Genomic DNA, 55525 nt, shown 5'->3' with positions numbered 1-55525 from the left:
GATAACACCACCAACTGCGGGATGCTGCGACGTAAAAACCGCGCCAGCAGCGGACGCAACGCGTGATTAACCAGCAAGACCGGCGGCGCGCCCAACATTTCCTGCCGGGACAGCGCTTCCTGTGTTTGGGCCAGCAGGCGGTCTGCAAGCCCAGGCTCCAGGCCTCCCCCCCCCTGCAGCGCTTGCAGCAGCAAACGCTCGAGCGGAGTATCAAGACCGATAACCTGAACCTCTTCATTCCCCGGGAACCACTGCTGAGTGATGGCGCGTCCCAACGCAACACGGACGACCGCGGTAAGCTCATGCGGATCGTTTTGCAGCGGCGCATGTTCCGCCAGCGTTTCAAGAATGGTGCGCATATCACGAATCGGTACTTTCTCGTCCAGTAAGTTCTGCAGCACTTTATGCAGCGTGGTGAGCGTCACAACGCCCGGCACCAGATCTTCCGTCAGCTTTGGCATTTCCTGCGACACTCGATCCAGTAACTGCTGCGCTTCCTGACGGCCAAACAGCTCAGCGGCGAACTGGCCAATCAGGTGATTTAGATGCGTAGCAACAACAGTACTGGCTTCAACCACCGTAAAGCCCTGAATCTGCGCCTGTTCCTTCAATGCGCTTTCAATCCAGATAGCGTCCAGTCCGAAAGCCGGATCGACCGTTTTCTCGCCCGGCAGCGACCCGGCAGCAGTACCCGGGTTAATGGCCAGCCAGCGTCCCGGATAGGCGTCACCGCTGCCAATTTCTACCCCTTTCATCAAAATTCGATAGCGGGCCGGCTGCAGATCCATATTGTCACGGATGTGTACCACCGGCGGCAGGAAGCCCATATCCTGAGCAAATTTCTTACGAATACTGCGAATTCGCCCCAGTAACTCGCCATCCTGCTGAAAGTCCACCATTGGGATCAGGCGATAACCTACCTCCATTCCCAGCGAATCTTCCAACTGCACGTCGTTCCACGTGGCTTCCACCACGGAGTTGTTTTCCGGCATTTTCACCGGCTGCGGTTCATCTGGCGCTTTTTGCTCACGACCGCGCATCCACCAGGCCAGGCCCAGCAATGCGGCAGTAAACATCAGAAACACCAGGTTCGGCATGCCCGGAACCAGGCCCAAAAGTCCAAGTACCGCCGCACTGAGCAACATGACACTAGGATTGCTGAACAGTTGGGTCACCATCTGTTCGCCTACGTCCTGGTCGGTACTCACGCGGGTCACGATAACGCCCGCCGCGGTAGAGATAACCAGCGCAGGAATTTGTGCCACCAGCCCGTCACCGATGGTCAGCAGGGTATAACTTTCCGCAGCGCTGCCCATGCTCATACCATGCTGCAACACCCCAACTAACAGACCGCCGACTACGTTGATCACCATGATCAAAATACCGGCAATGGCGTCTCCACGGACGAATTTACTCGCACCGTCCATTGAGCCGTAAAAATCCGCTTCCTGGGTCACTTCCGAGCGTCGTTTTTTAGCTTCATCTTCGCCAATCAGACCGGCATTCAAATCCGCATCAATCGCCATCTGCTTGCCGGGCATACCATCCAGCACGAAGCGCGCGCCAACCTCGGCGATACGCCCTGCACCTTTGGTGATTACCATAAAGTTAATGATGACGAGAATGACGAAGACCACGATACCGATCGCAAAGTTACCGCCCACCAGGAAGTGACCAAAAGCTTCAACCACCTTCCCCGCCGCCGCCGCGCCGGTGTGTCCTTCCATCAAAATGATACGGGTCGACGCGACGTTCAGCGCCAGGCGTAATAATGTGGTAAACAGCAAAATCGTCGGGAATGCGGCAAATTCCAGCGTACGCTGGGTGAACATCGCCACCAGCAGTACCATGATCGACAGCGCAATGTTAAATGTGAACAGCAAATCGAGGACGAAAGCCGGCAGCGGCAGCACCATCATCGACAGGATCAGCAGGATGAGGATCGGTCCGGCAAGGATTTGCCATTGCGTGGATTTCAGGTTGCTGGGCAGACGCAGCATCGCGACCAGATTAGCCATCAGTATTCTTCTCGTTCATGAAATCCAGTGCTTCAGGCACCGGAAGGTTTTCAGGTTGTGGTGGACGTTTGCCGCCAGCCAGACGCCAGCGTTTTAGCTGCCATACCCATGCCAGCACTTCGGCAACGGCGGCATATAATTGACCCGGTATTTGCTGACCAATTTCAGCATGACGATAGAGCGCACGCGCCAGTGGTGGCGCTTCTAACGTAGGGACACGGTGCTCTGCGCCAATTTCACGAATGCGCAGCGCAACCAGCCCGGCCCCCTTAGCGACAACTTTCGGCGCACTCATTTTGTTCTCGTCATACTTCAACGCCACTGAGTAGTGCGTAGGGTTAGTGACAATAACGTCTGCTTTTGGTACATCCGCCATCATGCGACGCTGAGCGGCCGCGCGCTGCATTTGGCGAATTTTGCCCTTAACGTGCGGGTCACCTTCGCTTTGCTTAAATTCGTCACGGATATCCTGGCGCGACATGCGCAGCTTTTTCAGATGGCTGTAAATCTGGAAAAAAACGTCGAATCCCACCATCGGAATGACACCAAGCACCACCAACAACGCGCACATGCCGACTAAATCCAGGGCGTTGCCCATCGCCGTAATCGGAGATTCCGCCATCAGCCGCATCATCTCTGGCCACTTGTGCCAGAGATAAAACCCGGCCACGCTGCCCACTAACGTCGACTTCAGTATCGCTTTGAGCAGTTCTGCGCCGGTTTGCGCGGAAAACATGCGCTTAATGCCCGGCAACGGATTCAGCTTAGAGAATTTGGGTTGCAGGGATTTACCGCTGAAAATCAAGCCGCCAAGCATCACCGGGGAGATTAATGCCACCAGAACGACGCCGGTAATCAACGGCAACAGCGCAATCATCGCGTCTTTAATCAGCAGGATGATTTGGCTGAGGATCAGGTTTGGATCGTTGACCATACTGTGGTCAAAACGTAATCCGGCCGACAGCATACCGGCCAGCCTGCGGGCAAGCGACTCCCCGCCAATCCAGATAATGCACACACCCACCAGCAAAATAAGTAGTGAGGTTAGCTCTTTGGATCGGGGGATCTGCCCTTCTTCCCGCGCTTTTTCAAGTCGGTGGGGTGTGGGGGCTTCTGTTTTGTCGTCGTCGCTTTCTTCTGCCACGCATCAGACCCTGGATAGAGATATAGGCGAGAATGATGCCAGAACAGCTATCCAGCAATGGGAAGAGTAAGCGGTAAAAAAGACGGGATTTATGGCTTTAAGCAGTATTGCGCGTAAGCCGGATGAGAGGCCCACGCCTCACATCCGGCAAATACTCATCAGAACCCGAGGCTATCCAGCAGGTCGTCAACCTGATCCTGGCTTGCCACTACGCCAGCTTTCGAGGCATCAACCTGCGGGCCGTTCAGCAAGCTTTCGTTTTCACGTTTTGGACGAGCGCCCTGTTCCGGAATGTTTTCCAACAGAACCATCAGCAGCTGACGTTCAATTTCCTGGATAACATCCATCATGCGCTTGATGACCTGTCCGGTGAGATCCTGGAAATCCTGCGCCATCATGATGTCCAGCAACTGGGCATTGGTAAAGCTGGTATGTCCGGGCACATCACCAAGGAACTGACGGGTATCGGTGACCAGTTCACGAGCGTCTGACAGTTCGATCGGATTTTCGAACCATTCATCCCAGCGTTTGGTCAGGTCTTTGGCCCCTTTTTCCATCGCGTCCTGGTGCGGCTGCGAAGCTTCGACGCTGTTCAGCGCGCGCTCTGCCGCCTGAGCGGTCATCTGTACAACGTAATCGAGACGATCGCGGGCATCGGGAATTGCTTCTGCCGCTTCGGCAATGGCCTGATCCAGCCCCAGTTCACGCAGGCTGTCGCGCAGCATTCGGGTCAAACTGCCGATGCGCGCGATGATGTCCCCTGCAGAGTGTTCGTCAGCAGGTTTAATTTGTGGTTGCATCATCATCACACCCTCACATGCCCAGTTTCTCAAAGATTTTATTCAGTTTTTCTTCCAGCGTCGCCGCCGTGAACGGTTTCACGACATAGCCACTGGCGCCTGCCTGCGCCGCCGCAATGATGTTCTCTTTTTTCGCTTCCGCCGTGACCATCAGCACCGGCAGAGAAGCCATCCCACCATCTGCACGGATGGTTTTCAGCAGTTCCAGTCCATCCATGTTCGGCATGTTCCAGTCAGAAATAACAAAACCGAATCCCCCTGCCTGCAGCTTGTTCAGCGCATCCACGCCATCTTCAGCCTCTTCAACATTGTTGAATCCCAGCTCTTTAAGCAGGTTACGCACGATGCGACGCATGGTGGAAAAGTCATCCACAACCAAAAACTTAAGCTCTTTATCCGCCATAAAAATAAACTCCTGATTCAAATACGTATTGCCTGTCCGGCACTAATTTTCACCAGCATTTGCTGGCTCACCTGGCTAAGATCGACCACTTCGCTTACGCCACCCATATTGATGGCCTCGCGCGGCATGCCGAACACCACACAACTTGCTTCGTTTTGCGCAATGGTCCAGGCACCCGCCTGGTTCATCGCTAACATTCCGGCTGCGCCATCGTTGCCCATACCGGTCAGGATCACCCCAACGGCATTACGCCCCGCATGTTTCGCCACCGAATGAAACAGCACATCCACTGAGGGCCGGTGCCGGTTAACCGGCGGACCGTCATGAATTTTGATTTGATAGTTCGCGCCGCTGCGCGCCAGCTCCATATGCTTGTCGCCAGGCGCGATATACGCATGCCCAGGGAGAACGCGCTCTCCGTCCTCTGCCTCTTTCACGGTAATCTGACACAGTTTGTTCAGACGTTCGGCGAACGAACGGGTAAATCCTGGCGGCATATGCTGGGTAATAAGAATACCGGGACTTGAAAGCGGCAATGGCTGGAGTACATGGCGAATTGCCTCTGTTCCTCCGGTTGAGGCGCCGATGACCAGCAGTTTTTCTGAACTGAGTAATGGCCCCGTTTTCAAGGTCGTCGGTGCCGCCAAGGGTTTGTGGGCGGCCAGTTTTGCCCGCGATGCGGTGCGGATTTTCTCCGCAATCATCTCGCTATACGCCAGCATGCCTTCGCGGATCCCCAACTGAGGCTTGGTGACAAAGTCAATCGCCCCCAGTTCCAGGGCCCGCAGCGTGACCTCAGAACCTTTACCGGTCAGTGAAGAAACCATAACCACCGGCATCGGACGCAGGCGCATCAACTTCTCAAGGAAATCGAGGCCGTCCATGCGCGGCATTTCCACATCCAGCGTCAGGACGTCGGGATTGTATTTTTTGATTAAATCCCGGGCGACCAACGGATCCGGCGCCGTCGCCACCATTTCCATATCACTGTGGCTATTAATAATTTCGGTCATGATTTGACGCATCAATGCAGAATCATCTACCGACAACACCCTGATTTTACTCATGCTTTATCCTTACCTGGCGCATGCGCATACACGGTCTGTCCACGCAGGCTAAACTCGCGCACAAGGTTGCTAAAGTTTTCTGAATGACCTGCAAACAGCAGTCCGTCAGGTTTAAGAAGTGGAACAAAACGGTGCAAAATGTCCTGCTGCGTCGTTTTATCGAAATAGATCATCACGTTACGGCAAAATATGGCATCAAAAGGGCCTGGCACGTTGTACTGCTTATCCAGTAAATTGACGCTGGAAAATTCAACATGACCTGCCAGTTCCTGCCGAACGCGTACCAACCCTTCATGCGGCCCGGTGCCGCGCATGAAATAACGCTGCAATTGCTGGGGTGACAGCGTCTTTAGCTCATCGAGGCGGTAAATGCCGTTTCTGGCCTTTTCCAGCACTTCGGTATCAATGTCGCTGGCAAAAACACGCCAGCGGCCCGGTGCCATACCTAAGGTATCGGCAAGCGTAATCGCAATGCTGTAGGGCTCTTCTCCGGTTGATGCCGCCGCGCTCCAGACGCGGTATTCACCGCTGCGCCGACGAGCATGATCTGACAGCACCGGAAAATGATGCCCTTCGCGAAAAAATGCGGTCAGGTTGGTAGTCAGGGAGTTAATAAAAGCTTGCCACTCAGCACTGTTCTGGTTAGCTTCCAGCATGCTGAGATAGCGACCAAAGTCATCCAGCCCCAGGGTACGCAAACGGCGGACCAGGCGGTTATAAACCATGTCCCGCTTGTGGTCGGCCAGTACGATCCCTGCACGCTGGTAGATTAATTGACATATCCGACGAAAATGCGCGTCAGACAGCGCGAGGCGCTGTGTCATCTGTAACAATAATGACGTTTGCCCGGTGGGCAGAGATGATGTCATAGCGCCTTCTCAATCACATTCAGGATACAACGGACGCAACCTGCGGCTGCGCCAACTCTTGTTTTGCTACGGTTTGCTCTTCAAGCTTGAAAAATGCGACACAGGCGGAAAGATTATCGGCCTGTGTGGCGAGTTGTCCGGTGGCGGATGCGGCTTCTTCCACCAGCCCGGCGTTTTGCTGCGTCACTGAGTCCATCTGGCTGACGGCCTGCGCCACCTGCTCAATGCCTCTGCGCTGTTCATCGGATGCCGAGGCAATCTCGCCCATGATGTCGTTAACCCGGGTCACCGAACTGACAATTTCCGTCATCGTGCGCGACGCCATATCCACCAGTTGCGAGCCCTGATGCACCCGGGTGACTGACTCCTCAATGAGCCCCTTAATTTCTTTCGCCGCCTGCGCGCTACGGCTTGCCAGATTACGCACTTCACCAGCGACGACGGCAAAACCACGCCCTTGCTCCCCTGCCCTGGCGGCCTCGACCGCGGCATTCAACGCCAGGATATTGGTCTGGAAGGCAATGCTGTCAATCACGCCGATGATGTCGCCGATTTTCTGCGAGCTGGCAGAAATCTCATGCATGGTGCTGGCAACCCGGGACGTCTGCTCGCCACCTTTATGCGCTGTGTCTGCCGCACTTTTGGCGATCCCTGACGCCTGGCGCGCGTTATCAGCGTTCTGGCCGACAGTGGCGGTAAGTTGTTCCATGCTGGCTGCCGTTTGTGCCAGCGCGGCCGCCTGCTGTTCGGTTCGCGAAGATAAATCGTTATTGCCCATCGCGATTTCTGAAATACCGCTATGCATGGCTGAGCTGCCCTGACGAACGTCATTTACTGTTTCGCGTAATGCCTTTTGCATCTTCTGCAGGCTGGCAAAAATGGCCGAGATCTCATTGCGCCCATAAACCGCTACTGGCCGTGCCAGATTCCCAGCGGCAATACTGTCGAAATGGCTGCCAATAATCGCCAGCGGCTGAACAATCATCTTGCGTGACCAGAACAGCGCACCGCTGGTGAGCAGTGCTGCCAGGACCACCATAGTGGCGAAAATCACCCCCGACATATGGTAATTGCGCTGACTCTGCTCTCCTGCCGTTTGCAACACGCGGTCGATGTTGCTCTGCCACGCATTCACATTCGCATCAAAAGCATCTTGAGCCGCCTGCACCGGCGCGGTCAGAAAATCTGACAACTGATTGTTTTCAAGCCAGGTGGCCTGATGCGCGAGATCGCTGTGCCACTGGTTGAAACTTTTCTCCGTCGCGCTAAACAGCGCCTTGCCTTGTTCCGTCGAATCCGACGTCGCCATAAAGCGTTTAAACATCAATTCAGACTGCGCCAGGCTGTCGCGCGCAAGGGTCATCAGGGTTTTGATGTCCTCTGGCGGATAGCTCAGGGCGGTCAGCGTCCCTGCCTTATTAAGGGCCGTACTGGCCTGTAATAACACAGCGCGGGTTTGGGCCAGCGCAGCGCGTTGCTGATTACTCCGTTCGACCTGATTCAGGTTCTGAAAACCGTCCCGAAATGCCCAGAAGGACAAGCCATTACTGCCAATCTGCAAAACACCGCAGAGGATTAAAATCAAAAACAGCGTGGTCGAAATTCGAATACGATTAAACATCAACGCTCCCATCAGGCGGCACTGGCCGCGGTTTAACTGTCAGTCAAAATGTTTCCCAATTCGTATCTTGTTCAATGCTCTGGCGCGGATAGGATGCGCTCGGCGTTGCAGGTAATCGTGTATCGCGTGGTTTTGTCGAGGCCGGACGTGACGCAAGACGGAAAGTCGATACCGACTGCGTCAGGCGACTGGCCTGTTCTTCAAGAGCGGCCGCTGCGGCAGCCGACTCCTGTACCAAAGAGGCGTTCTGCTGCGTAACGCGATCCATTTCAGAGACCGCGAGCGCAACCTGATCAATCCCCCGGCTTTGCTCGTCGGAGGCCGAGGCAATCTCACCCATGATATCGGTCACCCGCGTCACGGCATTGACGATGTCGTTCATCGTTTCCCCAGCGCTTTCTACCAGTACAGAACCGGTATCAACCCGGGAAACGGAATCTTCAATCAATGCTTTAATCTCTTTCGCCGCCTGCGCACTGCGGCTTGCCAGATTACGCACTTCGCCCGCCACCACGGCAAAGCCGCGGCCTTGCTCACCGGCGCGGGCAGCTTCAACCGCCGCGTTCAGTGCGAGAATGTTGGTCTGAAAGGCAATGCCATCGATGACGCTAATGATGTCGGCAATTTTCTTCGAGCTATCGGCAATTTCGTGCATGGTGTTCACCACGCTATCAACCACTTTGCCGCCATGCTGCGCGGTGTCCGAGGCGCTTTTCGCCAGTTGCGAGGCCTGACGCGCATTGTCCGCGTTTTGCTTCACGGTTGCGGTCAGTTGTTCCATGCTGGCTGCAGTCTCTTCCAGCGCAGACGCCTGCTGTTCCGTACGAGATGAGAGGTCCGTGTTTCCGCTGGCAATTTCGCTGGTACCGGAATAAATCGCATCAGAGCCTTCACGCACCAGAGTGACGGTTTCCGTCAGCGAGCGCTGCATATGATCAACCGTACTGGCCAGCTCGCCGATTTCGTTACGGCCACTAACGGCGAGAGTTGCGGTCAGGTTACCGCTGGCGATTTCCCGAATATGGGCAATAACACGGGACAGAGGATTAAGCAGGGTATGACGGATGCCGTACCAGACCACCACCAGAATCAGCACCAGCACTACGGCCAGCACGCCAAGCTGCCATTGGGCGAAATGGTAATCCCGCGCGCTTTGATCAAATGCCTGAACGTAAAGCTTTTCGCTAACGCTGGCATACTTGCCCAGCGCCTCGCCGAGTGCGTTTTGCATTCCCTGCGTAGGCTGCGCAAAGTAGGCGTCCATATTGCCGCTTTCCAGAAACTGAACCAGTTCTGCCAATGCCGCATGGTACTGTTGATATTTTTCCTCAATGTTGCCGCTGGCTTCTGCCATTTCCGGCAACGGTGTGATGTTTTTAAATTTTGCGTAATGCGTTTCAGCCTGCGCCAGCGATGCTTTCGCATTCTTCAGCAGATCGTTTTTGGCGCTGCTTTGCTGGTTAGACGCATCCATCATCATGCGCGCAGAAGAACGGCTTAAATTGATTCGTGTTTGCAGCATCAGATCCCATGTTGAGGTGAGTTCACTTTGCTGCTGTCGAAGATCGTTAGAAATAACAAAACTTTGCTGATTCTGCTGCAATGAAGAAAACAACAGACCACCGGAAACAAGCTGTAGCAGTGCGAAAACCCCCAGCACCATCATCAGCATTGTGACAACGCGGATACGGTTAAACATAAGGCACCTTCCTGAAAACGAGTTATCAACGTTATCGGCAGTGGCTGAGATAACTTTACGTTTGCAAAAAGGAAATCCTGAAGGGATGTGAAGCCTGGCGAGGGGAAGGTAAAACAGGTGTGCAGCAACCACAAATTATTCACATAAAAACACCATAATTATCATGCAAATAACATTCATACTCATCAGTGAGCACGGCCAGATTGGCTGAAATACACTTTTTTGTGTGATTTGTATCACACATACGCATCGTAAATACCACAACAAAATGGATAAAAAATTAAAAAAAGTTGTATCCGTTTACGCTTTAATCCAATTTATATGATGAATACTTCGTTACCACTTAATAAGTATAAAAAATGAGTAACCGATCAATAAATGTTAAATCCTTACTGAGGGCTTTTTAGTGGCAAATGCAAACAAACTCACGTTGTTTATCGTGATCTTCATGCTGGCGGGGATCCTGTCGGGTGCGGTGATCCACTCTTATGCCTCCCCCGGCGTTGTGACCGCCTGGGCCGATAATATTACGCTTCTCACCGACATCTTTTTACGTCTGATTAAGATGGTGATTGCGCCTTTAGTATTCAGCACCCTGACCGTTGGTATTATGCGCCTGGGGGAAACGTCCACCATCGGTCGCGTGGGCGGCAAAGCGATGATCTGGTTTATCAGCTCTTCTGTATTGTCTATTCTGGTCGGTCTGTTTGTGGTTTCCCTTGAGCAACCCGGGAGCGGGTTAAACCTGGCGATCCCGCTGGAAGCCACCGATACCGGTCTGGCCGTAGGAGGCATGAGCCTGAAAGGTTTTCTGACACATACCATTCCAACCAGCATAGCCGAGGCAATGGCTAACAATGAGATCCTGCAAATCGTGGTGTTCTCAATGTTCTTCGGTATTGGTGGAGCATCGCTCGGAGAGAAATTTAACGCTCCGCTGGTTGCCGCGCTGGATGTGGTTTCCCACATTATGCTGAAAGTGACCGGCTACGTGATGTACGTCGCGCCGCTGGCAATTTTTGCTGCCATCTCTTCCGTAATCTCTACCCAGGGTCTGGGGATCCTGCTTAACTATGCATCGTTTATCGGCGGCTACTATGTGGCGATTTTGCTGACCTGCCTGGTTCTGTTGGCGGTGGGTTATGTCATGCTGAAAAAAGAGGTCTTTCGCCTGGTGAGCATGCTGAAAGACCCGGTTCTGGTCGCATTCACCACCAGCAGCTCTGAGGCCGCTTATCCAAAAACGCTTGAGCAATTAACTAAATTTGGCTGCTCACCCAACATCGTGTCATTCGTGCTGCCTATCGGTTATTCGTTTAACCTGGTCGGTTCCATGGTCTATTGTTCATTTGCCTCCATGTTTATCGCGCAGGCCTATAATATTCACCTCTCTTTCGCAGAAATCACCGTCCTGATGCTGACGCTGATGCTGGCGTCCAAAGGGATTGCCGGTGTGCCGCGTTCAGCGCTGGTGGTACTGGCTGCAACCATCCCGAGCTTTAATATTCCGGTTGCCGGGATCCTGTTACTGATGGGAATTGACCACTTCCTGGATATGGGACGTTCAGCAATCAACGTATTAGGTAATGGGATTGCAACGGCGATGCTGGCGCAGGATGAAGGTTTACTGGAAGAAGAACCTGAGCTGGTTGAGCGGGAAGCGTAAGAAGGAAATCGGCCGGATACGCTACGCTAATCCGGCCTACAACAGCAATCATTGTAGGCCGGATGAGTTATGGCGATTATGCGACGTGGGAAGCGGCAATATCCAGCAGCGCCATTTCTTCGCTGTTCAGCAGCTTCTCAATGTTGACCAGAATCAGCATCCGGTCACCCAGCGCACCCAATCCCGTCAAATATTCCGTCGACAGCGTGACCGCAAACTCCGGTGCCGGACGGATTTGATCCGTTGTCAGCGACAACACATCCGAAACGCCATCCACCACAATCCCAACCACCCGCTGACCCAGGTTCAGCACAATCACCACGGTGTTTTCGTTGTAATCCACATCGCTCTGGCTAAATTTCACGCGCAGGTCGACGATAGGCACAATCACACCACGCAGGTTCGTGACGCCTTTGATAAACGCAGGCGTGTTAGCGATGCGCGTCACCTGATCATAACCACGGATTTCCTGCACTTTCAGGATATCGATACCGTACTCTTCATCCCCCAGCGTAAACACGAGGAATTCCTGACCTGACGGTTCGCCGGCCAGTTTAGTTACATTACTCATACCGGTCATATTATTCCCTTCTCACTCAATCAGGCGGCTGTGATCGCCACACGTTGTTCGCGGTTTAATCCCTGCAATGCAGAGACATCGACAATCAGCGCGACGCTGCCGTCGCCGAGGATCGTTGCTGCAGAAATACCTGGTACTTTGCGGTAGTTGCTTTCCAGGTTTTTGACCACTACCTGGTGTTGGCCAATTAACTGATCGACCAGCAGCGCATAGCGACGCCCTGCACTTTGTAAAATAACCACAATGCCCTGAGTCGCTTCAGTTTTAGCACCTTCAACCTCAAAGACTTTCCACAACTCAACCAGCGGTAAATATTCGCCACGCACTTCCAGAACGCGTTCGCCTCCGGCCAACGGATGGAGATCTTCTTCGCGCGGTTGCAGCGATTCCATAACGGCATTTAGTGGCAGAATGAAGACCTCATCCGCCACACGCACGGACATCCCGTCGAGGATCGCCAGCGTCAGCGGCAGTAGAATGCGAATAGTGGTCCCCTGTCCCTGTTTGGACTGGATCTCAACATGGCCGCCCATCTCCTGGATATTTCGCTTCACCACATCCATACCCACGCCGCGTCCAGAGACATCCGTCACCTGTTCGGCGGTCGAAAAGCCTGGAGCGAAGATCAACATACCCACTTCGTCATCGCTCATATTTTCGTGGATCGGCATGCCCTGGGAGATAGCTTTGGCCAGGATACGTTCGCGGTTCAGGCCAGCGCCATCGTCGGTCACTTCAATACAAATATTCCCACCCTGGTGCTCCGCGGAAAGCGTCAGATTGCCGATTGGGCTTTTGCCGGATTCAAGGCGTTTTTCCGGCAGTTCGATACCATGGTCGAGGCTGTTACGCACCAGGTGCGTCAACGGATCGATGATGCGTTCAATCAGGCTCTTATCGAGTTCGGTTGAGCTACCTACCTGCGTCAGCTCGACCTGTTTACCCAGCTTACCGGCCAGATCGCGCACCAAACGAGGGAAACGACTGAACACATACTCCATTGGCATCATACGAATCGACATCACCGACTCTTGCAAATCGCGGGCGTTACGTTGTAACTGCCCCATGCTGGTGATGAGATCGCCATGATTGACGGGATCCAGTTCGTTAGATCGCTGGGCCAGCATCGACTGGGTGATCACCAACTCACCGACCAGGTTAATAAGCTGATCGACCTTCTCAACCGCTACGCGGATGCTGGTCGACTCGCTGGCGCGGGCTGGTTTTTCACGCTCCGCGCGCCCATGTGGCGCTTCACTGGCGGCGGCTTTCACCGCTGGCGCAACGGCAACCGGCTGCGGCTTCGCGACAACGGCTACCTCTTCAGTTTCAACAGTCGCGGGCGCTGCGCTGACGGTTTCGAATTCAATTTGGTCAGCTTCAATGACAAAGCAGAGTACTGCAATGATGTCATCTTCTGCGAGGTTGCCATCAAGCGTAGCTGACAGCGTGTCGCTTCCTTTTACCACATCGGTTAAGGTCGCCAGATTCCCCAGTTCCTCTTCCAGCAAATCCACTTCGCTGGCTTTCAGACGCGAGAGAGTAATGCGTTTTTTGCTCTCTTCACTGGCGAGTTCAGGCTTTGCAACCGCCTCTTCCTGCATCGCGGTGCTATCAACAACGCTCAGTTTTGCTGAGTTGACAACTGACGGTGCGGTTTCACCTTTCGCTTCGAGCGCTAACTGCCGTAACGCCTGGCAAATGTACTCAAAACTGTCGGCATCAGGCTCCACTGAGCTTTTATAGGCGTCGAGCTGTTCCTGCATAATATCTTTCGTTTCCAAAAACAGGTTGATAATGTCGGCATTGAGCTGCATCTCGCCACGCCGCGCTTCATCCAGCAGGTTTTCCATCAGATGGGTCGTTTCCTGCAAAATGGTAAAGCCGAAGGTGCCCGCCCCGCCTTTAATCGAGTGCGCTGCACGAAAAATGGCATTCAGCTGTTCGGAGTCCGGGGCTTCAGGAACCAAATCAAGAAGGTGTTGCTCCATATCAGCCAACAGTTCGTCAGCTTCATCAAAAAATGTCTGATAAAAATCGCTAATATCCATGCTCACGCTATCACCTCGGATTGGCTGGTGGCGATGTGGGAACGCTTACCGGCGGGAGTTCCGCTGGCCGTTGTAAGACACTTACCGGCTCATTCTGGCTTTCAGCGTTTTCATGCAAAATGGCCTCTTCTGCCTGCTTATTGAGAACCAGCAGGCTAATACGGCGGTTGATAGCGTCTTCAGGACCGCGATCGCTCAGACGCATCGTGGCGGCCATACCTACCACACGTAATACTTTTCCATCATCCAGACCGCCGCTAACCAGCTCGCGACGCGATGCATTTGCGCGATCGGCAGACAATTCCCAGTTGCTGTACCCTTTCTCACCATTCGCGTAAGGGTAATCATCCGTGTGACCGGAAAGGCTGATCCGGTTAGGGATCCCGTTGAGCACTGGTGCAATCGCGCGCAGGATATCGCGCATGTACGGCTCAACTTCAGCACTACCGGTCTTAAACATTGGACGATTCTGACTGTCGATAATCTGTATCCGCAGCCCTTCCTGAACTAAATCAATCTTTAAATGCGGACGCAGCGCTCGCAGTTTGGGATCGGATTCAATCAGTTGATCGAGATCGCCACGAAGTTTGCTCAAGCGGCTCTGTTCCATACGTTTTCTCAGGTCATCAATATTCGGCTGCTTGTTCACCTCACCCTGCTGCTGGGTGTAATCATCCCCGCCGCCTGGAATCGGGCTTTGGCTATTCGAAATACGATTTCCCCCGGTCACCGCAGTGGCCAGCGGTGTACGGAAATATTCGGCAATCTGGATCAATTCTTTAGGGCTGGAAATAGAAATGAGCCACATCACCAGAAAGAAGGCCATCATCGCGGTCATAAAATCGGCGTAGGCGATTTTCCACGAGCCATGCGCCCCACCACCGTGATTCTTATGTTTGCGTCGCTTTACAACGATAATGGGATGGGCCTGATTTTTCATGCGTCCTCGGTCGTCTGTTGCGCAGTTGGATTTCTCACCGCACGAACATGTTCTTCCAGTTCGATAAACGAAGGACGTTCGCTGGAGTACAGAGTCTTACGACCGAATTCAACGGCAATCGGCGGCGCGTAGCCATTCAGATTGGAGAGCAGCGTTATCTTCACGCACTGCATCATTTTGGTTGTTTCAGCGCTTTTCTGGCGCAGAACGCTGGCAAGCGGAGAAATAAATCCATAGGCCAGCAAAATACCGAGGAATGTTCCCACCATCGCATGCGCAATCAACGCCCCCAGCTCTGCTGCCGGGCGATCGGCAGAAGCCAGTGCATGCACAACACCCATAACGGCCGCGACGATCCCGAATGCCGGCAGTGAGTCGCCGACCATCGCCAGACTATTCGCCGGAACTTCGGCCTCACTCTCATGAGTCTCAATTTCTTCGTCCATCAGCGCTTCAATTTCAAACGTATTCATATTGCCGCTGATAATCAGGCGTAGATAATCGACAATAAAATCAAGCATTACGGCATCGGCAAGAATGCGCGGATAGCTAGCGAAGATTTCACTTTCTTTTGGGTTTTCGATGTCGCGCTCAAGCGAGAACATGCCCTGTTGACGTGACTTGGCCATCAGGCGATACAGGAGCGCCAGCAGATCCATATACATCGCTTTGGTGTATTTCGAACGACGGAAAAGCAGCGGGATCGCTTTCATCGTCCCTTTGATGGCTTTCCCGTTATTACCGACGATGAATGCCCCAATACCCGCGCCACCGATAATCACCAGCTCAGCCGGTTGATAGAGTGCCCCAAGGTGTCCGCCGGTCATCATGTAACCGCCGAAAACTGTACCAATAACAACCAGGTAACCTAATAAGATAAGCACGACATCATCCTTTCGCAATTGACTATGACAGGATGCGCAGTCGGGCGATTAACGTAAGGTCAGGACAAAAAAAAGCAGCGGTAATCGCTTACCGCTGCTGGAGTGTTCATCCACACCGTATCAGTTAAACAGCCTGTTCGATCTGTTCATCCAGCAGTTGTGGAATAATATCGGCAGCATTCTGGGAAAGTTTACGTCTTTTTACGGCCCTTGATGGCGGCTGGCATAAACTACAGGCAAAGCTGCCTGCGGGTTGGTGTGCATGGGTGATAAAATTCCCACCGCAGCAATTGCATTGGGACAACTCCAGCAATCCGCTGTCGACAAATCGCACCAGCGTCCACGCGCGAGTTAACGCCAGCAATGGCCCTTCTTCAGGCTGCGGACACTGCTCAAGATATAACCGATACGCCTTAATCACGGCATCCACGCCGCTACAGAGACCCGTTTTGAGCAGGAATTGCCATGCATTGCAAAACATCGACGCATGAATATTTTGTTCCCACGTCATAAACCAGTCGGTGGAAAACGGGAGCATCCCTTTTGGCGGAGGACTACCGCGTAATTCTTTGTACAGCTTGATTAATCGACCACGGCTTAATTGCGTTTCGCTTTCCAGCATTTGCAAACGGGCGCCCAATGTGATTAATTCCATTGCCAACTGGATATCACGCGCTTCCTGAACAATGCTTTTTTCGCTCATCATCAAGCCCTTTTCTTACGTGCTGCATCATCGATGTCGCTTAACAGGCGTGTTGAAAGCATGATACCAGTATGAATTTGCTGAAGATCGTCAACGCGGGAGTCTTGCGTCAGGCGAGTAACAGTCTGGTGATCGTCGAAACGGAAATGACATACCAGTTGGTTTGTTTCGGCCAGTTTGACCATTTGAGGAAGTGTTAATGTTGCCAACGTGTCCGCCATTTCCTCGCTGATACCAAGGCGAAACATCGCAGATGCTTTGTCCTGAACGATCAAACGCTGTGCAAGCAATAAATATGACAAATTGATGTCATAAATGTGTTTCAGCAACTCGGATGTATGCATTATTTGCATCCATAATAACCAACATTGTTTTCATGCGGTAAAACCGCACCCCGTGATGTCGCCGGGAAGGCCCGGTAAAAAAAAGCAAAAGGTCAAATACATAGCAGCGTAACGACACTTACGCGTCGTCTAAACAATCCCTTTTAAGAAGGCAGCGTCCCTTACAAGCTCACATCAATTCTTACAAATGTCTAAGATTTTTCCTAATTCGACGCAACTCTACCCGCCGTCAGTTACACATACAACGGAGCTATGCTGCGAATTTAAAGAATATGTGATCAAGATCACATAAACCAGCCAAACACTTAACATAAATCCATCAGCGTGGCTTTTACTTTGCTTATTTCTTAACCTTCCATTATCCATTTCGATTCCTGATGTACGAATATTCTTGCAATAAAAGCGAATAGTATTATGTTCACGACCGTTAATATCACGCCGTGAAATAGCGAGCTGGATCACATATTTAACTCAAAAATCTTTTTTAATTAAATTCTTTATAAACAATGACTTAAATATTTAGAGCGATTAATTAATACCGCGATGTGACGACCTTGCAAATGTTAATGTATGTTTATTTTTTATTAACACATTGTTTTCATTAGCCGTGGGTTTTACTTAAGTTACCTGAACATATCTGCAACCAATATGAATCGATTATTCTATTTATAAGAATAATTAATGAATAATCATGATGACATTCACACTATGAAGGAAGGAAACGTTGCAGTATGGAGTAAGCTGAGTAAAGCTGAAAAGCCCTCTCATAATTCTTGAAAAAAAGGAGCGAGTTATGAGCTATTCGCACATTCTTGTTGCTGTTGCCGCCACCCCTGAAAGTCAGCAGTTGTTAGACAAGGCGGTTTCTATCGCTCGACCTGTCAACGCCCGAATTAGCCTGATTACACTGGTCTCAGACCCCGAACTGTATAACCAGTTTGCTGCCCCCATGCTGGAAGACCTGCGTGAAGTCATGCAGGAAGAAACTCAGGATTTTATCGACAAACTTAGCAAAGAAGCAGAATACCCCATTGAGCATACCTTTATTACCTATGGGGCTCTGAATGAACATATCCTGGATGTATGCCGCAAATACGCCATTGACCTGGTCATTTACGGCAACCATAACCACAGTTTTTTTTCACGCGCTTCCTGTTCAGCGAAAAGCGTGATTCATACCAGCCAGGTGGACGTTCTTCTGGTTCCGCTAGCCGGAGATTAATACACAGAGCCAGGACTTCATGCGAGTTTAGAACAGGAAGAAATATTGTCTGGCAGTTGGCATTGACTCCGACGCGGCGTGACTGTTTTAAGATCACTAATGAACGTCGCCTGCCAGTTGTCGATATCGTTTTTAACGATAGTCTCAAGCATTTCAGCGTGGCGCGAGATGCGTTCGGTAAGTGGCATCGTCAGCGCCTGGTTTAATGCGCCTGCCACTTCATCCCGGTCATAAGGATTAACAATAAGCGCAGAGGTTAGCTCATTCGCCGCCCCGGCAAATTGCGATAAAACCAGCACGCCAGGGTTAGCAGGATCCTGTGCGGCCACAAACTCTTTCGCCACCAGGTTCATACCATCGCGCAACGGGGTCACCAATCCTACGTCAGAGTAGCGGAAGATCTTCATCAGCAATTTACGATCAAAATACTGGTTCAGATAGTAAAGCGGCGTCCAGCCCAGTTGCCCATATTTGCCGTTGATTCGCCCTGCTTCTGTTTCCAGTTGGTGGCGAATATCCTGATAGGCCTGCACCTCTTCACGCGAGGTCGGCGCTATCTGCGTATAGCGAATTTTACCGTGGTGCTGCGGATAATTTTCCAGTAAGGCCTCGTAGGCCTGAAAGCGCTCCGGCAAGCCTTTGGAGTAATCCAGACGCTCCACGGAGAAAATATTCTGCACATTTTTAAGCTCCGCTTTTAGCTGCGCCAGTTTTGGCGGCAGCGGCCCGGACGCCTGTCGTGCAATCTCATCAGGTTCGATACCGATGGGATAGACCTGAGTGCGAAACGCTTTTCCCCATGCCAGGTGCTGCTTATCTTTATGCGTGGACACCCGAGTCTGGGCTGCGAGACAGTCCAGAAAAGCCTGGCGATCGTTTTCGGTCTGGAAACCAAGCAAATCAAAATCACACATTTGCTCAAGTAGCGCCAGATGTGGAGGGAGCGCATTAAAAATTTCCGGCGTCGGAAAAGGAATATGCAGGAAAAAACCGATGCGGTTATTCACACCGCGCTTACGTAACTCGCAGGCAAACGGCAACAGATGGTAATCATGAATCCAGATGATGTCGTCATCGCCAAGCAGCGGCAGAAGTTTATCTACCAGTAAGGCATTAACCCGTTGGTAGCCTTCCCAGGCAGAGCGCTGAAACTGAACTAAATCCAGTCGATAGTGAAATGCGGGCCATAAAACCGCATTTGAAAACTGGCAGTAATACTCTTCGTAATCTTGCTCACTCAAATTAAACGAGGCCCAGGTGATATTGCCACGCGTGACTTTTTTTAACGGTTTATCCTCATTACCGGTATCACCACTCCAGCCAAACCACAGACCACCAGCAGCTTTTAACGCGCCCAGTACACCGACCGCGAGCCCACCCGCGCTCCCTTTGTCATCTGGTGAGGCGATACGATTAGATACTACGACTAAACGACTCATAGCCACCTCTTCTGTTATTCGTTGCTTTCGATTCTTGCTGCGAAGAGTTAATTTGCTCCAGCCAGCGCCAGACATCCCTGACGCCATCCAGACGCCATGTCGCCTGCGTCGGCCCGATCCCCACCTTCACGGAAATACCGCCAGCGCGGTTAACCACAGCAAATCCTGTTTCATCTGTCAGATCATCACCGAAAAACACAGGGATCCGGCCAGCAAAAGGCGCTTCCTGCATAAATGCAGCTATCGCGTCGCCTTTATTGCTGCCCTTAGGCTTTATTTCCACGACACATTTTCCGTGCTGCAGAGCAAGCTGCGGCCATCTGCGCGTGATGCGTTCAGCCAGGGTAATCAGCGCAGCTTCGTGTTCGGGTGCCTGGCGATAGTGCAACGCGAAAGCCATACCTTTGGTTTCCAGCGTCGTCCCCGGTAACGTCACTAACGCTGCGTGTAATAAAGCCCCAGCTTCACGCTCGATACCTTCAGGCAGGTGTACTATGTGCGTTTGACCATTGATGTCACGGCGTTCTGCCCCATGCACTCCGGCAAGCGGAAAACGAAACGGAGTAGTGAGTGCGTCAAGCTCAACCATTGAGCGCCCTGAAATCAATGCCAGCGCATCCGCATTATGCGTCGCTAACTGATGTAAACATTGCAGGATTGCCTTAGGGACAACGACCTGGTCGGGAAAGGGTTTAATCTCAGCAAGTGTCCCATCGAGATCAAAAAAGTAAGCACAGTTTACAGATTGTTCAGGGGGTAAGATCAGTGATGCTGTCACCCGGTTATCCTCCTCATCATAGTCAGAACGCCACGCGGATCGCGGCGTATAGATGATGTATGACGGATATAAGTATAGACAGTGTGACCATGCTCGCCATTTGGAAAAACAATCGCCAGCCGGGTAGCGGCTGGCGATGGGCAGAAGCTAGACTAAAAAGTTAGGGTTTAAATCATCAAACGGTACGCTTCGCTTTTTGCTTGTAACGGTCGAAGATCACCGCCGCCAGCAGGATGAGGCCACGTACCACATACTGCGCGAACGGAGAGATATTCAGCAGGTTCATCGCATTCTCAACCGTACCCAGGATTAACACCCCGGCCACCACATATGAGATTTTTCCGATGCCACCTTTAAGCGAAACGCCCCCTAACACGCAGGCTGAAATCACGATCAACTCATAACCGATTGAGGTCATTGGCTGGCCGCTGGTCATACGCGATGCGAGGATAATCCCGGCAATGGCGGATACCAGACCGGAAAGAATAAAGATAATAATCTTGGTACGAACAACAGGAACCCCTGCCAGGCGCGCCGCCTCTTCATTGCCCCCAATGGCCAGCGTATTACGACCAAACGTGGTTTTGTTCAGCAGTAAACCAAAGACAATGAAACAAACGACAGTGATCCAGATAGGCGCAGGCAGACCAAACCAGTTAGCATAACCGAGTGTAAAGAAACGCTCGTCTTCAATCCCGACAGCCTTACCGTCGGAGATAATATAAGCCAGACCACGTACAATCTGCATCGTCGCAAGAGTAGTGATCAGGGCGTTAATTTTTAACCGCGCAATCACGAACCCATTCACCAGGCCACACAGAATACCGAGCAGCAGTCCGGCAGCCACGCCAATCCACAAACTTTCAGTCATGTTAATGACTACGGCAGTGGTAACACCAGCACAAGCAATCACAGATGCGACAGACAGGTCGAAATCACCGGATGCCAGACAAAACAGCATCCCACACGCGACCATGCCCGACATCGATACTGCCAGTCCCAGTCCCTTCATATTGATGAAGGTGGCAAAGTTTGGCACAAACAGGGAACAAACGAGGAACAGCACGGCGAACACCACCAGCATACCGTATTGATCCCAAATGCGGCCCAGATTTAGCGCCGACTTCGCTGCGCCAGAACCCGATGTAGAAACGGAAGACATCATACTCTCCTTATTCAGGCTACAGCCTGGCTGACTTTAGGCATAGCAAGGCTCAACGCCTGGCGCTCATCCGCCTGTTCATGAAATAACTCACCGGCAATTTCGCCTTCTCTCATCACCACAATACGATCGGCGACACCGAGCACTTCTGGCAGGTCACTGGAAGCAAACAATACGGCCACACCGCGCGCTGCGAGGGCATAAATCACGTTGTAAATTTCATGCTTGGCGCCTACATCAATGCCGCGTGTAGGCTCATCCAACAAAATCACCTTCATCTCTTCCGATAACCAACGACCGAGGATAGCCTTCTGTTGATTACCGCCGGAGAGATTCATGATCAGTTGCTCTGCACCCGGTGTTTTGATGTTGAGTGAACGAATATGGTGATCGGCATTGGTCTCTTCCCAGCCGTTGTTGATCACGCATCCCCCCAGAACATGCTTACGTCGTGCACTAATGTTGATGTTGTTGCGCACTGAATGGACCGGAATGATCCCTTCGGCTTTGCGATCCTCCGGGCACAGCATCATCCCTGCTTCAATGGCATGGCTTGGTTTACGGATATCGATAGGCTGTTCATCAATAAATACCTGGCCCGCCGTGATACGCGTACCACCGAACAGTCCTTTCATTAATTCGCTACGTCCGGCCCCCACCAGGCCAAACAGCCCGACAATTTCACCGCTTCGCACGGATAAACTGATTGGTGTACGCACGCCCGGGGCTTTTACCTCATGCAACCGCAGACGCTCTGCGCCATACGGTCTGGATTTCCAGCCATAGATATCCCCGAGGTCGCGCCCGACCATCGCCTGCACCAGCGCGTCGTGATCGACCTGCTGCATATCCGTGAACGTTTTGACGTAATGACCATCCTTAAACACAGTGATGGCATCGCTGAGAGCAAAAATCTCCTCCATACGGTGCGAAACGTACAGAATGATGCGTCCTTCGTTGCGCAGCTCACGGATGACACGAAACAGATTCTCAATCTCACGTGCTGACAGGGAACTGGTCGGTTCATCAAACGCAATAATTTTGGCGTTTCGCGCCAGCGCTTTTGCAATCTCCACCATCTGCCACTGACCAATGGAGAGGTATTTCAATGGGGTATCGGGATCGATATCCATGCCCAGATGCTTCAGCTGGATTGCTGCTTCATAGTTCAGCAGCGAGCGGTTCACAATCCCGCCTTTGTGCGGTAACTGCCCTAAATAAATATTCTCGGCAACGGTCATTTCCGGGACGAGATGCAGTTCCTGATAAATAATGGCGACGCCGGCGCTGAGCGCGGCAGTGGTATCCGCGAAGGAAACTTCTTGTCCGCGGATCGTCAATGATCCCGTCGTTGGCGCATAGTTACCGCTGAGAATTTTTAAGAGTGTTGATTTCCCGGCGCCATTTTCGCCCATCAGCGCATGCACCTGTCCGGCATAGCAGTCGAAACTGATATCCGTCAGCGCCTTAACGCCGGGGAACGTTTTGCCAATGCCGCGAAATGAGAGATACGGGGTAGACTGTTGCATAACGTCTCCGTGAGTCAGATCTTTATGCCGGAGGGGGGCTTTGCCTCATCCGGCCTTCTGAGGACGCAATTCGTAGGCCGGATAAGACGCGTTGACGTCACATCCGGCATTTGTGTTACTTACCGCCTAAGCCTTTCTTCGCCAGCTCTTCTTTGAAGTTATCGCGGGTAATCAGCACCACATCCGTCACTTCAGTGAATGCCGGTGGCTCTGCACCTTTCGTTACCCAGTTGTAGAGCATTTCACTGGACTTGTAGCCGTGAACGTCCGGGCTTGGCAGCAGTGAACCGTAGAACCCGGTCGCTTCGCCTTTAGACAGTTCGCTAACCGCGTCAACGCCGTTAATCCCGATACCAATCACGTTTGGCGCTTTGAAGCCCTGCCCTTCGGTTGCACGTACGCCGCCCAGCACGGTGTTGTCGTTCATGCCGACAATCAGCCAGTGTTTGACTTCAGGATGCTGAACCAGCATGGAGTTAGCGGCGTCGAATGCGCCGGGGATGTCATTCGATTTTGTTGGGACCTGGTAAATCTGTTTTTCCGGGAAGCCTGCGGCTTTAAGCGCTTCCATTGAACCAGAAGTACGACGACGTGCGGTATCCAGTTCGTTGGCGGTAATGGCCATTACGGCGGTGGATTTCACATCCCAACCGCGTTTTTGCATCTCCTTGTACAGCTCCTGGCCCTGGCGCTCACCAATTTTGGTTGCCGCCATCATCACCAGCGGTACGGTATCCATCGGCTTACCTTTGGCGTTGGCAAACTGGTCATCGACGGCAATGACTTTCATATCGTAGCCACGCGCCTTAGCCATAATGGCTGGCCCCAGTTTTGGGTCTGGCGTACAAATAACAAACCCTTTTGCTCCACTTGCAGCCAGGCTGTCGATGGCGTTAAGGGTTTTCTCACCATCCGGGACGGCAATTTTAATCACCTCAAAACCAAGGTCTTTACCGGCTTTATCGGCAAATTTCCATTCAGTCTGGAACCACGGTTCTTCCGGCTGTTTGACCAGGAAACCGAGCTTCATGGATTCAGCGATAGCGGATTGTGACATAATGGCCGCCAGACCGATGGCAGCCAGCGCTTTAGTGAATTTGTGCATGGTTAACTCCAGCTTTAACGTTCTTTTATGTAGGGTAAAATCAGACGATTTTTTGTAATTCGGACGTAAAACAAGGCATTACCTTTTATTGATAAGATCAATGCCAGTGCTAAGAGTATTTGTAGCGGGAAATTGATTCTCCATAAGAGAGCGGCATCACACCACAGAATTACAGTAATTGCGTACATAAATTCAGCGGGAAATGACATAAAAAAACGCGGTTTTGTCGACGGGAAAAAAGAGGAATAGCAGATTAGTCCATAACATCAGCCAACGAATCCTTGTTCCCGAATACCGGAGTATTCGGGAAAATGCTTACCATCGGTAATAAATGTGATCAGCGTGATCGCGAACCGGAATATCATCTCCCAATAGACGCGCCGCAAGCGTCAATGCAAAATCGAAAATATGCCCTAACCCTTTACCGCTAATCAGGTTGCCATCTTCCACAATCGGCGCATCGATATATTCCCCATCCGTTACGTTTTGCCACAGATCCCCCGAACACACGTAGCGACGCCCCTTCAGCAGGCCGTTGCCACCCAGCACGCGCGCAGCCGCGGAACACACCGGGCAAATGAGTTTTCCTGCCTCGTCATGGCGAGCGATAAACTGGATGACAGCCTTACTGGCGGCAAGATTAACGCTGCCCTGCGGCCCGCCCGGTAACACAACGGCATCGTAAAGATCCGTCTGACGCGCAGCCAGCGTGCTGTCCGTCACCATCGGCACATCATGGTAGCTCACCACCGCACGGGACTCGGCGCAGGCCAGTGTTTCAACTTCGATCTGCAGGCGGCGCAGAATATCAATGGTAACAATGGCTTCCGCCTCTTCAAAACCAGGTGCCAGTAGCACGGCAACCTTTTTCATACACACTCCTCGATTTTTCCAAATACACCAAACCATAAATGCCGAATCATTCAGGCGCTTAACTTTATTAATTTCCACAAAACTGATCTGGCGCAAAAAATTAGCCAGCAGATAACGTTCACCGACACGTCCCGATAATGAAATTTCTCCATCCCAAGGCCGGATAATAATCCGGTGAGAGACAATACCTGATTGTGAAATTCCATTTCGTGATATGAAACATCATTTCAATATTAATGCTTGGATTTAATCCCATAAATATCAATCTCTTATATTCACACCACTTATATACACAAGCAGAAAAATCACTAATATTGCTATGACAATATGTAAAAAATCATAAATACGCAGATTTAAGGATTTTCTTAAGTCGGAACAGGAGTTATGCTGAATCTCGATCGGGAGCGAATATAATTCGTGATCACTAAAGGACCGGCGGAACGGATTTATTCTGCTAACAGTTTTAATTGTACGTAGAGGTGATGTGTAGCGGCAGCCCGTTGCACTGACGTAAGTAACGTACATCCCCCTTTCTGGAAATAAGGATATTGATATGGCTGCAGTTGGAATTGTTCATAAACTCAACACACAAATGAACCTCGAGTTCTACGCATCGAATCTTTACCTGCATCTCAGTGAATGGTGTTACGAACACAGCCTGACTGGCACCGCAACCTTTCTACGCACTCAGGCACAAGGTAACGTGACTCAAATGATGCGTATGTTCAATTTTATGAAAAGTGCCGGGGCTAACCCCATCGTCAAGGCTATTGATGTTCCGGGTGATGAACTAACTTCTCTTGAAGAACTGTTTCAGAAAACGCTGGATGAATACCAACAGCGTTACAGCAAGCTATCACGCTTGACCAATGAAGCAGAAGCCTTGAATGATGCAACAACCATTGATTTTCTTCACGATCTGGAAAAAGAGCAGCAGCAGGATGGCGTGCTGTTACAAACGATTCTTGATGAAGTCCGCAGCGCTAAACGTGCGGGACTGTGCATGGCGCAAACCGATAAGCATCTGCTGAACGTCGTGAATTATCAACATCACTAATCTTCAATTTTCATCGTGTTAATGCCGGATAACGATGCGACGCACCTTATCCGGCTGGTGCTTAATTTTCTCTACGCTCACGCCTCTCATTCTGCGAGGCGCAAAAAAACCTTTCTAAAACCTGAAACAACGGTTTATTTTAGTGAGATTCATTCTGCGGCGTGAATTTCAACTCGATCAAGGCAACTGCTTTTTGTATTGCGCGCATAGTAACCGGATCGGCGCCCGCAGGATGGCTGGAGAAATCGATGCTTTTCAGTTGGCTGGACATTTTCTCCCGCACTTCTACTGGGGCAATAACATCAAGAACATCCAGAATCTGCTTGATAACCAGCTGACAGGCAACAACGTCCGAGAGCAGTTCCTGATCGGCATTCAGTGTTTGGGACATAGTGAGCTCCTTATAGAAAGGTCGTCATAGTACCTATTCAACGAACGAAACGATAGCCGCGCATGCATTACGAATGCGCTGGAAAATAAAAATAGATCCAGTCAGTTTCTTTTGAGATGGCAAACACAACATGAGTGAACATTTAGCGGTTGAGAACAAACGCGGTCTATCCCCGGCTGCATTACTTGTTGCCGGGGCTTTCTTTATGGAGTTTATTGACGGCACGGTGATTGCCACCGCACTGCCCGACATGGCGAAGAGTTTTGCCGTGCAAGCGGTAGACCTGAACATAGGTATCAGCGCCTATCTGATCACCCTCGCGGTGCTGATTCCCGCCAGCGGCTGGATTGCGGATCGCTTCGGTGCCCGAAAGGTGTTTACCCTGGCGCTGGCGATATTTACTCTCGCCTCGGTTTTATGCGGTTTGTCCGAAAGCCTTGAGAGCTTTGTCGCCATGCGAATCTTACAGGGTGTAGGTGGCGCGCTAATGGTTCCGGTTGGCCGACTTGCGGTATTGCGTACCACGCCTAAACATCAGTTGATCACCGCTATTGCGACCCTGACCTGGCCCGCGTTAGTCGCCCCCATCATTGGCCCTCCCCTTGGCGGATTCATTACCAGCTATGCCAACTGGCGTTGGATCTTCTTCATCAATGTACCGCTCGGGATACTGGCGATTGCGCTGGCGCTTCGTTTTATCCCGGATATTCATGACGACGAGCGCCGCCCATTTGATATAACGGGATTTATCGCAACCTCTGTTGCGATGGTAAGCCTGGTGTATGCCATGGAGTTACTGGGAACCCAACAGCCTCAGGGCTGGCTGACCGCCGGACTTTTGGCGCTAGGAACAGTGACATTTCTGTTTGCCCTGCATCATTTTCGTCGCGCCGCATGGCCAATGATTCGCCTTGATGCCATGAACGTCCCTACTTTTCGCGTCACCATGTATGGCGGATCGCTGTTTCGTGCCTCTATCAGCGCCGTATCGTTTCTGCTACCGTTAATGTTTCAGGTAGGTTTTGGCATGAACGCTTTCCACGCGGGTTCGCTGGTGCTGGCGGTATTTGTGGGCAATCTGACGATTAAACCGGCCACCACACCGTTGATACGTTGGCTGGGCTTTAAGAAACTGCTGTTGATTAACGGTGCACTTAACGTTCTGGCGCTGCTGGCCTGTGCATTAATTACGCCGCAGACCCCCGTGTGGGTTATTTTGCTGGTGTTGTATCTGGGCGGTGTGTTCCGCTCAATTCAGTTTACCGGCGTCAGCACGCTTGCCTTCGCGGACGTCCCCGCGGCACAAATGAGCTACGCTAATACGCTGTTCAGTACAGCGACACAATTAGCGGTAGGATTGGGCATTTCTTTAGCCGCTATTGGGATCCGCATTGGCGATGTGGTCAGTGAAAGGCTGGCATTGGGCAATATTCCAGGGATCAGTTTCCGGCTGGCCTTTGTCGCTATTGCCATTATTTGTCTGGTAGGTATGGTGGATACGCTGCGGCTCGCCCGTGATGCAGGAAGTGCAGTATCGAACAAGAACAAGTAGCCCGGAGGGTGAACGCTGCCGGGCCAACAGGATTTAGCCAATTACCTCGCGTACAAACGCTTCGATTGCTTTGTCCTGACAGTTTTCAAAGAAGCACTGCTGGAAGCGCGGGCCCGATACAGCGGTTTTCACCAGCTCAGGATCGATAGCGCGCAGCGTGTCCAGATAATTTTCTTTTACTACAGCCGCTTTCACCTGATTCAGAATACCGGCGTTACGCACCTGCGGCTCTTTACGCTCCGGTGGGTAGCCTTCGCCGTTACGCCCGGTGAACGCTTTTTCAAACATATAGCGCACATTCAGCTCAGCACCCCAGCCAAAACCTTTGGCGAATGCCAGAGAAAGCGCGTTGCCGTTGTTGATCTGAGAGAACAAGAACGCATCTGCAGGATCGAGGCAATAACCACACACAACACCCGGATGGATATTCAGTGACATCATTGCCCCCTGGCCCGTGCCGCAACCGGTGACCACGAAATCAACCGCTTTGGAATTAAGCAGGATGCTGGCCATAATTCCTAAATGGATATAGGTCAGATGATGATCATTTTCATCGCTCATCCCAACGTTATAGACCGGAAAACCTTTCTCATCCGCAACGGCTTTAAGCTCGTTATGGATGATGGCGTTTTTGCTTGCCTGGCTGTTTTCCATCATCAATGCAATTTTCATTCTGTACTCTCCTGAATGCGCTGCGGTAGCCCGCTGAAAGTCATAACATTCAGCCACATTACTATTTTGCAATCACACTTTCAAATTTAATGAAATTTAGTTTTAAAAAACAAAGTTGCGCTCACATTCTTGTCTGAACAGTTCAGAATTGCCTCAAACGAATGACCTCGTTGTGATTAATCACAGGTGATCTTCGGGCTATTCAAGCCATTGATGAGGGCCTCTGTATGCCATGATAGTGTATCTTCGAACTTTCAGAGCGATCTCATGAAGACCTTTATCCTAGCGCTTTTGCCGCTCGTGCTGACAGGATGCACAATTACAAAACAGGCACAGGTCAGCGAAGCCAGCGCCATCACTGGTGTGGTTCGCCTGACTTATAATCAGGCCATGTTACAAACAGCACGTACCGATGACTACGTTACCCAAGGGACAGCCACCAAAGAGTGTCAGCGCCTGGGCTATGCCAGCGCTGAAGCGTTTGGTCAGCCGGTGTCAACCTGCAGCGTATATGCAGGCTCTCTGTGCTTAAATACCAAAATTACACTCGCCTGGCAGTGTCATGGAGTCGCGGTATCGCAATCCCCCTCATTCAATTATTAATATTTCCGACCAGCACATTTTTGCTGGTCTTTTACCACTTTATTATTTATATCCCCTGCTTAATATCGTTAATGCGTTTTATTCCCATTCGCATTTTTAATAAATAAATTTATTATTTTACCTTTTGCAAATAATTAAATAACAAATTATAGTGACGCCACGTCAATATATAATAATGTTTGTGGAGCAGAACCATGCTGAAAACAGAAATGATCGACCAACTGAATGAGCAAATGAATCTTGAATTATATTCATCTCTGCTCTACCAACAGATGAGCGCGTGGTGCAGCTATCACAGCTTCGAAGGTGCCGCCGCGTTTTTGCGCCGTCACGCCCAGGAAGAGATGACGCACATGCAGCGTCTGTTCGACTACCTGACCGATACCGGCAGCTTGCCGCGTATTAATACCGTTTCTTCACCTTTTGCTGAATATGCGTCTCTGGATGAACTGTTCCGTGTCACTTACGAACACGAGCAGTTGATCACCCAGAAAATTAATGAGCTGGCACACGCGGCAATGACCCACCAGGATTATCCAACCTTTAATTTCCTGCAGTGGTATGTTGCCGAGCAGCATGAAGAAGAGAAATTATTTAAATCTGTTATTGATAAGCTGTCGCTGGCAGGGAAAAGCGGCGAAGGTCTTTATTTCATCGATAAAGAACTGGCTACGCTTGATACGCAGAATTAATAATTTGGGGTAATGAAGGCAACCCGCCATCATTACCCATTAAAATCAGTGACGGCAGATCTTGCTTTCGTGCGTAGAGAAGCCGTCTTCTTTTGCAATAAACTTTCCCTTCGCCGCTAAAAACGCCACCAGCTCGCCTGCCGTCATATCTGCCGCAGAACAAGTGTGGAAACGCGCCTGCTCGCCGAAACGTGCCGTAATCGCCGCTTCAAGGCTGGCATTTGAATACTGCTCGCCAGATTCAATCATCATGTTGAGCACTTCGTGACCGTGAATAGATTCCATACTACCTCCTCAATAAAGACCGTAGCCTAATGTGAACCGCACGGCGCTGCTTTGCGCTAACGCAGGTTTATCCGCAGATAAATGTCATTTGTTATACATCTTAATGGTCAAAAATATCGTAAACATTAATGTACAACCATTGTAACGACGATTTGACGAACATAGCGTTTTGCCTTAACCTGCGCCGCAGATATAACCGTTGATTATCTCTGGGACAGAGGAAAGCGTGAAAAACAGAACCCTGGGTAGTATTTTTATCGTGGCGGGAACCACGATTGGTGCCGGTATGTTGGCAATGCCGTTGGCTGCGGCAGGCGTGGGGTTTAGCGTCACGTTGGTATTGTTAGTCAGTCTTTGGGCGTTGATGTGCTACACCGCGCTGCTGCTGCTTGAAGTATATCAACATGTCCCGGCAGACACCGGGCTGGGTACGCTGGCAAAACGTTATCTTGGTCGTTACGGACAATGGGTAACGGGCTTTAGCATGATGTTTTTAATGTATGCCCTGACGGCGGCGTACATCAGTGGTGCAGGTGAACTGCTGGCCTCCAGCATCAGCGACTGGACCGGAACAAATATATCCCCGACAACAGGCGTACTGCTGTTCACCTTTGTTGCCGGTGGCGTGGTTTGTGTTGGGACCTCGCTGGTCGATCTGTTCAACCGTCTGCTATTCAGTGCCAAGATAATCTTCCTGGTGGCGATGCTGGCTCTGTTAATGCCGCATATCCATAAAGTGAACCTGCTTACGCTGCCGCTGCAACAGGGGCTGGCGCTCTCCGCAATCCCGGTCATCTTCACCTCGTTCGGTTTTCACGGCAGTGTTCCCAGTATCGTCAGCTATATGAACGGTAACATCCGTAAACTGCGTTGGGTATTTATTACGGGTAGCGCTATTCCACTGGTCGCCTATATCTTCTGGCAACTGGCGACGCTTGGCAGCATTAACTCGACAACGTTCATGGGGCTTTTAGCCAACCACGCAGGCTTAAACGGCTTATTGCAGGCATTGCGTGAAGTCGTGGCTTCGCCGCACGTCGAACTGGCGGTACATCTGTTTGCCGACCTCGCGCTGGCAACCTCTTTCCTCGGCGTTGCATTGGGATTATTTGACTTCCTGGCCGACCTCTTCCTGCGCCGCAATACCGTAGCGGGAAGAATGCAAACCGGCGTGGTGACCTTCCTGCCGCCGCTGGCATTCGCGCTGTTCTATCCGCGTGGTTTTGTCATGGCATTAGGGTATGCGGGCGTTGCCCTGGCGGTGCTGGCGCTGCTCATTCCCTCGATGCTGGCATGGCAAAGCAGAAAACATAATCCGCAGGCCAACTACCGCGTAGCCGGCGGTGCTCCGGCGCTGGCGCTGGTATTCTTGTGCGGCATTGTGGTGATCGCAGTACAGTTTTCTATTGCAGCAGGATTACTACCAGAAGTGGGTTAAAACAAAGGGGCTTTCGCCCCTTTCTGTTAATGCAAACAGCACTGCTTATATTTCTTGCCGCTGCCACAGGGGCAAGGGTCATTGCGCCCTACTTTGGCATCCACTTTCACCGGTACTTTGACCGGCGTTTCCTGAGGATGCGCCATCCAGTAAGCATGCAGGTCCAGCGCAGCCAGGCGGATGGCATCGACGCTCTCTTCAAACGCTTCAGGTGTCAATTTCTCAACCACCGCAAAGTTCTCTTCCGTACCGTGCAGCGCAATAGCCTCAAGTGCTGGTTTTAACGTGTCCGGTAACGCGGACCAGTCTGACAGTGCAACGCCGCGCATATAACCAAAGCACCACTCTTCAACGATGGTCAGTTCATGCTCGTCAATTTCACGCAAACCAAACAACGGCTCAAACTGCTCAGGATATTCATCCAGACGATCGGCCGTATCCGCCATATGTTGAAACGCCAGGTTCATGAAACGCGTCATTTCTTTTTCGGAGGACCAGCGAGGGACATACTGCGCGCCGCCCCAAATTGCGACCAGCCACTGCTCTGGTTCAATTTCATACGGTGAACTCAGCACCGCCGTCAGCAAACCATCCAGTTCTGACACATCCAGAATAGCCTTGTCTGTATTGTACTTAGTCAGTACATCATCCAGCCATTCCAGTTCGCTCTCGTTTAATGGTCCCGTTTTCATAACGCTTTTCCTTAGTCAAAAAATCTTGCCTGTGATCATCCTACATGGCTGGAGGGATAACAGATACAAATGGGCATATGCGGCATACAGTTGCCGCCTGTTCAGGTTAACAGGAAACGAGGGGAATTCCGGAAGTTAACGCACAAAAGAGAACACTAAGCCGCCGGGCATCATACCGGGAAAACACAATAAAACCACCCGCAGGTGGTTTACTGTTGTTCAATGCGGTTGAGCGTTGCGGTATATCCCGTTTTCGCTACCGCGTTAAGTAAAGTATCGGTTGGGAAACCTTCTGGCACAATCGCTTCTGCTTGTCGGGTTTTTAGGGAGGACTTTGCTTTAATCACGCCGTCGGTTTCACGTAGCGCCTGATTGACCGAAATAACGCATAGCGAGCAGGTCATATTTTGTATATCCAGCACCACTTTTTGATTGGCCGCCTGAGCCCACAGCGGCAGCAACAAGCATGCAACTAACGAGAAGATTTTCATTCAAATACCTCATAAAACCAGGCAACGAGCGTTGGATAAAATAACACTGGCAAAATCAATGCCAGTGCGCACCAGTAGAACATGCGCGCTTGCCTCAGCGTTAGCCAGCCTGAACACCACAGCCGTTTGGAAAAATAGAGCCGCCAGAAGACATGCAGTAATAATCCCAGGGATAGCAGCACCAGAGGCGTTCGCAAAAACTCAAACTTGGTGAAAACAGCAAAGCTCGCCGCCGAAATACCAAACAGCAGGTAGAGCAGCGGTCCAACGCAGCATAAGCCCGCAGTGACGGCAGCTACCGCAGCCGTCAACAGGGTGAGTCCCGCCCGTTTAGCGTTGTTCTGTGGCGACATAGCTGTAGGAGAACGCTTTAGGATCATAGAAATTGATCGGGTCGCCATCAACTTCAGCATAAGGATAACCAAAGTTGTTCACCGCGCCCTGCTCCGTTGCCGGATACAGCTCGAAATCACGCCCGTAGTTGAATCCAACCCAGTTCATTTCCCAGTTACCAAACAGGTAAGTGTTTACCGCCTGGACATCGGCGTCCTGATGCGATTTTTTCTCTGCCAGACGCATTTTGGTCACATCAGCAGGATCGCAAGGTAACCAACCGTAACCGGCCAGATAGAACTCGGCACGACAATGTTGCCCACCGCTCACATCAGCAACGCCTGCGCTGTCTGCTTTGCCAAATGCACTTTTCGAGTAACGTTCGAGCTTATTGGCTTTGCCCAGACGGATACCAAACAGTTCACGCGCCGGAATGCCGCTGGCACGCGCCAGAGCCACAAAAACGGAGCTCATGTCGGTGCATTTTCCTTTGAGCTTACCGCTTTTTAAGATCTCCGCTACATCCCCCGTGCCGCAGCCGATAACGTCGTTATCGCGCTCCATATGGCTACTCACCCACTCGTAAATCAGGCGTGCTTTTTTCAGCGGATCCTGCTCATTACCGGTGATTTTACGTGCGGTTTCCAGAACCAGCCCATCAACTGGGGTATGTGCCGTCGGCAAAAGGTACGGTTTTACATCCAGCGGGTAAATAATCTGCTCCGGCGCTTGCCAGGTTTTCAACGCGTCCTGCTTCAGCGGTTCCCAGTCGGCGGTTTCAATGTCGATATCAACGTTAATCAACAGTTCGCCCTGCGAGTCAGGCCAGGTGGCAAACAGCGTTTTCGCGCCATAAGTATTATTAGTGGTGACATACGCTTGCTTATAGTTTCCGCTAAAGGCAAGCGCCGTCATTTGTTGAAACGCGGTATCTACAGGAAGCGGGATCCACAGTTTTACTACACCGCTCGAGCCCTTAGGAGGGTTAAGTTTATAGGTCTGGGATAACACAAAGCGCCGACGCGCGACTGGTACAACGGATGGCTCAGCGGCGCGAACCGTCTGACTAATAACCGCAGGACCGACTAAACCGGCGGCCGAAAGGAGAACGCTATTTTTGAGAAATTGTCGACGTTGCATTGCTGTCTGTCCATGTTGTAAGAGTTGAACTACGGCTAAGCAGGTAAAAACCGTATACGATCATCACAGCAGACAGACGCTGACATAAAAAGGTGAGCCGATGGAGGTTATTCATCAATAACAGACCTGTTAACTGTGAATGAAATAAGATACTACAAGGCCGCTATTAAGCCATTTACAGGCAAAAAAGTACAGCAGTGAGCGGATATCAATCTGCCAGCCCCCTTCTTATGAAACAAACTCAGCGTAAATCCTGTCTATATTTAACTGCAGCCATAGCGGAAACAACCCTACCCCTAAATCCCGTTTCTTATCTTTGGAGGACATAAAAATGGCAATGAGAATACTGTCTATCGATGGTGGCGGGATCAGAGGCATCCTGCCGGGTATGCTACTTGTGGCACTGGAGAAGAAATTGCAGGATATATCACAAAATCCTGCCGCCAGAATTGCGGATTACTTCGATCTCTTTGCCGGTACCAGTACCGGGGCCATTCTGTGTTCTGCTTACGTTTGCCCTGATGCGAAAGGAAAGCCCAAGTTCTCCGCTCAGGAAGCCGTCAATTTCTACCTTCAGGATGGGGATGAAATTTTTGATGTCGGCGTCTGGAAAACAATCAGTTCACTGGGTGGTGCTAGCGATGAAAAATATTCTGCAAAGGAGCTGGAGAGGGTATTAAAAACAGCATTTGGTGAAACAAAAATCAGTGAATTATTAAGACCAACCTGCTTTGTTTCTTATGACGTGAGCAGTCGTCTTCCTGTCATTTTCAAACAACACTCCGCCCTCGCCAAGAATCGGGACTTCCTGGTCAGGGATGCTTTACGGGGTACCTCAGCAGCTCCCACTTATTTCGAGGCAGCGCGTATTTATTCATTACCCCCGGTACCCGAAAAATTTGTCCTGGTTGATGGCGGTGTGGTGGCAAACGACCCGGCACTCTGCGCCTATTCCGAAGCGATTAAATTCAGTAATGTCGCTGGCATTAAGGATATGATTATTGTCTCACTGGGCACCGGCAAGAAATTGCAGGGGTATTCTTATTCCGAAGTTAAGGACTGGGGCCCCTTTGGCTGGGCAAAACCGGCTATTGATATCGCGCTAGAGGGGGGGGCCACAGATGACCGCGTATTATCTGCAACAAATTGCCTCAACGGTAAAAAACTCTAAATACTACAGAATTCAGCCTGAACTATACGGCGCCGATCCAACGCTGGATAACGCATCGCGTGAAAACTTAGAACTTCTGCGCAAGGCAGGCCTACAAAATGCCGCCGTGTATGATAAGAAATTGACTGAGATCGCTAAGTTATTAATCAGTAGTGGAGGCAATTTTAAATATCAGGACGCTAATTAATCCTCAACCCTGACTGAACTCAAAATATATGTACATTCGTTGCCAGTTTGCGGGCTAATCCTCTGGCCCCTTCGCGCATGACCGTATCGTGATTCCAGCGAAAAACGGGTGCCGCCAGCGGGGCCAGGTAATTCATCCAAGGAATCGTGGTGCGAACATTCCAGTCATATCTGACGATGGTCTCAGCGCCACTGGCAGAAAAATACCACACTCCTCGCCCTTCTACCGCCCCACTGGCTTGTCCCTCAAGCAGCGAGCAAGGCAGAATATTTAACACGTTGATGTCAAAGGTTAAGCGATAGGGAAGCGCTCCTTTCCAGGTATAACGATGCAGCGCCCCAATGCCCTGTACATCACCTTTTTTAATCTCAACAATGCGTTCCAGACTTTCCCACCATTCAGGCCACTGATCGGGATGAGAAAAAACATCCCATACCTCCTGAATAGAAGCCTCAACCCGCCAGACGGTGGAAAACTGATAGTCAGCCATAATACAGCCTCCTTCAAGGTGAGAAGAAATTGGCGGGAAAACGGATGTTAATGACCATAGCATCCAGAAGCACGGTTTCTAATCGCTGCCCATCTGACGCATAGCTGATCACTTTGGCAGGGAGTCCGTGATAATTATCCAGCCAGACGTCATAGCGGTGAACACCATCAACCACCATTGTTCCAGGCCCAACCACAGATACGTGCGTCGTCGCCCGTCCTGCAAGGTTTTCCTTACCAACAGTGGTCATTGTCCCTTCGCGTTGCAGATGACGAATATTGCCCAACAACACGCCGATATCAGAGCGATCCACCCGATGACCACGCTCATCCTGGATCAATGAATTAGTAGGCGACAGGTGCAAAATGGGCAAAGAACCCACACCAAATGGCCATAACGTCACTTTACCGCTGACAGGATTAAAGATAAGCACCGCTCCTGAATGCGGTTGGGTAAAATCCATCCGCACATACCCAGGCTTTTGAAAGCTATAGCGAATAATTTTGCTTTCATCGGATGGCGACGAAGAGCGCATCATGACCTGATAAGAGGTCAGGTTATTAAATGACTGTTGAGAAAATGCGATGGGATCCATAGCCCTGGCATTCTGCGAAAAAATATTACCTTTTTCCACCGAATATGCTGCACAACTAAAGGTGAGCAATGCTGCGAACATGACTATCGGAGAAGATGAAATGTTCATAGCTGCCCCCTGAACCAGCGCGATTGGCAAACAGGAGTTATCACCTGCCGACTGTTTTTATTATAGTTCTTAACTGCGCGGCACTACTCTTCCGGCCCTCAGACTCAGTATGGACAGCAGGTTTAAATTATTGGTTTTCTTTTCAGTTGAGATGACAACATAAAGCTATACTTTAATAGCCATACCTTTAATAGGTATTAATCATGAAACTGCCATCGGTATTTTCATGCGCCGTTCTCATATTACTGCTGCTGTCGTCATCTTCTGCCACATCCAGCACGTTACAAAACCAGGCCGTCAGAGAGCAAGAGTTAAGCGCGGCACTTCAAGCCGGTAATGGCGTGATCATCATTGGCGGGACGGATGATTTCGTTTTCACGTTCAGGGCACGAAACCGAATCCACAGACACCTGGCGATACAGGATGGCTTTGGCGATCCCATCCTGATGAATGGTTTCCAGGACCACAACTATAATCCCGCCCGCGATGGTTTTATCAACAACCCTGCCCGAGGGGGCTTTATGTTTAACGCGCCGATTCGGCGATAGATTGATGTGCAATAGTGAGTTCTATGCTTGTAAAAAACAGGCACAAAAAAACCACCCGTAGGTGGTTTCACGACACTGCTTATTGCTTTGATTATTCTGTTCTTTCCCATGGTACCCGGAGTGGGACTTGAACCCACACAGCGCGAACGCCGAGGGATTTTAAATCATGCGTGTTATCCATATAAATCATACATATACATAAATTTTTCGCCATTAAATTAGAGTTTTTAGATCATGTGAATCAACAGCTTATGATTATCAAAAAATCACAATGGCGAAGCGCTTGCGGCCAAACATGTTGATATTAGTGCAGAAAATTGTTAACTTTCAACAAAGAGTATTTAGCCAGTAACATGAGTTCGATTCTCATGAGCATGCCTTTTATTCCGGCTCTTATCGTAATGTCAGTCATATCGCTCCTACGTTTTGTAAGTGTCGTCTTGATGAATCATGTAAATAAGGAAAAGCCTATGAATAAAGTATTCCGCAGTACCCTAATGTTTGCTTCATGCTTCTGTGAAACTCTTTGGGCTGGAATAGTAAGCGTCGCAGCTGGTGCCATCCCTGGCCACTCCGAGTCTATCTCGGTACTGGCTAAGTATTCTTAAGTGTTACCTAGCACGCTATCATGGGGTGTCGGGGGTCGGAGGTTCAAATCCTCTCGTGCAGACCAAAAACCCTCTAAGAACCAGCCTGTTACGGCTGGTTTTTTTATGCCTGTATGGCACGCCGTGACGCGTGCCGTTGGTAATGTGAAAAATCAGGGGGATAACTTGATAGAGCCAGTATGACTAGTCCACATATGAGCACAAATAAGAGTAAAGACCTTCGCTACCATCTTGAATTGAATAATTCAGTTCGACCAGACTATGTCTAAGTGTTACAATGACCGAATTTTAGAAATTAAAACCAACATACAATTAAAGAGATATAAGATGTCATTTACAAACACAGATATTTTCACCATATCATTTTTATTGATATCAATTATAGTCTCATATATTTCAAGAAAAATAACACCAGCTAGCCCAATAAACGTAAGTAATGATAATTCACTTGAAGGATTACGCGGAATGGCATGCTTGTTTGTTTTTATAAACCATGCTTCCTACAGCCTTAACCATATAGGCATTAATAACTTTGAAATGATGGGTAACTCCCCGTACACAGGGAGAATGGGTGCGTTTGGTGTTGAGATTTTCTTTTGTTTAACTGGGTATTTATTTTCAAAAAAAATAAAGAATGGAGGTATAGACCTTTCATTTTTTGAAAAGAGGATAAGAAGGCTGGCCCCAGCATACATTATAATATCAATGTTTGCTATTTCTTATTTTTTATTCATAAAGCATGATGTCATACACAACTACTATGATATATCAGTATTAATTCAACAGGTGTTTGGATTTGGATTCTTTGGCAGCTCAATTTCAATTAGAGGCATATCTGACTCTTCGTTAAATGCCGTAACCTGGACACTTCCATACGAATGGAAGTTCTATGCAATAGTACCATTTCTTTCTGTTATTTATAGAAAGAAAAAATTAACGCCATTGATAATTGTTTTTGGAATTTCAATACTATGCGTTGATTATTGGTCTAACATGTTTTTGTGGGGCTACTTTGTAACTGGATTTTTATCATCATATATCAATGAAACAAAAAGCATGTATATAAAAACTCCATTGTTTATAGCTATGACAGTGCTTGTTTTATACGCCTACAAGGGTGACTTTGAAATTCATGGGTTTGAAATGTTCGTCATTGTATCATTGTTTTTCATGGCGTTTATAATGTCCAGACCTAAGTTATTTACTGCCAGCCTATTTGTATATATTGGAACCATAAGTTACAGCATATATTTATCACATCAAATAATTACAACCATCATAATGCGTTGTTTTTCTTATAGTTATGACTTAACAAACATTGCTATGAGTAATTACCTATTATTATGCGCACTGGCTGTTTTAATAACATTCATTGCATCAGCAATATCTTTCAACATGATTGAAAAGAAATTCATTACAACTTACGCCAAAGATGCAAATGAAAAGAGTAAAAAATTAACTACAGAGTACAAATAGAGTTAAATGGCGACAGGTTTATCCATAAACCTGTCGCACCTTGCATTTATGATAAAACTGAAACATTAAAAATTTTTACTAGTAAGCCTGTGATGAGTTTAGTGCATGCATAACAAATGAAAGCACTCCAATTCTGACATCTGCTTTTGGGAAATATACATAGCTACCTGCGGCCTCTGACTGACGAATTGGGTATATTTTATTATTCTCAAAGTTGATAAGTGTCTGATTCCCAGCAGAACTATTGAGCATAGTTCTACTTGTTATACTGCCAAGTGCGGAAGACAAACCAAGACTGTCAGGTAAATTTATGCCGAAATCTTTATCCGATATGTTAGCGTCTGTGCAATTTATATTCGCAGTAACTATTATATTTCCTACTCCATCCTTGCGAAATTCGATGTTCCCTGTAAAAGCCCCACCTGTAATAAGACTACTAGCGGGGTATGTAAAACGGTTTGTCAGATACAGCACGTTTCCACCAAGAACGTGATTCTGCCATTTACGCACGGGTGTTGAATAAATGACGGGTGAAGTACTTAATGCGCTATCTGTGTTGACCATCAGGTTATTTATGGTGTTCTGCGCTCCCTTGCAGGACATAATTTTAACCTTACCGGGTTTAGTTTGCCCATGAACCAGGATGAAGCACTTCTCGATTGTGGAATTAAACCCCTCCCAGACGATATTCACGCCATCATCACCGGACTGAGGTGTGTTGTATCCGTCTGTGTCTACGCTATCTAGGTAGCAGTGATTTACATGGGTATTACTTGCGAGGCTAAGCGCAGTAAGTAGCTGTCTGTTTTGATATTCATTTCCTGACGTTGCAGGGAATCCCCATGGATGCATAAAGTCAATGTGATTCGTCCCTGAAGATCTGATACCGCGAGCATAGCCGACACAGACAAGCGATCCGTTTATTCCGTCAGCTGCAGATAAGTCTATCCCCCATTTTGATTTATCAGTCCAACTATTTATGAAACATGTAACCATCTTTAAGGTTATTTCATAACCCTTAGGGCCTGTCTTTACACCACCAAGCCGACACCCATATGTATATATGTTCTCAACGACTACTTTCGGCGTTGTTATTGATAAGCCCATCACGTCCCGATCTACGATTAACCCCTCTCCAATAACAGGGCTAGTTGACAAGATTAGCGTACCAATACGAGTTGTTTTCTCGTTAACAATTCCGGGGTCATCAACAGACCACATCAGGCCGTTCTCAAGCCCTGACGGGTCTTCGCAAAATATAATACCATTGCGGCAGTCTACTGAGCTGTTTGGGGGCTGCTTAACAGTCTTTGTTATTCTCACCTTTCCAGTAATATCCAGCGTCATACCATGAACTGCAGAATATGCTAACGCTTCAATTAACCCATCATCTGCTGGTAAAACGCCGGTAGTATCTACAAACCGTGATATTGGGAGACGCGAATTTAGCTCACTGAATACAGTCCCGCTTCCATGGGCAATTAGTGAGCTGCCTTTACCATTCGATGTAGATGCCAAATCTGTACGTAGTGATGCATCACCAATACCAACCCACGATCCTTGTCCAATGCCGCCAGTAGAATCTGGTGTTGACCCTGCAGGAACGTCCTTAGGTAGTGCACCATCCCACCGGTAATATTCACCATTTCCATCAGGAATATTCCAGCGAAGTGCTTCATCAGCCCTTGTTAAATTTGCTCCATCCTGAAATGAGTCAATCAATGTCCATCCCATTGACGCCAGTTTTTCTTGATAACGTATCTCCATACCATGCCAAGTCAGGCGCGGATTACCAAAACGATCAGGCCATAACTCATTTGATTGATCATTAGAAAGATGATCGAAGTTCTGGGCGTTATCGTACAAATCTTTTGCAGCAGCAGACCCCAGCGGATTGCCGGTGTGTAGTGGTCAACTAAAACTGGCCACGGCTTTAGAGTTTTTCCAGTATCGGTTTTCCGATTCGTTTGGGGGCAACCCACCGTTATAGTCATGCGGCCTTAGCGAGCTGTAATACCCGACGATATAGTCTGTGATCGCATGAGCAGCATCGCTAAAGTTTATATAACCTGTCACTGGCACCCACTCGTTTTTCAGACTACGGAAGAAGCGTTCCATCGGGCTGTTGTCCCAACAGTTTCCACGTCGGCTCATACTCTGCCTGATCTGGCAACGCCACAGTAACTGCCGGAACTGCCTGCTTGTATAGTGGCTACCCTGGTCACTGTGGAACATCACTCCGGCTGGTTTACCGCGAGCTTCCCACGCCATTTCCAGCGCTCTGATGGTCAGCTTGCTATCCGGCGAGAATGACATTGCCCAGCCCACTGGTTTCCTTGCGAACAGATCGAGAACAACTGCAAGGTAAGCCCAACGCTTGCCTGTCCAGATGTACGTCACATCGCCGCACCACACCTGGTTAGGTTCTGTCACTGCGAACTGTCGCTCAAGGCGATTCGGGATAGCGATGTGTTCATGACCAACACGTTTATACCGGTGGGTAGGCTGCTGACAACTCACCAGCCCCAGTTCTTTCATGAGCCTGCCAGCAAGCCAGCGTCCCATTCTGAAGCCTCTCAGGGTTGCCATAATGGCGATACTTCTTGCGCCAGCAGAGCCATGGCTGATGTTATGCAGCTCCCGAACCTGGCTGCGTAACACAGCTCGCCAGCCGTCTGGCTTTTCGGCGCTTTTCTCCCAGTATTTGTAGCTACTGCGATGAACCCCGAACACGTGGCAGAGTGTGACCACAGGATACTGCGCTCTGAGTTTCCCGATTAACGAGAATTGTTCAGGGAGTCTGACATCAAGAGCGCGGTAGCCTTTTTTAATATGTCGTTTTCCATTTCAATGCGTTGTAGCTTTTTCTTCAGCTCACGTATTTCAATCTGTTCCGGGGTTATAGGGGAGGCTTTAGGTATTTTGCCCTGTCGTTCATCCCGCAACTGCTTTACCCATCGCGTCATGGTAGAAAGACCCACATCCATAGCACTGGCCGCAGCTGCAACGGTGTAGTTCTGATCAAGGACCAGTTGAGCGGATTCACGTTTAAACTCTGCGCTGAAATTTCTTTTTTTCATTAGGGCACCTGTAATGTTCTGAGGTGAGCATATCACCTCTGTTCAGGTGGCCAAATTCAGTAAACCACTACAGATAGCGTAAATCCTTTACTGGAACCATCGGAGCGTCGGCCAGAAGTTCGATGCGACCTTCTTCAATAGTTGTCTGACGCGGTAGGGTCAGCACTTCAAGTTCGGGCATTCCGTTTCTGTCTACACCGATGTCGAAAACCTTCGCATCATAAGGACCACCGACCAATGGGATTTTCATTACAACCTCGTCTTAGTTGCTCGTCATGTTATCAGTGGCAGGCGGTGACGATGCCGCTTTTCAGGAGCTACCCTAGCCACTGACAATTCAATTAGGTTGGTGGCCGGTGCTGAACTCCGGCATTCCGTTGGCGCTTAGCTGGGAACCAACGGCGCGACTTGCTTCGCTTCACATCCACGCGCTGCGCATCAGCCTGCGCATTCACCACAATTTGACATTATCACAGGCACTCAGTGAATGCCTGCTGTAGTATCAAGGCGATTTATCGTGCTGAGCTAAAACAAACGCAGCTAGTCGCCCTTTTTTGTTAAGCGATTGCATTTCAAGAATATCAGATACCGAAAGTCCTTCAGTTGGAGATATTGCTACTATGCTATGGTTCATGACACTTAGTTTGCGCCCCTGCGCTTTCATCTTTTTTGCGAACTGATCGATTCTCGCTTCGACATTCATAGGATTTCCTTCTTACAGTTTGCCTGCCACGCTATGTTATGCGCCAAGATGTCTTTCTTCGTCTGACGATCCATAACCTCAATGTCGTGTTCTGTGAGGTAGATGATGTTCACCCAGTCACAGGCCGTGTCCGTTACTTCAGGTTTTGCGGGTAAATTTTTCGCGCAACTCACGGTCAACATCGTCATCAGGAAGATGATTAACAGTCTGCTGTACATCCCTGGCTCCTTTTGTTGTCTCTACCCGGCGTTCTGCAACTGCTTCAGTGGCTGCTGCGCGTTCTTCAGTGCGTTGCTGGTCCGCTTTTGTCTCAGCGATGTTAGTACCGCGTGATTTACCCAGACAAAAAGAACCTGCAATTGCAGCCAGTACAGCAACAGCCAGGCCGATAATCATTTCAAGTCCCATAGCGACCTCATACCAGTGCGGATTTTGCTTTGGCATAACGTGCACGGCGGTCGTTAATGCCGTTCTGTCCACCATTGATGATCTGAGTGATGCGAACCAGATCGCCGGAGTAGCTCAGGCATCCGCTGGTGGCGTAGAACCATGCAGCTGACCGTGCAGCGTTCATATCCTTTTCCAGCAACTCAGGATTACTGACTAAATCCAGTTTTAATCCCGTTCCGCAGCGGCGGTAATTATCAAGACCGGTAATCTGAATCAGCCCACGGCCACGATATTTCCACCCATCGCCTGATGCTTTGTTACCGAGGCGATTGCTGTACACAAGATTTGCAATGGCTGGCTGATTGGCTACCTGCCCTTTTTCTTTGTCACGCCCAAGCATATATGCCTGATAGTTCGTAATGCGGCGTCCAAAGGTGGTCAGCAGAGCGGCTGGGGTGTAGTTGAAGCTCTCCACCAGCGCAGAGAATCCCGCTGACTCATGTCCTGACTGAGCAATAAACATTGCCTGGTCTTCAGGCTTAACAATGCCGAACTCTTTCATTGCCGCATCAATGTGCGGAAACCAGCGTGCAGAAAGCCCGGCGCTGATACCCGCCGCCTGCTGAAATTGTGATTGGTTCATTAATGCCTCAGCGTATCAACAAGACGCGCCACGTTCCCACGAGCCCATAAGACGGCAGCGCAAATAAGAAGGTTTACGATGACCACCATCCAGTGTGACTCCTGGTAGAGGCCAAACAGATATCGGAATGGAACGCTGGCATAAACCAGCACAACGAAGTAAGCCAGCAATGATATAGCGGGGCGATGTCTTTCCCCTTCACGCTGGTAGAACATCAGGACGAGGACGATGACTGCACAAATACCTGCATTCGCCATCGCTGACGGATCACTTGTTACCATTGCTGGCCCCTCCTCCACGGAATCGCGAAAGAATACTGAACAGGCTTCCCAAATCCTGACTGTTGAAAAATGTGAGCACTTTGATTGTCATCGCAGCCACTACAACAGCACCAAGTGCGTCTAATGGCCTGTCACTGTACCCGGTAGCCTGTGACAACTTTGAACCGACCAGGCCAGCAGCAAGAACGCCAACAATGAACGACGTCATGAAGTAAGCAATCAATCGTACTCGTGTGATATTTGCCGCTGTCGCTACATAAAATACTGCACCAGCGAATGCGCCAAATACCACGCCATAATCAATACCGGTTGCAAGACCAAATGCGCTGGCTCCCATCAGGCCACCAGCAGCGACCGTAGTGCCAGAAACAGGATCGGACATTTAGCCCCCTCTTATTGCTGTGAGTCCTCTCAGAACGAGGGGAAATAAAAAGGGCCAGCAATTGGCAGCCCTGAATACGACAAAACCCCGCTGTAGCGAGGTTTTTTAATGATGTTAAGTATGTGTCTAAGTGACCACTCTTAACATAGTACGATAGCTTTTGCGTACGCGTTAGCCTTTGTTTAGAATGGCTAAAAAAACTTAGGTGACGTTATGAATTTTTCCAATACGAAGAAAGATGGCCATACTAAAAAATGTCAAGTAAGAGCTTTCAAGGTCAATACTGCTTCCCCTGATATCCTTTACAATCAGATTGCTCAAAGTAAACAATTCGTAGTAAACACAATTGTAAAGGTAAACAATGAGAAGCACATTAAGCTGAAGGATTTCAGCACGGCTAATGGCTGTCATTATCTACATTTTTCGATTTTCAATCCCAAAGAACAAGTTTCGATCACGCCCAAACTCTTGGCAGCAAAAGATTTAGTGGAAATCGAAAACATGGATAATTTACATGCTTTCTTAATTGTCAAAGGCAACAACATTGCTTCTTTAATGCAAATATCGACTAATTGGTGTGAAGTCAAAATCGCCAAGCTTCTAGAATCATTTGGAATTAAAGTTACCCCGTCGGCTATTCTGAAGAAAAATGTTATTGCCAGAATTAAAAGTGATGGTTTTAAAGCACTTCATGTCAATATCGATGTAGATGAATCAGACTTCGTTAAAACACCAGGTTTTTTCAGCTCCATTATTCAAAACGAACCTGCGATTAAAGCAAAAGGAATAACTGGACATCTAACAATTGATGCAAAAGGCAACTCTGAATTAGCAAAATCAATTGAAGGAAATACAGTAAACTGGATAAACGATCTTGATAGTGACTTTTATCTGGAAACCAAGAAGGGAGAGAAAATAATGGGGGACGACCTTAAGTTAGTTAAGACGTACTATACTGTCCCATATGGTTCCAAATCAATTAATGCAAAATATGCAAAAGAAATCCTAGAGGATTTTGTAGCAACTGAGCTATAATACGATTTTAAGGAGGTTAAAATGAGTGCAAACATCAACTATACAGGTGTTGTTGTAACATCGCTAAATATTTTAGCCTCTGCTATTTTTTCATTTTTCCTAACTCATAGCTTAACAAATAATTCTGACGCTCTTAATTTAGTAGCCAATGTTTTCTCCATCCTTTCTGGCTTTTTATTATTAGTCATAACTATGTCTGGGGAAAACTCATCTATCTTATCCAACCTAAGCGCATTGGATATTGCCAATCAAGAAAAACGATTCGCTATGCGTTTTAATAAGTACTACGCTTTATTTTTACTCTACATATTAACTTTAGCTTTAATTTTTATATATTACCTACTTTCTAAAGAAAAAACTCCCGTAGGTGATGTCAAATCCATTTTTATTAAAGGAATTGGCTATTGCATATCTTTTTTAACTTGCTTTTCATTTATACAATCAACATTTATACCACTTAAAATAAAAGAACTATTCAAAGAAAAAAGAGAGTTAAATAAATAAAGCCGCATAAGCGGCTTTACTTTACATGATCATATGACGACACCCATCGATAAATCCTAGAGCTGCCTGTAACTCTTTCCTGATAGTCCCATCAGAACACTTCCTCTTCTTTGCAATAGTACGTAGTGAAATACCAATCACAAAGTGAGCAACAATCAATTCATATTCATCAGGCTTATATTTACGTAAGCGAGCCACACATCCATCAATCATTATCCCTTCGTCATCACTACATTGAAGGCGTGATTTCTTACCATGAGGCAATAGACCTTTAAACCCTGCTGCAATAGGCTGCCAGTCAACACCGCTGCTATCAGCAGCTGCCCAAGCTCCCCATAAATCCATCATATCGTACGTATCACACATTAATTTTCTCCACTTACGCCAGTACGCCGATTGCCAGCGCACGATCTATAACCCGAAACACCAAGACCAGTTGGTCACCGTATTTCGCTTCAAATGCCACAGGATCAGCATGCAACTCGTCGTGATGCTCTCTGCACAGAGGAATCACAAACAGGTCGTGTGCTTTTGTACCCATTCCACCCTGCCCGTGGCCAATCAGGTGGTGGGGGTCGTCAGCTTGCTTGTTACAGCAGACGCACGGCTGGGCCTTAACCCATCTCGTGTATTTCTCATTCACCCAGCGGCGACGCTTGGGTTTAAGCATGAAGGATTCCGGCGTTTCCGGGTCTACCTTCATTGCCACTATCTTTTTCGCTTTCTCCTGTACCAGTTGTTGAGCAGGTAATGCCGGAACAATATCGCTTTCACGTGTTACCGACTGGTGAGTCTCTTCATTCAGACGAAGAGCTTTATGGGCTAAGGCTTCAGGTATTTCGTCAGCCAGGTCGTTCCTGACCATCCACCAGCAAAACTCCGGCAGCGTCAGAATGTGGTCCTCACTGAAACCTAATTGGCCGTTTACAACCTTCAGTAGCCAGGATACCAGGTTTTCACGTGCTATACCCGCCAGACCTTCAGTGAACTGATCACGAATTTTTAAGTCACAGCCCCAGCATGTGCGGATTGAGCCAGGTGCATGCCGGGTGATGGTGTAGTTGCGGTCGTGCCACTCGCTGTGCGGGTACTGACATTCCAGTTTTCTTTCGAGCCAGGTATCCAGTGAATTGAGTCCACCAGCACGATGTATGACCTTCTGATTTTCGAATACATCACGCATTAACGGATCGTTCTGAAGCTCCTGAGTAGTCTCCGGTAGCATGCCAGACGGTAACTCAGCCATTGACTCTGCCTGTGGCTCGATAAGAACACGCCCACGTCTGAAAAGATGCATCAGTTCACTGCCTGGGCGAAATATCACTACCCCGGTCATCGGTGCCACTTCAGGTGTCAGTAATGCCCTCACGCTATCTGCCCCTTAGCAATATGCTCTGCCCACAGGCCACCAATCCAGCGAACACCCTTGGCGGTGAAGCGGGACTGATTGAACGCGTAATTTGTCTGGTTTGTCGTGCCAGTCTTCACCTCAAAGCGCCCTGCTTCGATATGCTTGCTCTTTGGCGTGAGTACCCGGTTAAGCCGGTACATGATGCCGTTCTCAATCAGGAACATCGCAAACTCCGGCTCTTTGGCGTTAAGCAGCTTAGCAACCTGCCGGAATGTCATTGAACCGGTGGCCATAACGTAACGGTCAACAAACTCAGCCTTTGGCGCGGCTACTGCCAGTTCTTCACTCAGCCGTTGTTTCTGCTCAGCCAGGTCAGCAGCAAGCCGCAGCGCCTCAGGAAGTGACCGGGGAACTATCATTCCACCGTTGTTCTCCAGTTCCTGCCAGCGGTCAACAAGTCGGGCCGTGAACTCTGGTGACAACTGGGCAACGATCACATAGCTATCACGCTTATTCACTTCGTAGTGATGATAGGTCTGTCCGTTCTGGGGATGGGTGTACTGCAATGCAGCATACCCTTCAATCACACCGGAATTCATGAGGCGCTCTATCGTTACGCAGACATTGCTGTGCCGGGAATCGACCAGTTTTGCAATCTCACGGCTGGACATGGTTATCTGCTGCCCAACAGCTGCTGTATGGTGTGCCTGGCACATTACGGTGATGTTCATCTGATTCATGCTCTGTCTCCACTTATCAGGCGGCTGCACCCGCCACAGTTTCAAAACGGCTGATCGTTATTTCTACCCTTCCAGGCTTTACTGCCGGCCCCCACTCGATAGCCATCCGCTTAACCTGACTATCGTCTTCCCAGACTCTGGCATTCGTCAGTGCGTCGAACAGTGCTTTGTTGTAATTGTCCAGATCGCGGCGTCTGTTATCTGGCGGGAAAAGAACAATGTTTACCTCAACGTTGACGTTAACTGGTTTCGGTATGCCGCCGTACTGCTGCACAACAGAGGCGTAAACATTCTTCTTGAACTTCCTCCCCATCTCACTTATCAGATGCTTACCCTTTAACGCGCCGCGGTCAGGGGACCGGTAATAGGTGTTAACAGTTGGCGGGAATGGCAACGTTAGTTTCATTGCTGAACACCTCTCGCTTCCAGCCATGACAAGGCGCGTTCTCTTGAATCGCTATCACCGTTAATGAGTGACTTGATGATCGATATCGCGTCTACCTCATCGTTTGCTGAAATAACGGTAATCCCTCTGGAAACTCCAGGCGCAACTGAGATATATCCCTTCTTCGCTATGGCCTTCACATGCTCCGCTGCAGCGTTCGGTGATGAGCAACCAATCAGCCCAGCCAGTTCACATATCGTTGGAGGGAATCCAAACCGGCGCTGATAGTTCACGATCGAACCAAGTACTTCACTTTGTCTCACGGTAAGTTTGTTCACTTCAGCGCTCCTTAATCCGCTTGTTCAGAATCCCGACTTCGAGATACAAATGAGATGGCGTAAAGCCAAGCTGCTTAACCATCCCCATGGCACCGTTAAAAATTGGCCTGGCTATTTCGTCACAGTTCATACCAGGGTTAGCCTTCCGTTTAGCGGTTATTTCCTCGTTGCATCTTCTGGCGATGTTACGAAGCGCGTTTCGTGCCTCAACATCCTGCATAAGCCACCTCCAGCAGCGGAGCAGGTTTAGCAACGTAACCAGGGAACATGATTACATCAGGGTTTTCTGCCTGATTTCCCCAGTGATGCCAGCCGGGGGACGCGCAGCGGCTGAACAACTCAATGCGTGACACATCGCCATATAACTGCTCCAGACGGTAACGCGCTTCTGCTGGCTTCTGGCTATGCTCACCAAGTGGGCTGTAGATAACCTGCTTCACGCTCGCGTTTAACCGTTCCAGCCCTTTACCACGGGTGGCAATTAGAAGATCCTCGGTGTTGGCGCGGGTATAGTTACCACCGTTCATTCGGGTCTGAGCGTTCAACAGGTCAAGGAAGTCGTAAAAGTCCTCTACTCCACCAGCCTGAAGCGCTTTATTGATATGCTGTTCTGCCAGTGAGTTGAACTTCACCCAGGTGAATCCCTTCATGGTCCGAACCTTAAAACCCCATGCTTCAGCCAGTTCGATCGCCTCACGGGTATGTGTACCGGTGAACCACATAGCCAGAACTGAATCTTCGGCGGCCAGTTCCCAGACAGGAAGGCGTTTAATGTCGATGAGTTTCATCGTGCCGTAATGGTTTTCCGCTGCGCCATTGCTGATAGTGTTCCCGTATTCCCACGGTGGATCGGCGTAAATCAGTGAATAGTTCATTAACGGCCTCCCGAAAATCGACCAGCCAGATAGCATCCGTCTTCGGCAATAACTGCTGGTTTAGCCAGGCCAAGGCAGCGCTGACGTTCTGCCAGTATTGCTGCTCGCTCTGATTCAATGGCTGATGCGCTGAACGCCTCCATGTAAATCGTCGCGGCACGGTGAAAGAGATCTTTCGACTCCAGACCTTTCGCCGTTTCCATCAAGGCGCTGACTTCAGGAGTTGGTTCAAACACCTCGAAGTGGCAATCTGCTGGCGGTTCCGCGTAGTAACGGAATTGTCGCCCGTCGCGTTTACGCGTTGCCAGCCCAGAACCATGAAGGCGGCAAACGGCGAGTTGGAGCCGGTCCTGGCTGAACTGGGTCAGACCTTCAATGATGTCCCTGGTCGTGGAGCCGGGGTTCATGGCAATAAACATCTGGACCGTTTTCAGAATGCTCATCGTTACCCCCTGAACCCTGGTGGAATGGAGCCGTAATCAGTGTTTTTGAAACTGGATTTGAAGATGCCATCCTCACGGGCCCACTCACCATTCACTCTGGCTGGTCTGCCAGCTTTGGCCCAACTGTTCGCTGACTTCAGATAACCCGGGAACTTGGACGGCTGGAAAAGCGTCTGGGGTCGCAGGTAGTCAGACATCTTCAGGTCATCACCCCACTTCGCGTTGCAGTAATCCACCACCAGCGACAACTCTTCAACGGTGAACCCTTCACCGATTCGTGCTCGGATGTTTTGCATTGACGTGGTTGAAACCTGGTAGCGTGAGTTCGTGACCTGGTTCAGGTGAGATAACACCGATTTGGCCTGGTCAGTGATCAACACTTCACGGTCTGGTTGCGCCGCAACCGGACAAGAAGGTTTATTAGTCTGTATGTCTAAGTCTGGTTTAACGTCTGTATAGAGATAGGATTCCGCACTTTCGCGATTTCCATGATTCCCGTTATTCGCGGTTTTGTTTTCGCGGCTTCGCGGAATGGTTCCCGCACTTTCACGCTTTCCATTCCGTACTTTCACGGTCTCAGATTTCTCAGGAAAAATTAGAGAAATAAGCAGGTCACCATCCATTCGATAATGCTTAGTTGGGGTGCCATTTACTTTCTTAGAGCACGTTTCAAATACGCCAGGAAGGTATTTAGTAATAATCTTTTTGACCAGTCGCTCTGTTTGATCCTCAGTTAGCTCACCCGCTTCTTGGCCAAGTTCCTTATGGGTTTTATAGAACCATCCATCTTCTGAACCAAACGCTGACCAGAAAACAAGGTTGTTAAGAACGGCTGCGAGCGCATGGGCCTGCTGGTCATCCTTGAAAAACAGCAAGTATGGCCTTGGAAGAACAATAACGTTCTTCTGACCAGACATAGACTGGACGATGTCAAATATTCTGCTCATGGTCGTCCTTTAACTCTGTAAATTTGCGCTGGAATTGCTCAAGAGGGCTGAAGCACTCATGCTCGTACCCTTCTCGAAGGTATATAACGCGCTGTGTATCTGGCTCCCAGCGGACAACTCTGACGGGAACTCCGTAGTGATCTCTGAACCGCCGGTTAACTTCAGCCATTCCTCGCGCCCCTTCTCGTTCATCTGAACAAATGCTTCTACCATCAAGTCTGCTGGCTGGTAGTTGCCTCCATCAGCCGCGTTATTTATGATTTCCACATAGCCGAACTGGGCATCTTTACCCACCAGCGGCAAACATCTGAATTGCTTAGCTGGTCTGAATCGGTTTACACTGTTCATGCGTTAGTTTCTCCACTGATACGACACGCCAAGGCGCCCGGAGCTGCACACTCGCGGGCGTCACCTTTTCTGCCTGTTGAAACGAATACGTCAATCGCCTGATCTGAAACACCAACCCCATAAAGCGCCATAAATCCCAGGAACCCGTGAATCTGGTGGCGGAGCTTCTTACTGAATAATTCTGAAAGCGTTTTGCGCTCTGATGAATCAATTACCCCATCAGCCGCTGCTGCCATCTTGGCATTAGCCAGCTCACCAGATGCTGCTGCCGCTTTCATCTCAATGCTGTACAGCTCAACGTTATCCAGGCTCTCAGCAGTTGGAACATCCACCAGCAATTTCCCTTTGCGGTTCGCCTGGTACTCGGCCAAGTAACAAGAACCAGACAGGTCCTCCATCCGTTCCAGTTCTGCCAAGGTAAAGAACCGACTGCCGCACTTCTGGTACAGATGGTTGTGGAACTGGTCGATAGTCATCCCTAAATCGGAAGCCATACCTAAGCGACCATGCTTGTGTGCCTTACACATCAGGCGGATTGCTGTATTTATGCTGTCTACCATGTTGATTTCCCTCTGGTAGTTAATAATCAATTTAAAGTTGACTATTGTTGTTAGCGGAAGGTATGCCGTCATTTTTGTTCGGATAAATATCAGGTCGTAATTGATGGGGAGTTACTACCCATCCGCCCCATTGGCAGAGTTGAATAACTCTTTCAGAAGGTACTCGGTTCTTTGCAATCCAGTTCGCAACAGATTGAACTGATTGGAATTCAAACCGCCTTGATACCTCTGAAATCGACCCGATCGCCTTCACAGCTTTAGCTGTTACATTCTTGTGTTGAGATGACATGTGTTCTCCTATGACTAAGCCTGCATCAATACTACTTATAGTAGCAATTATTAGCAACTTAAAATAGAAATGACAACTATGCCTTGTGCGCTTAATCTTCTACTTATGGTGGAAAATGCTAAATACAAAGACTTTGCCGAAAGGCTAAACAGGTCTCTCCAAGAGCAATCTATTGGAGTTAAAGAATTGTCAGAGTTCAGTGGTGTCTCGTATGAGATGGCGCGGCGCTACACTCTTGGTACTGCAAAGCCGAGAGATGAGAAGATGATTCGAATTGCAGAAAGACTTGCCGTCTCACCGGCTTATCTTGATTATGGTGTGCCTGTTAATGGTGGCGACGCGCCAGCCAAAGGCACGGTCAGAATAGAGCAATTGGATGTTCATGCTTCAGCCGGTTCCGGATATATAAACCAACCATTCCCTACAATAGTGAGCTCAATAGAGATTCCAGAAGAGAGGATCTTCGAGTTGTTTGGTCGTAGAAGCCTTGATGGCATCGTCATGATAAATGTTGATGGCGATAGCATGATGCCCACGCTTTGCCCAAAGGACCTGCTTTTCATAGACAGCAAGGTTGAACAATTCAGCGGCGACGGCGTTTATGTGTTCAATTTTGAAGACAGTACGTTCGTTAAACGTTTGCAGAAGGTAAAAGGGCGCCGACTGGCAGTTCTTTCAGACAATGAACATTACCCGCCCTTCTTCATAGAGGAGCATGAAATGAATGAACTATACATATTCGGCAAGCTAATCAGATGCTTACCTCTAAAAATGATAGAGTTTGGCTAATAATTAATTCATCAAGAAACCGGCGAAAGCCGGTTTTTTTACGCCTCCAATTCCTCACCTCATAACACTACACTACTAAAAATTACATTTTTCTACTTTTTGTTGTTGCAATTATCTACTTAAAGTAGCTATAGTCATTGCATCGAAAGCGAACAGGCAGGACGCCCACGAAGTAGCCGCCGGTGGCATATGAATAACCGGATGATTCGCAGGTAACAAAAAAGCGCCCTACTGGACGCTTCGCTCTTTAACAATCTGGATATCCTATTAATACAGGTTATTTTTTATCGTTAGTTTCATCAACAGATTTGCTTTGTATTTGAGCATAATTCTTAATGCTGAAGAAACAAAAAAGTCGTAAGAAAACTAAAAAACCCGCCATTGAAACATATAAGGAGCGGGAGGCACTCCCCTTCAGAAAGGCCTCGAATATGAGTGAACAAAAGACACCTATCATTATGTAAAGCAAAAATAAAAAAAAGTTCGCTGTTCTAGGACAATCCCAATTACGGCCAGATGTGAATATAACCCTATCTTCAAATCTATATGATAGCGCCCACAAAGAAGCACACAAAGCGACCCAAGCACTGATGATACCTATTGGCATTTTAAAAATCTGTTCAACGCTAATAGCTCCACTAAATAGCCCAGTAATATAAACACCGATCATAGAGCAAACAATACCGCTCAAAATGCCACGAATTCCACTGTAATAGTTTTTATTGGTATCGAATGGGATTTTTAATTTTTTTTCACCAGCCACAAAAAAACCTTAAAAATAAATGTATTAGGATATCCAGATTACTCTAATCATTGCTTTAGTTAAATAGCTACTCACTACCTATCTTGGTAGCTATTTAACACGACAGCATAATAACGATGGAGCAACCCGTTGCGCTAAGCACCTTTTGATGGGGCATTTACTGAAACGAAACCAAAACTTTTATTCGCCTTTTGGCGAGGGATTCGTGCAACCAAAATTCAGCGCCGTGCAGGGCGCATATAACACGGAGAAACTAACCATGACGACCACACAGAACGTCACTGAGTTACAACCACGTATGACCAGAGAGCAACTGATCGATGCAGCGCGTAAAGCGGCCCCTCTCCTGCCAGCTGCGTCACAGTGGCTGATGAACGAACTTGCTAACCGCTACGATGTTCAGGCTGTAGTGCTGTGCGAATCAATGGAACAGCGTAAAGCACTGGCAATTGAGAACACCGCATTACGCGATGACGTTATCTGCTGGGCAAAAGAATGCGACCGCATTGTTGAAAGACACACAAAAACACGCAACAACATGCACCTTCTGGAGGCTCAGCGCGAACTGCGTGAGTTAACTCCGGTAACTAATGTTGTGATGAATGAAGGGGCTAAGTGATGGCCGCTAACTCATTCAAGCAGATGTCCCGTGACGGAACCATCAAGCGCACCGATACCGGGATGTTTATTAGCCTTGAACATATACACGTGCGTGAAGGTTTCAACAAACGTGAAGACGACGAACGCACACGCCAGGCAGATGACGACCTGTTTAATTATCTGATGAACGGCGGTACCGTTCCTCCACTTGAAGTTATCGCACGTGATGAAGGCGGCGTGTGGGTTGTTGAAGGTCACCGCCGTCGCCGTTGCTATGCGCGTTGTGCTGAAGCTGGTAAGCCAGTAGACCGCATTCATATCATGCCGTTCAACGGTAACGATGTGCAGCGTCTGGCTCGCATCATGACCAGTAATAACCAACTCCCCCTTTCCGATATTGAACAGGCTGCTGTTATTCAGGAGCTTCATAACGCTTTCAACCAGACCACCAGCGAGATTGCAAAGCTGGTCAATAAGTCTGTAGCGACCGTTGAGAAGTTGCTCACTCTGAGTACCGCTAATTATGACGTTCAGCAGGAAGTTAAATCTGGAGCCGTGTCTGTTGATGTTGTTGTTGACCGCGTTCGCGAGTTTGGCGAACAGGCTGGTGAAGTTCTCCAGCACGATAAAGCCGTAGCCGCCGCCCAGGGGAA

Annotated in this window: 67 protein-coding genes and 1 pseudogene (2 of these 68 running past the window's edge); 17 read left to right on the top strand and 51 right to left on the bottom strand. The window is 49.3% G+C overall.

Translation table 11 applies throughout. The annotated features are described in order from the left end of the window. The 8 genes from flhA to tar form a co-directional block, all read right to left on the bottom strand. On the bottom strand, positions 1 to 2018 hold the 5' portion of the coding sequence (flhA, locus tag GFB57_RS14205) for a flagellar biosynthesis protein FlhA (protein WP_003034666.1). Its footprint begins 61 nt before the window's first position; 2018 of the gene's 2079 nt are visible here — the first part of the coding sequence; its start codon is at positions 2016 to 2018; the stop codon falls past the left edge of the window. Then, entirely contained in the window at positions 2011 to 3162 is a 1152-nt protein-coding gene (gene flhB, locus GFB57_RS14200) for a flagellar biosynthesis protein FlhB (protein ID WP_003034664.1), read from the bottom strand. The genes flhA and flhB overlap by 8 nt, the downstream gene beginning before the upstream one ends. Positions 3163 to 3320: 158 nt before the next feature. Next, positions 3321 to 3965 carry a protein phosphatase CheZ gene (cheZ, locus tag GFB57_RS14195; RefSeq protein ID WP_003034659.1) on the bottom strand — a complete coding sequence of 215 codons (645 nt, stop codon included), beginning with the start codon at positions 3963 to 3965 and terminating at the stop codon, positions 3321 to 3323. A gap of 10 nt (positions 3966 to 3975) precedes the next feature. Next, positions 3976 to 4365, bottom strand: coding sequence for a chemotaxis response regulator CheY (cheY, locus tag GFB57_RS14190; protein WP_003034656.1), 390 nt, complete (start codon positions 4363 to 4365; stop codon positions 3976 to 3978). Positions 4366 to 4382: 17 nt separating this feature from the next. Beyond that, entirely contained in the window at positions 4383 to 5432 is a 1050-nt protein-coding gene (locus tag GFB57_RS14185; RefSeq protein ID WP_003034651.1) for a chemotaxis response regulator protein-glutamate methylesterase, read from the bottom strand. Further along, positions 5429 to 6301, bottom strand: coding sequence for a protein-glutamate O-methyltransferase CheR (gene cheR, locus GFB57_RS14180; RefSeq protein ID WP_003034649.1), 873 nt, complete (start codon positions 6299 to 6301; stop codon positions 5429 to 5431). The genes GFB57_RS14185 and cheR overlap by 4 nt, the downstream gene beginning before the upstream one ends. Before the next feature lie 19 nt (positions 6302 to 6320). Next, a complete protein-coding gene (tap, locus tag GFB57_RS14175) occupies positions 6321 to 7922 on the bottom strand; it encodes a methyl-accepting chemotaxis protein IV (protein WP_003034646.1) in 1602 nt (533 codons plus the stop codon). A 43-nt stretch (positions 7923 to 7965) separates the two neighbouring features. Then, entirely contained in the window at positions 7966 to 9621 is a 1656-nt protein-coding gene (gene tar, locus GFB57_RS14170; RefSeq protein WP_003034643.1) for a methyl-accepting chemotaxis protein II, read from the bottom strand. A gap of 406 nt (positions 9622 to 10027) precedes the next feature. On the opposite strand from tar, the gene GFB57_RS14165 reads away from it, so the two are divergent. Further along, positions 10028 to 11287 carry a dicarboxylate/amino acid:cation symporter gene (locus GFB57_RS14165; RefSeq protein ID WP_003034641.1) on the top strand — a complete coding sequence of 420 codons (1260 nt, stop codon included), beginning with the start codon at positions 10028 to 10030 and terminating at the stop codon, positions 11285 to 11287. 76 nt (positions 11288 to 11363) lie between these two features. Here the strand turns inward: GFB57_RS14165 and cheW are convergent, their stop codons facing one another. From cheW to flhD, 6 genes are all read right to left on the bottom strand, one after another. Beyond that, the gene (gene cheW / locus GFB57_RS14160; RefSeq protein ID WP_003034638.1) at positions 11364 to 11867 is read right to left on the bottom strand and encodes a chemotaxis protein CheW; all 504 of its coding nucleotides are present in this window, start codon (positions 11865 to 11867) and stop codon (positions 11364 to 11366) included. A 20-nt stretch (positions 11868 to 11887) separates the two neighbouring features. After that, positions 11888 to 13924, bottom strand: a complete 2037-nt coding sequence (gene cheA, locus GFB57_RS14155) for a chemotaxis protein CheA (RefSeq protein ID WP_003034635.1) — start codon at positions 13922 to 13924, stop codon at positions 11888 to 11890. Between the two features lie 4 nt (positions 13925 to 13928). Beyond that, positions 13929 to 14858, bottom strand: coding sequence for a flagellar motor protein MotB (gene motB, locus GFB57_RS14150; protein WP_003034631.1), 930 nt, complete (start codon positions 14856 to 14858; stop codon positions 13929 to 13931). Further along, positions 14855 to 15742 carry a flagellar motor stator protein MotA gene (gene motA / locus GFB57_RS14145; protein ID WP_003034628.1) on the bottom strand — a complete coding sequence of 296 codons (888 nt, stop codon included), beginning with the start codon at positions 15740 to 15742 and terminating at the stop codon, positions 14855 to 14857. Before motA ends, motB begins: the two co-directional genes overlap by 4 nt. 124 nt (positions 15743 to 15866) lie before the next feature. Next, positions 15867 to 16451 (bottom strand): flagellar transcriptional regulator FlhC, encoded by a 585-nt coding sequence (gene flhC, locus GFB57_RS14140; protein ID WP_008785071.1) that lies wholly within the window; start codon positions 16449 to 16451, stop codon positions 15867 to 15869. Continuing rightward, a complete protein-coding gene (gene flhD / locus GFB57_RS14135; RefSeq protein ID WP_003034622.1) occupies positions 16448 to 16789 on the bottom strand; it encodes a flagellar transcriptional regulator FlhD in 342 nt (113 codons plus the stop codon). Before flhD ends, flhC begins: the two co-directional genes overlap by 4 nt. Before the next feature lie 793 nt (positions 16790 to 17582). Here flhD and uspC point away from each other — a divergent pair. Continuing rightward, complete coding sequence (uspC, locus tag GFB57_RS14130; RefSeq protein ID WP_003034619.1) at positions 17583 to 18011, top strand: universal stress protein UspC; 429 nt, start codon at positions 17583 to 17585, stop codon at positions 18009 to 18011. Positions 18012 to 18028: 17 nt separating this feature from the next. On the opposite strand, the gene otsA is transcribed toward uspC, so the two are convergent. The 6 genes from otsA to GFB57_RS14100 all read right to left on the bottom strand — a co-directional run bounded on the left by otsA (position 18029) and on the right by GFB57_RS14100 (position 24897). Continuing rightward, positions 18029 to 19450, bottom strand: coding sequence for an alpha,alpha-trehalose-phosphate synthase (gene otsA / locus GFB57_RS14125; RefSeq protein WP_003034612.1), 1422 nt, complete (start codon positions 19448 to 19450; stop codon positions 18029 to 18031). Next, positions 19425 to 20228: a trehalose-phosphatase gene (otsB, locus tag GFB57_RS14120; RefSeq protein WP_003034610.1), complete on the bottom strand. Its 804-nt coding sequence runs from the start codon at positions 20226 to 20228 to the stop codon at positions 19425 to 19427. Before otsB ends, otsA begins: the two co-directional genes overlap by 26 nt. A gap of 175 nt (positions 20229 to 20403) precedes the next feature. Next, positions 20404 to 21390, bottom strand: a complete 987-nt coding sequence (gene araH / locus GFB57_RS14115) for an L-arabinose ABC transporter permease AraH (RefSeq protein WP_003034609.1) — start codon at positions 21388 to 21390, stop codon at positions 20404 to 20406. 14 nt (positions 21391 to 21404) lie between these two features. Continuing rightward, positions 21405 to 22919: an arabinose ABC transporter ATP-binding protein AraG gene (gene araG, locus GFB57_RS14110; protein WP_003034606.1), complete on the bottom strand. Its 1515-nt coding sequence runs from the start codon at positions 22917 to 22919 to the stop codon at positions 21405 to 21407. A gap of 115 nt (positions 22920 to 23034) precedes the next feature. Continuing rightward, positions 23035 to 24024, bottom strand: coding sequence for an arabinose ABC transporter substrate-binding protein (locus GFB57_RS14105; RefSeq protein WP_003034602.1), 990 nt, complete (start codon positions 24022 to 24024; stop codon positions 23035 to 23037). A 315-nt stretch (positions 24025 to 24339) separates the two neighbouring features. Beyond that, a complete protein-coding gene (locus GFB57_RS14100; RefSeq protein ID WP_003034599.1) occupies positions 24340 to 24897 on the bottom strand; it encodes a DJ-1/PfpI family protein in 558 nt (185 codons plus the stop codon). A gap of 553 nt (positions 24898 to 25450) precedes the next feature. Between GFB57_RS14100 and GFB57_RS14095 the strand changes: the two genes are divergently transcribed. Further along, the gene (locus tag GFB57_RS14095) at positions 25451 to 25954 is read left to right on the top strand and encodes a non-heme ferritin-like protein (protein WP_003034597.1); all 504 of its coding nucleotides are present in this window, start codon (positions 25451 to 25453) and stop codon (positions 25952 to 25954) included. 139 nt (positions 25955 to 26093) lie between these two features. Here the strand turns inward: GFB57_RS14095 and GFB57_RS14090 are convergent, their stop codons facing one another. Beyond that, positions 26094 to 26345, bottom strand: coding sequence for a DUF2766 family protein (locus GFB57_RS14090; protein WP_003034595.1), 252 nt, complete (start codon positions 26343 to 26345; stop codon positions 26094 to 26096). 130 nt (positions 26346 to 26475) lie between these two features. Between GFB57_RS14090 and GFB57_RS14085 the strand changes: the two genes are divergently transcribed. After that, positions 26476 to 27897, top strand: coding sequence for an MFS transporter (locus tag GFB57_RS14085; RefSeq protein ID WP_290366822.1), 1422 nt, complete (start codon positions 26476 to 26478; stop codon positions 27895 to 27897). Between the two features lie 33 nt (positions 27898 to 27930). Here the strand turns inward: GFB57_RS14085 and GFB57_RS14080 are convergent, their stop codons facing one another. Continuing rightward, complete coding sequence (locus GFB57_RS14080) at positions 27931 to 28569, bottom strand: RpiB/LacA/LacB family sugar-phosphate isomerase (RefSeq protein WP_003034591.1); 639 nt, start codon at positions 28567 to 28569, stop codon at positions 27931 to 27933. Between the two features lie 267 nt (positions 28570 to 28836). On the opposite strand from GFB57_RS14080, the gene yecR reads away from it, so the two are divergent. Further along, on the top strand, positions 28837 to 29172 hold the full coding sequence (gene yecR / locus GFB57_RS14075; protein ID WP_003034590.1) for a YecR family lipoprotein: 336 nt from the start codon (positions 28837 to 28839) through the stop codon (positions 29170 to 29172). A gap of 194 nt (positions 29173 to 29366) precedes the next feature. After that, the gene (gene ftnA, locus GFB57_RS14070; RefSeq protein WP_003034588.1) at positions 29367 to 29864 is read left to right on the top strand and encodes a non-heme ferritin; all 498 of its coding nucleotides are present in this window, start codon (positions 29367 to 29369) and stop codon (positions 29862 to 29864) included. 45 nt (positions 29865 to 29909) lie between these two features. Here ftnA and GFB57_RS14065 read toward each other — a convergent pair whose 3' ends face one another. Next, positions 29910 to 30149, bottom strand: coding sequence for a YecH family metal-binding protein (locus tag GFB57_RS14065; RefSeq protein ID WP_003034586.1), 240 nt, complete (start codon positions 30147 to 30149; stop codon positions 29910 to 29912). 226 nt (positions 30150 to 30375) lie between these two features. Between GFB57_RS14065 and tyrP the strand changes: the two genes are divergently transcribed. Next, on the top strand, positions 30376 to 31587 hold the full coding sequence (gene tyrP, locus GFB57_RS14060; RefSeq protein WP_003034584.1) for a tyrosine transporter TyrP: 1212 nt from the start codon (positions 30376 to 30378) through the stop codon (positions 31585 to 31587). A gap of 26 nt (positions 31588 to 31613) precedes the next feature. Here the strand turns inward: tyrP and GFB57_RS14055 are convergent, their stop codons facing one another. From GFB57_RS14055 to GFB57_RS14040, 4 genes are all read right to left on the bottom strand, one after another. Then, positions 31614 to 32279 (bottom strand): YecA family protein, encoded by a 666-nt coding sequence (locus GFB57_RS14055; protein ID WP_003034581.1) that lies wholly within the window; start codon positions 32277 to 32279, stop codon positions 31614 to 31616. Between the two features lie 209 nt (positions 32280 to 32488). After that, entirely contained in the window at positions 32489 to 32770 is a 282-nt protein-coding gene (locus GFB57_RS14050; RefSeq protein ID WP_003034580.1) for a heavy metal-associated domain-containing protein, read from the bottom strand. Then, complete coding sequence (locus tag GFB57_RS14045; RefSeq protein ID WP_003034578.1) at positions 32767 to 33123, bottom strand: mercuric transporter MerT family protein; 357 nt, start codon at positions 33121 to 33123, stop codon at positions 32767 to 32769. Before GFB57_RS14045 ends, GFB57_RS14050 begins: the two co-directional genes overlap by 4 nt. After that, positions 33101 to 34243, bottom strand: a complete 1143-nt coding sequence (locus tag GFB57_RS14040) for a transglutaminase family protein (RefSeq protein ID WP_003034576.1) — start codon at positions 34241 to 34243, stop codon at positions 33101 to 33103. Before GFB57_RS14040 ends, GFB57_RS14045 begins: the two co-directional genes overlap by 23 nt. Before the next feature lie 331 nt (positions 34244 to 34574). Between GFB57_RS14040 and GFB57_RS14035 the strand changes: the two genes are divergently transcribed. Together GFB57_RS14035 and GFB57_RS14030 are read left to right on the top strand one after the other, a co-directional pair. After that, positions 34575 to 35414, top strand: coding sequence for a patatin-like phospholipase family protein (locus GFB57_RS14035; RefSeq protein WP_003034574.1), 840 nt, complete (start codon positions 34575 to 34577; stop codon positions 35412 to 35414). Continuing rightward, positions 35365 to 35601 carry a patatin-like phospholipase family protein gene (locus tag GFB57_RS14030; RefSeq protein ID WP_009365152.1) on the top strand — a complete coding sequence of 79 codons (237 nt, stop codon included), beginning with the start codon at positions 35365 to 35367 and terminating at the stop codon, positions 35599 to 35601. Before GFB57_RS14035 ends, GFB57_RS14030 begins: the two co-directional genes overlap by 50 nt. A gap of 19 nt (positions 35602 to 35620) precedes the next feature. On the opposite strand, the gene GFB57_RS14025 is transcribed toward GFB57_RS14030, so the two are convergent. Together GFB57_RS14025 and GFB57_RS14020 are read right to left on the bottom strand one after the other, a co-directional pair. After that, entirely contained in the window at positions 35621 to 36091 is a 471-nt protein-coding gene (locus GFB57_RS14025) for an SRPBCC family protein (protein WP_003034572.1), read from the bottom strand. Between the two features lie 13 nt (positions 36092 to 36104). Beyond that, positions 36105 to 36794, bottom strand: coding sequence for a hypothetical protein (locus GFB57_RS14020; RefSeq protein WP_003034570.1), 690 nt, complete (start codon positions 36792 to 36794; stop codon positions 36105 to 36107). A 203-nt stretch (positions 36795 to 36997) separates the two neighbouring features. Between GFB57_RS14020 and GFB57_RS14015 the strand changes: the two genes are divergently transcribed. The 3 genes and pseudogenes from GFB57_RS14015 to GFB57_RS14005 all read left to right on the top strand — a co-directional run bounded on the left by GFB57_RS14015 (position 36998) and on the right by GFB57_RS14005 (position 39426). Next, positions 36998 to 37342 carry a hypothetical protein gene (locus GFB57_RS14015; RefSeq protein ID WP_008323718.1) on the top strand — a complete coding sequence of 115 codons (345 nt, stop codon included), beginning with the start codon at positions 36998 to 37000 and terminating at the stop codon, positions 37340 to 37342. A gap of 695 nt (positions 37343 to 38037) precedes the next feature. Continuing rightward, positions 38038 to 38133, top strand: a pseudogene (locus tag GFB57_RS14010) (SOS response-associated peptidase); the annotation flags it as partial. A 144-nt stretch (positions 38134 to 38277) separates the two neighbouring features. Then, positions 38278 to 39426 (top strand): acyltransferase, encoded by a 1149-nt coding sequence (locus GFB57_RS14005; protein ID WP_197082019.1) that lies wholly within the window; start codon positions 38278 to 38280, stop codon positions 39424 to 39426. Positions 39427 to 39504: 78 nt separating this feature from the next. On the opposite strand, the gene GFB57_RS14000 is transcribed toward GFB57_RS14005, so the two are convergent. The 9 genes from GFB57_RS14000 to GFB57_RS13960 all read right to left on the bottom strand — a co-directional run bounded on the left by GFB57_RS14000 (position 39505) and on the right by GFB57_RS13960 (position 44905). Further along, positions 39505 to 41160: a hypothetical protein gene (locus GFB57_RS14000; protein ID WP_290366821.1), complete on the bottom strand. Its 1656-nt coding sequence runs from the start codon at positions 41158 to 41160 to the stop codon at positions 39505 to 39507. A 177-nt stretch (positions 41161 to 41337) separates the two neighbouring features. After that, positions 41338 to 42506 (bottom strand): IS3 family transposase gene (locus GFB57_RS13995; RefSeq protein WP_100216202.1). Its coding sequence is split into 2 segments (ribosomal slippage): positions 41338 to 42257 and positions 42257 to 42506, totalling 1170 coding nucleotides; the frame shifts between segments, so codons are not numbered across the junction. A gap of 67 nt (positions 42507 to 42573) precedes the next feature. Next, positions 42574 to 42756: a hypothetical protein gene (locus tag GFB57_RS13990; RefSeq protein WP_290366820.1), complete on the bottom strand. Its 183-nt coding sequence runs from the start codon at positions 42754 to 42756 to the stop codon at positions 42574 to 42576. A gap of 252 nt (positions 42757 to 43008) precedes the next feature. Beyond that, a complete protein-coding gene (locus GFB57_RS13985) occupies positions 43009 to 43209 on the bottom strand; it encodes a hypothetical protein (RefSeq protein WP_191225977.1) in 201 nt (66 codons plus the stop codon). Continuing rightward, on the bottom strand, positions 43206 to 43391 hold the full coding sequence (locus GFB57_RS13980; RefSeq protein ID WP_290366819.1) for a hypothetical protein: 186 nt from the start codon (positions 43389 to 43391) through the stop codon (positions 43206 to 43208). Before GFB57_RS13980 ends, GFB57_RS13985 begins: the two co-directional genes overlap by 4 nt. After that, on the bottom strand, positions 43348 to 43617 hold the full coding sequence (locus GFB57_RS13975; protein ID WP_290366818.1) for a hypothetical protein: 270 nt from the start codon (positions 43615 to 43617) through the stop codon (positions 43348 to 43350). The genes GFB57_RS13980 and GFB57_RS13975 overlap by 44 nt, the downstream gene beginning before the upstream one ends. A 7-nt stretch (positions 43618 to 43624) precedes the next feature. After that, entirely contained in the window at positions 43625 to 44242 is a 618-nt protein-coding gene (locus GFB57_RS13970; protein ID WP_290366817.1) for a glycoside hydrolase family 19 protein, read from the bottom strand. Beyond that, entirely contained in the window at positions 44242 to 44523 is a 282-nt protein-coding gene (locus GFB57_RS13965; RefSeq protein ID WP_290366816.1) for a phage holin family protein, read from the bottom strand. Before GFB57_RS13965 ends, GFB57_RS13970 begins: the two co-directional genes overlap by 1 nt. Next, on the bottom strand, positions 44510 to 44905 hold the full coding sequence (locus tag GFB57_RS13960; RefSeq protein WP_097429102.1) for a phage holin family protein: 396 nt from the start codon (positions 44903 to 44905) through the stop codon (positions 44510 to 44512). Before GFB57_RS13960 ends, GFB57_RS13965 begins: the two co-directional genes overlap by 14 nt. Before the next feature lie 213 nt (positions 44906 to 45118). Here GFB57_RS13960 and GFB57_RS13955 point away from each other — a divergent pair, with 213 nt between their 5' ends. Further along, the gene (locus GFB57_RS13955) at positions 45119 to 45940 is read left to right on the top strand and encodes a hypothetical protein (protein WP_159137263.1); all 822 of its coding nucleotides are present in this window, start codon (positions 45119 to 45121) and stop codon (positions 45938 to 45940) included. Positions 45941 to 45961: 21 nt separating this feature from the next. Beyond that, positions 45962 to 46444 (top strand): hypothetical protein, encoded by a 483-nt coding sequence (locus GFB57_RS13950; RefSeq protein ID WP_097429100.1) that lies wholly within the window; start codon positions 45962 to 45964, stop codon positions 46442 to 46444. Between the two features lie 21 nt (positions 46445 to 46465). Here GFB57_RS13950 and GFB57_RS13945 read toward each other — a convergent pair whose 3' ends face one another. The 12 genes from GFB57_RS13945 to GFB57_RS13890 all read right to left on the bottom strand — a co-directional run bounded on the left by GFB57_RS13945 (position 46466) and on the right by GFB57_RS13890 (position 52720). After that, a complete protein-coding gene (locus GFB57_RS13945) occupies positions 46466 to 46810 on the bottom strand; it encodes an antiterminator Q family protein (RefSeq protein WP_159137264.1) in 345 nt (114 codons plus the stop codon). A 13-nt stretch (positions 46811 to 46823) separates the two neighbouring features. Next, a complete protein-coding gene (locus tag GFB57_RS13940; RefSeq protein ID WP_290366815.1) occupies positions 46824 to 47813 on the bottom strand; it encodes a DUF968 domain-containing protein in 990 nt (329 codons plus the stop codon). Continuing rightward, entirely contained in the window at positions 47810 to 48526 is a 717-nt protein-coding gene (locus GFB57_RS13935; protein WP_342342738.1) for a phage antirepressor KilAC domain-containing protein, read from the bottom strand. The genes GFB57_RS13940 and GFB57_RS13935 overlap by 4 nt, the downstream gene beginning before the upstream one ends. Positions 48527 to 48551: 25 nt before the next feature. Continuing rightward, positions 48552 to 48941 carry a RusA family crossover junction endodeoxyribonuclease gene (locus GFB57_RS13930; protein ID WP_057107366.1) on the bottom strand — a complete coding sequence of 130 codons (390 nt, stop codon included), beginning with the start codon at positions 48939 to 48941 and terminating at the stop codon, positions 48552 to 48554. Further along, positions 48938 to 49258: a regulatory lexa-binding domain protein gene (locus GFB57_RS13925; protein ID WP_009364418.1), complete on the bottom strand. Its 321-nt coding sequence runs from the start codon at positions 49256 to 49258 to the stop codon at positions 48938 to 48940. Before GFB57_RS13925 ends, GFB57_RS13930 begins: the two co-directional genes overlap by 4 nt. A 1-nt stretch (position 49259) precedes the next feature. Then, entirely contained in the window at positions 49260 to 49478 is a 219-nt protein-coding gene (locus GFB57_RS13920; RefSeq protein WP_003833987.1) for a hypothetical protein, read from the bottom strand. Continuing rightward, a complete protein-coding gene (locus GFB57_RS13915) occupies positions 49465 to 50133 on the bottom strand; it encodes an MT-A70 family methyltransferase (protein WP_089621178.1) in 669 nt (222 codons plus the stop codon). The genes GFB57_RS13920 and GFB57_RS13915 overlap by 14 nt, the downstream gene beginning before the upstream one ends. Next, entirely contained in the window at positions 50133 to 50576 is a 444-nt protein-coding gene (locus GFB57_RS13910) for a hypothetical protein (protein ID WP_284882610.1), read from the bottom strand. Before GFB57_RS13910 ends, GFB57_RS13915 begins: the two co-directional genes overlap by 1 nt. A gap of 2 nt (positions 50577 to 50578) precedes the next feature. Further along, the gene (locus GFB57_RS13905; protein ID WP_284882612.1) at positions 50579 to 51523 is read right to left on the bottom strand and encodes a conserved phage C-terminal domain-containing protein; all 945 of its coding nucleotides are present in this window, start codon (positions 51521 to 51523) and stop codon (positions 50579 to 50581) included. Continuing rightward, on the bottom strand, positions 51507 to 51692 hold the full coding sequence (locus GFB57_RS13900) for a DUF4222 domain-containing protein (RefSeq protein ID WP_071524480.1): 186 nt from the start codon (positions 51690 to 51692) through the stop codon (positions 51507 to 51509). Before GFB57_RS13900 ends, GFB57_RS13905 begins: the two co-directional genes overlap by 17 nt. 175 nt (positions 51693 to 51867) lie before the next feature. Then, positions 51868 to 52431 (bottom strand): YmfL family putative regulatory protein, encoded by a 564-nt coding sequence (locus GFB57_RS13895; protein WP_279851069.1) that lies wholly within the window; start codon positions 52429 to 52431, stop codon positions 51868 to 51870. Positions 52432 to 52462: 31 nt separating this feature from the next. Further along, positions 52463 to 52720, bottom strand: coding sequence for a YdaS family helix-turn-helix protein (locus tag GFB57_RS13890; RefSeq protein WP_024195799.1), 258 nt, complete (start codon positions 52718 to 52720; stop codon positions 52463 to 52465). A gap of 69 nt (positions 52721 to 52789) precedes the next feature. On the opposite strand from GFB57_RS13890, the gene GFB57_RS13885 reads away from it, so the two are divergent. Further along, positions 52790 to 53509 (top strand): XRE family transcriptional regulator, encoded by a 720-nt coding sequence (locus tag GFB57_RS13885; RefSeq protein WP_032140310.1) that lies wholly within the window; start codon positions 52790 to 52792, stop codon positions 53507 to 53509. A 277-nt stretch (positions 53510 to 53786) separates the two neighbouring features. Here the strand turns inward: GFB57_RS13885 and GFB57_RS13880 are convergent, their stop codons facing one another. After that, positions 53787 to 54272, bottom strand: coding sequence for a hypothetical protein (locus GFB57_RS13880; RefSeq protein ID WP_257661550.1), 486 nt, complete (start codon positions 54270 to 54272; stop codon positions 53787 to 53789). A 259-nt stretch (positions 54273 to 54531) separates the two neighbouring features. Here GFB57_RS13880 and GFB57_RS13875 point away from each other — a divergent pair, with 259 nt between their 5' ends. Then, complete coding sequence (locus tag GFB57_RS13875; RefSeq protein ID WP_290366814.1) at positions 54532 to 54891, top strand: hypothetical protein; 360 nt, start codon at positions 54532 to 54534, stop codon at positions 54889 to 54891. After that, positions 54891 to 55525: the 5' portion of a chromosome partitioning protein ParB gene (locus GFB57_RS13870; RefSeq protein WP_290366813.1), read on the top strand. The gene runs 406 nt beyond the window's last position; the window shows 635 of its 1041 coding nt (coding positions 1–635); it begins with the start codon at positions 54891 to 54893; its stop codon lies off the right edge, out of view. Before GFB57_RS13875 ends, GFB57_RS13870 begins: the two co-directional genes overlap by 1 nt.

Source organism: Citrobacter sp. S39 (assembly GCF_009495675.1).
In the GTDB taxonomy this organism is placed as follows: domain Bacteria; phylum Pseudomonadota; class Gammaproteobacteria; order Enterobacterales; family Enterobacteriaceae; genus Citrobacter; species Citrobacter freundii.
Note: the sequence above shows the minus strand (reverse complement) of the source record. Positions and strands in the feature narration are given on the sequence as shown.

Coding starts and splice junctions, on each gene's coding strand:
- GFB57_RS13915 (WP_089621178.1), bottom strand. CDS start 50,133: ATGAACTATTCACTGATTTACGCCGATCCACCGTGGGAATACGGGAAC.
- flhD (WP_003034622.1), bottom strand. CDS start 16,789: ATGCATACATCCGAGTTGCTGAAACACATTTATGACATCAATTTGTCA.
- GFB57_RS14185 (WP_003034651.1), bottom strand. CDS start 5,432: ATGAGTAAAATCAGGGTGTTGTCGGTAGATGATTCTGCATTGATGCGT.
- GFB57_RS14080 (WP_003034591.1), bottom strand. CDS start 28,569: ATGAAAATTGCATTGATGATGGAAAACAGCCAGGCAAGCAAAAACGCC.
- GFB57_RS14100 (WP_003034599.1), bottom strand. CDS start 24,897: ATGAAAAAGGTTGCCGTGCTACTGGCACCTGGTTTTGAAGAGGCGGAA.
- otsA (WP_003034612.1), bottom strand. CDS start 19,450: ATGAGTCGTTTAGTCGTAGTATCTAATCGTATCGCCTCACCAGATGAC.
- GFB57_RS13965 (WP_290366816.1), bottom strand. CDS start 44,523: ATGGTAACAAGTGATCCGTCAGCGATGGCGAATGCAGGTATTTGTGCA.
- GFB57_RS13895 (WP_279851069.1), bottom strand. CDS start 52,431: ATGGTAGACAGCATAAATACAGCAATCCGCCTGATGTGTAAGGCACAC.
- GFB57_RS14050 (WP_003034580.1), bottom strand. CDS start 32,770: ATGAAAATCTTCTCGTTAGTTGCATGCTTGTTGCTGCCGCTGTGGGCT.
- GFB57_RS13945 (WP_159137264.1), bottom strand. CDS start 46,810: ATGTGTGATACGTACGATATGATGGATTTATGGGGAGCTTGGGCAGCT.
- GFB57_RS13905 (WP_284882612.1), bottom strand. CDS start 51,523: ATGAGCAGAATATTTGACATCGTCCAGTCTATGTCTGGTCAGAAGAAC.
- GFB57_RS14045 (WP_003034578.1), bottom strand. CDS start 33,123: ATGTCGCCACAGAACAACGCTAAACGGGCGGGACTCACCCTGTTGACG.
- GFB57_RS13950 (WP_097429100.1), top strand. CDS start 45,962: ATGAGTGCAAACATCAACTATACAGGTGTTGTTGTAACATCGCTAAAT.
- cheR (WP_003034649.1), bottom strand. CDS start 6,301: ATGACATCATCTCTGCCCACCGGGCAAACGTCATTATTGTTACAGATG.
- GFB57_RS14015 (WP_008323718.1), top strand. CDS start 36,998: ATGAAACTGCCATCGGTATTTTCATGCGCCGTTCTCATATTACTGCTG.
- GFB57_RS13900 (WP_071524480.1), bottom strand. CDS start 51,692: ATGGCTGAAGTTAACCGGCGGTTCAGAGATCACTACGGAGTTCCCGTC.
- cheZ (WP_003034659.1), bottom strand. CDS start 3,965: ATGATGCAACCACAAATTAAACCTGCTGACGAACACTCTGCAGGGGAC.
- GFB57_RS14005 (WP_197082019.1), top strand. CDS start 38,278: ATGTCATTTACAAACACAGATATTTTCACCATATCATTTTTATTGATA.
- GFB57_RS13970 (WP_290366817.1), bottom strand. CDS start 44,242: ATGAACCAATCACAATTTCAGCAGGCGGCGGGTATCAGCGCCGGGCTT.
- GFB57_RS13960 (WP_097429102.1), bottom strand. CDS start 44,905: ATGTCCGATCCTGTTTCTGGCACTACGGTCGCTGCTGGTGGCCTGATG.
- araG (WP_003034606.1), bottom strand. CDS start 22,919: ATGCAACAGTCTACCCCGTATCTCTCATTTCGCGGCATTGGCAAAACG.
- GFB57_RS14030 (WP_009365152.1), top strand. CDS start 35,365: ATGACCGCGTATTATCTGCAACAAATTGCCTCAACGGTAAAAAACTCT.
- tar (WP_003034643.1), bottom strand. CDS start 9,621: ATGTTTAACCGTATCCGCGTTGTCACAATGCTGATGATGGTGCTGGGG.
- GFB57_RS14085 (WP_290366822.1), top strand. CDS start 26,476: ATGAGTGAACATTTAGCGGTTGAGAACAAACGCGGTCTATCCCCGGCT.
- ftnA (WP_003034588.1), top strand. CDS start 29,367: ATGCTGAAAACAGAAATGATCGACCAACTGAATGAGCAAATGAATCTT.
- GFB57_RS13920 (WP_003833987.1), bottom strand. CDS start 49,478: ATGCAGGATGTTGAGGCACGAAACGCGCTTCGTAACATCGCCAGAAGA.
- cheW (WP_003034638.1), bottom strand. CDS start 11,867: ATGACCGGTATGAGTAATGTAACTAAACTGGCCGGCGAACCGTCAGGT.
- GFB57_RS13890 (WP_024195799.1), bottom strand. CDS start 52,720: ATGTCATCTCAACACAAGAATGTAACAGCTAAAGCTGTGAAGGCGATC.
- tap (WP_003034646.1), bottom strand. CDS start 7,922: ATGTTTAATCGTATTCGAATTTCGACCACGCTGTTTTTGATTTTAATC.
- GFB57_RS14065 (WP_003034586.1), bottom strand. CDS start 30,149: ATGGAATCTATTCACGGTCACGAAGTGCTCAACATGATGATTGAATCT.
- GFB57_RS13975 (WP_290366818.1), bottom strand. CDS start 43,617: ATGGGACTTGAAATGATTATCGGCCTGGCTGTTGCTGTACTGGCTGCA.
- GFB57_RS13955 (WP_159137263.1), top strand. CDS start 45,119: ATGAATTTTTCCAATACGAAGAAAGATGGCCATACTAAAAAATGTCAA.
- GFB57_RS14020 (WP_003034570.1), bottom strand. CDS start 36,794: ATGAACATTTCATCTTCTCCGATAGTCATGTTCGCAGCATTGCTCACC.
- GFB57_RS13875 (WP_290366814.1), top strand. CDS start 54,532: ATGACGACCACACAGAACGTCACTGAGTTACAACCACGTATGACCAGA.
- GFB57_RS13985 (WP_191225977.1), bottom strand. CDS start 43,209: ATGAATGTCGAAGCGAGAATCGATCAGTTCGCAAAAAAGATGAAAGCG.
- GFB57_RS13910 (WP_284882610.1), bottom strand. CDS start 50,576: ATGAGCATTCTGAAAACGGTCCAGATGTTTATTGCCATGAACCCCGGC.
- GFB57_RS13935 (WP_342342738.1), bottom strand. CDS start 48,526: ATGAACATCACCGTAATGTGCCAGGCACACCATACAGCAGCTGTTGGG.
- yecR (WP_003034590.1), top strand. CDS start 28,837: ATGAAGACCTTTATCCTAGCGCTTTTGCCGCTCGTGCTGACAGGATGC.
- GFB57_RS13885 (WP_032140310.1), top strand. CDS start 52,790: ATGACAACTATGCCTTGTGCGCTTAATCTTCTACTTATGGTGGAAAAT.
- cheY (WP_003034656.1), bottom strand. CDS start 4,365: ATGGCGGATAAAGAGCTTAAGTTTTTGGTTGTGGATGACTTTTCCACC.
- GFB57_RS13930 (WP_057107366.1), bottom strand. CDS start 48,941: ATGAAACTAACGTTGCCATTCCCGCCAACTGTTAACACCTATTACCGG.
- GFB57_RS13980 (WP_290366819.1), bottom strand. CDS start 43,391: ATGTTGACCGTGAGTTGCGCGAAAAATTTACCCGCAAAACCTGAAGTA.
- uspC (WP_003034619.1), top strand. CDS start 17,583: ATGAGCTATTCGCACATTCTTGTTGCTGTTGCCGCCACCCCTGAAAGT.
- GFB57_RS14040 (WP_003034576.1), bottom strand. CDS start 34,243: ATGCAACGTCGACAATTTCTCAAAAATAGCGTTCTCCTTTCGGCCGCC.
- GFB57_RS14035 (WP_003034574.1), top strand. CDS start 34,575: ATGGCAATGAGAATACTGTCTATCGATGGTGGCGGGATCAGAGGCATC.
- GFB57_RS14105 (WP_003034602.1), bottom strand. CDS start 24,024: ATGCACAAATTCACTAAAGCGCTGGCTGCCATCGGTCTGGCGGCCATT.
- araH (WP_003034609.1), bottom strand. CDS start 21,390: ATGTCTTCCGTTTCTACATCGGGTTCTGGCGCAGCGAAGTCGGCGCTA.
- GFB57_RS14055 (WP_003034581.1), bottom strand. CDS start 32,279: ATGAAAACGGGACCATTAAACGAGAGCGAACTGGAATGGCTGGATGAT.
- motB (WP_003034631.1), bottom strand. CDS start 14,858: ATGAAAAATCAGGCCCATCCCATTATCGTTGTAAAGCGACGCAAACAT.
- GFB57_RS13990 (WP_290366820.1), bottom strand. CDS start 42,756: ATGAAAATCCCATTGGTCGGTGGTCCTTATGATGCGAAGGTTTTCGAC.
- GFB57_RS14095 (WP_003034597.1), top strand. CDS start 25,451: ATGGCTGCAGTTGGAATTGTTCATAAACTCAACACACAAATGAACCTC.
- GFB57_RS14025 (WP_003034572.1), bottom strand. CDS start 36,091: ATGGCTGACTATCAGTTTTCCACCGTCTGGCGGGTTGAGGCTTCTATT.
- GFB57_RS14000 (WP_290366821.1), bottom strand. CDS start 41,160: ATGGGATGGACATTGATTGACTCATTTCAGGATGGAGCAAATTTAACA.
- GFB57_RS14090 (WP_003034595.1), bottom strand. CDS start 26,345: ATGTCCCAAACACTGAATGCCGATCAGGAACTGCTCTCGGACGTTGTT.